A 55746-nucleotide genomic window follows, 5' to 3' on the forward strand; every position below is an offset into this window, starting at 1 on the left:
ACGCAGGCGGGCGTCATCATCAAGGTCCGCGCGCGCGCTACCTGGCGTTTTTCGCCGGCGCCGCCGCGGCGCGCGCATTGACGCCGATGCATCCGGCGAAGCGATCACACCGATCGACGCTGTTCCATTGCCATTAACCTGCGCACGCCTATCTTGGGCCTGAGGAAAGGTGTCTCGACGCATGAACGACAACGACAAGCAGCAGGGCCCCGAGAACAGCGGCGGTGGCGGCAATCCCTGGATGCGCAGCCTGATGATCTGGGTGGGCATCCTGCTGGCGCTCGCCCTGTTCGTGACGATGTTCGACGGACGCTCGGCGCAGTCGGGCGGCAACGTGATTTCCTATTCGGCGTTCCTCGACAAGGTCGAGGAGGGCTCGGTGCGCGAGGTCAACGTCGCGCCCAACATGATTACCGGCACACTGAGCAACGCCGAGCGCTTCCGCACCAACACGCCCGACGATCCGCAGCTCATCCAGCGGCTGCGCGAGGAAGGCGTGACGATCAATGCGCGGCCCGAGGAAGGGCCGAACATCTGGATGGTGCTGCTCTATCAGTCGCTGCCCTTCCTGCTGTTCCTCGGCATTGCCTTCTTCGTGCTGCGCCAGATGCAGAAGAATTCGGGCGCCGGCGGTGCGATGGGCTTCGGCAAGTCGCGCGCCAAGATGCTGACGCAGAAGGAAGGCAAGGTCACCTTCGACGACGTCGCGGGCATCGACGAAGCGCGCGAGGAGCTCGAGGAGATCGTCGAGTTCCTGAAGGACCCGACCAAGTTCGCGCGGCTGGGCGGCAAGATTCCCAAGGGCGCGCTGCTCGTCGGCAGCCCCGGCACCGGCAAGACGCTGCTCGCGCGCGCCATCGCGGGCGAGGCGGGCGTGCCCTTCTTCACCATCTCGGGCTCGGACTTCGTCGAGATGTTCGTCGGCGTCGGTGCCAGCCGCGTGCGCGACATGTTCGAACAGGCCAAGAAGTCGGCGCCGTGCATCGTCTTCATCGACGAGATCGACGCCGTCGGCCGCCATCGTGGCGCGGGCCTCGGCAACGGCAATGACGAGCGCGAGCAGACGCTCAACCAGCTGCTCGTCGAGATGGACGGCTTCGAGGCGAACGAAGGCATCATCATCATCGCGGCGACCAACCGCCCCGACGTGCTCGACCCCGCGTTGCTGCGTCCGGGTCGCTTCGACCGGCAGGTCGTGGTGCCGCGCCCCGACATCGAGGGTCGCGTCAAGATTCTCGAAGTCCATATGAAGAAGGTGCCGCTGGCCCCCGACGTCGACAGCCGTACCATCGCGCGCGGCACGCCAGGCTTCTCGGGCGCCGATCTCGCCAACCTCGTCAACGAGGCGGCGCTGATGGCGGCGCGCAAGTCGAAGCGCCTCGTCGCGATGCAGGAGTTCGAGGAAGCCAAGGACAAGGTCATGATGGGCGCCGAGCGCCGCAGCATGGTCATGACCGAGGATGAGAAGCGCATGACCGCCTATCACGAGGCCGGCCACGCCATCGTCTCGCTGCACGAGCCGGCGTCGGACCCCATCCACAAGGCGACGATCATCCCGCGCGGTCGCGCACTCGGCATGGTGATGCGCCTGCCCGAGCGCGATTCGTACAGCTATCACCGCGACAAGATGTACGCCAACCTCGCGGTGTCGATGGGCGGCCGCGTCGCCGAGGAGATCATCTTCGGCTATGACAAGGTGTCGTCGGGCGCATCGGGCGACATCCAGTACGCCACGGGCCTCGCGCGCGATATGGTCACCAAGTGGGGCATGTCGGACACCGTCGGCCCCGTCGAATATGCCGCACCCGAAGGCGAGAGCTTTCTCGGCTATTCGTCGAGCCAGCCGGTGCGCATGTCGAACGAGACCGCGCAGTTGATCGACGCCGAGATTCGCAAGACCGTCGAGGGCGGGCTCGCGCGCGCACGCGACGTGCTTACCGAGCATATCGACCAGCTGCACAAGCTGGCCGGCGCGCTGCTCGAATATGAGACGCTCTCGGGAGACGAGATCAAGCGCGTGCTGGCGGGTGACGATATCGATCGTGGCGATGCCGCCAAGCGCAACACCCCGGTTGCGGCCGCAGGCACGTCGATCCCCAAGACGCGGCGCCCCAAGGGGCCGTTCGGCTCGCCGCAGCCGGCGTGAGGTGAGGTTTAAGCCCGGCCGTTCGTGCTGAGTAGGGGCCGAGCAGCCCTCGCAGAGGGCGTATCGAGGACGCGTATCGAAGCACGGTTTCGCGCGCAGCCTATCCTTCGATAATCCGCCTCGATACGCTGCTGCGCAGCTACTCGACGGCTACTCAGGACGAACGAGGGTTTGTCGCCAGCACGGCGGAGTCACAACCGCCGATCGGGCGCGTCCATCATATGGGCGATCGTCTCGATCTTGCCGTCCGCGATCCGTATCTCGTTGAACGACGGCCGCGTCGCGCGGACGCGCTCGGATAGCGTGCCCGCACCGATCAGCCGCACGCTCCGCCCCGCCACCTCGTGTGCGATATCGAACGGATCGTGCACATGCCCCGTCAGCACCGCATGTGCGCCCGCGTCCGCCAGCGCCGCGAGCGCCGCCGTGCCCCCGCGCGTCCGCGCCTCGGTGCGCGTTCCGGCATCGACCAATGGATGATGCGCTGTGACGAGCACCGTATCGCCCGCCGGCACCTCGGCGATCGCCGCCAGCGTCTCGGCCAGCGCATCGCCCGCGACATAGCCCTTCGACCAGTTGAGCCGCAGCTGAACTCGCGCGGTGGTGCGCAACGGCACGATGCTCACGCCCGCCAGTTCGATCGGCCGCTCGATCAGCTTCTCCAGCGTGCGATAGCGGCGATAGGGCATGAACAGGCGGCGCAGCGGATTGTAGACGGGCAGGTCGTGATTGCCGACTTCCACCGTCGTCGGCACGGCGAGGCTTTCGAGCCACGCGGCCGCCGCCTCGAACTCGCCCAATCGCGCGCTCTGCGTAAGGTCGCCCGTCATCAGCACCGCATCGGGCGCTTCGCGGCGCACGCAACCGGCGAACCAGTCGAGCGCCGCCTGATCCTCGGCGCCGAAATGCAGGTCGCTCACATGATAGAGCCGCACGCTCATGCGCCGTTCGCCTTGGTACAGATGAACTGCTCGGCGCTCATGCCGCCGGTGATGCGCGTACCGCGTTCGAGCCGCTGCGGCTCGCCGTCGAACAGCGCGAGCACGGGTCGGCGTCCCTCGATCGTCAGGTGACGGCTGATGCTGTGCGTCACCGAGCTTGCCTCCACCCAGTCGCCCGAAACCCAGTTCCAGCCCAGATTGGCGATCGTGCGCCAGTCGCGCGCGTCGATCCCCGCTACGTCGAGGCCTTTCGCGTCGGGGCGCACCAGCACTGCCTGGTAGCGTTTGCGCAGCCGTACCGATCCCGAGACGCGCACGCCGCGCCCAAAGGTGCGACTCCAGGCATGGCGGATCGCGCGCAGCATCGCGCCCAGCCGCCGTTTGCGCACTGCCTCGCGCGCGCGGAACCACTGTGCCGCCGGCCCGATGATGAGCCCCACGAACGCGCGATGCGCGCCCGCCTCGATGAACGGCAGCGCCACGGTCCGGTGCGCTGCGTGCGCTGCGCGGATGATCGCATGCGGGTCGAGACTGTCGTGCAGCGCCTTTGCCAACAGGTTCATCGTGCCGCCCGGCAGGATGAGAAAGCGGCCGTTCCAGCCGGCGAGCTTGCACAGCGCGGCATTGATCGTGCCGTCGCCGCCGAACAGCACCACTGCGTCGACGTCATGCGCGTCGAGCGTCGCCGCATCGGGCAGATCGTCCTCGGGAAACAGCGTGCGTCCCGCCAGCGTCAGCCCGCGCTCGGCGAACACTTCCTCGATCGCCGCGCATCTCTCGGTACTTGCCGACCCCGAATTGGGGTTGGTGACGAACCACAGCCTGTCGATCTTGTGCCCCATATCGCACCCAGAACGATGCACGCTGCCGAAGGATGCAGCATTTGCGTGCGCGAGCCGCTATGCACGGCGCCGGAACACACGCGAATTTCGGGAAAGCATGGCACCGCCACCCAGCACGACCACCGTTTCGGGAGAGTTCGAAGGCGAAGCGCCCGCGCGTCCCAGCCTGTCCGAAAGCTATCGTACCGTCGCGGTGCCGGCGGGCAGGGGGCAGTTCTGGCGCAAGATGGGCGCCTTTGCAGGCCCCGGCTATCTCGTCGCCGTCGGCTATATGGACCCCGGCAACTGGGCCACCGATCTCGCCGGCGGCTCGGCCTTCGGCTATACGCTGCTGTCGGTCATCCTGTTCTCGAACATCATGGCGATGATCCTGCAATCGCTGTGCGCCAAGCTCGGCATTGTCGCCGGGCTCGATCTGGCGCAGGCTTGCCGCCAGAACTACCCCCGTCCGATCCGCTGGGCCTTGTGGTTCCTGTGCGAACTGGCGATCATCGCCTGCGATCTGGCCGAGGTCATCGGCACCGCGATCGCGCTGCAACTGCTGTTCGGCATTCCGCTCGTCTGGGGCGTCGTCATCACCGCGGTCGACGTGATGCTCATCCTTGCGCTCCAGCGCTTCGGCTTCCGCAAGCTCGAGGCGTTCATCGTCGCCTTGCTCGTCATCATCGCGGGCTGCTTCGCGGTGCAGCTTGCGCTGGCGCAGCCGAGCATCGCCGGCATCGCATCGGGACTGATCCCCGATCCCGAGATCGTCACCAATCCGGCGATGCTCTACATCGCCATCGGCATCCTCGGCGCCACGGTGATGCCGCACAACCTGTATCTGCATTCGTCGATCGTGCAGACGCGCAGCTTCGTGCAGGACGAGCCCGGCAAGCGCGAGGCGCTCAAGATGGCAACGATCGACAGCACGATCGCGCTCGGCCTCGCCTTCTTCATCAACGCCTCGATCCTGATCCTCGCCGCCGCCACCTTCCACGCCGCCGGCCGCACCGACGTGGCCGAGATCCAGGACGCCTATCAGCTGCTCACGCCGATGCTGGGGGCAGGAGTGGCGAGCACGCTGTTCGCCGTCGCACTGCTGGCCTCGGGCCAGAACTCGACGATCACCGGCACGCTCGCTGGCCAGATCGTGATGGAAGGCTTTCTCAACCTGCGCTTTCCCGCATGGCTGCGACGCATTCTCACACGGATGCTGGCGATCGTGCCTGCCGCCACCGTCGCCGGCCTTTACGGGCAGAGCGGCACCGCGCAGCTGCTGATCTTCAGCCAGGTCGTGCTCAGCCTTCAGCTGCCCTTCGCGGTGTGGCCGCTCGTCCGCTTCACCAGCGACAAGCGGCTGATGGGCGGCTTCGTTAACGGCACCGTGATGAAGATCGTGGCATGGGCCATCTGCTTCACCGTCATCGGCCTCAACGTCACGCTGCTCGCCCAGACGTTCCTGTGAGCGTCGTTAACGCTTTGATCGGTCGCGACAGGCTATCGGTGGCGACGATGCGCGTCGCCCTGATCCTGCTCGCCCTGTCGGCTCCTGCCCATGCCGCGCATACCGGCATCGTGCGCCGCAACGGCTATGGCTGGTCCGACGTCGCGATCTTCGTCATCGTCGCGGGCGGGCTGCTGCTCGCGCAGGCCGCGATGCGCCGGCGCGCGCGACGCGCCGAACGCGAACGCCGGGATTGACCCGCGCGGCATCGCGCCGCATCGCTTGGGGCATGACCGCAACCGATCCGCTCGACGCGCTCGAAGCCGTCGTCCGCAGCCGCCGTGGCGGCGATCCCGCCGCGAGCTACGTCGCCAGCCTGTTCGCCAAGGGCCGCCCCAAGATCGCGCAGAAGCTCGGCGAGGAAGCCGTCGAGGCGGCGATCGCCGCGGTGCAGGGCGATCGCGAGGCGCTGAAGGGCGAGGCCGCCGACCTGCTGTTCCACCTCATCGTCCTGCTCGTCGATTCGGGCCTGCGGCTCGACGACGTGCGTGCCGAACTCGTCCGGCGCGAAGGCCTGTCGGGACTGATCGAAAAGGCGCAGCGCGCGCACCCGGCGCCGCCGCCCGCGCCACCTCCGCCGCCACGCCCCGCGCCACCCGTGCCGCCTGTGTCGCCCGCGTCGCCCAGCACTCGGCCCGAAGCCTCGCTCGCGCCGCGTCCGCTTTCGGCCGGCCCCGCGTATGACGATGCGCCGCGTCCGCTCCCCATCGCCAAGGAAGACCGCTGATGCCGATCGACGCCACCGCCGCCTATGACGACGGCAATATCTTCGCGCGCATCCTGCGCGGCGAAATTCCCTGCAACCGAGTGTTCGAGGATGCGCATGCGCTCGCGTTCCACGACATCAATCCGCAGGCGCCGCATCATGTGCTGGTGATCCCCAAGGGTCGCTATGTCAGCTGGGACGATTTCAGCGCCCGCGCCGACGATGCCGAGATTGCGGGGTTCGTGCGCGCAGTGGGCCATGTCGCGCGCGCGGCGGGGCTAGTCGCGCCGGGCTATCGCCTGCTCGCCAATGTGGGCCGCGATGCGCATCAGGAGGTGCCGCACCTCCATGTCCACATCTTCGCCGGCCGGCCGCTCGGGCCGATGCTCGCCGGCACCGACTGAAAACCCGCGCGCGGGCCGGTAACTTCGCGGTTGCACAAAGGGCATTTCGCTCTAGGCTCGCGCCTTTCGTAACCTGCGGCGTATCGTTGCCGCTCCTGGGGGGGAGCCCTTCATGATTTTCGGGCGCGTAAAGTCACTCGACGCCATATTGGCGACGGCCGAGAAGAAATCGCTCACGCGATCGCTCGGCGCGTTCCAGCTCACCATGCTCGGCGTCGGCGCCATCATCGGCACCGGCATCTTCGTTCTGACCGCCGAGGCCGCGCAGAAGGCGGGTCCGGGCATGATGATCGCGTTCATCATTGCCGGTGCCGTCTGCGCCGTTGCCGCGCTCTGCTATGCCGAAATGTCGTCGATGGTCCCGGTTTCGGGGTCGGCCTATACCTATAGCTATGCCGTGATGGGCGAGCTGCTCGCCTGGATGGTCGGCTGGGCGCTCGTGCTCGAATATACCGTCGCGGCGGGTGCCGTTTCGGTCGGCTGGTCGGGCTATTTCGTCGGCCTGCTGCGCGAGTTCGCGGGGCTCGATCTGCCCGCGGCGTTCACGCTGGGGCCGATCGACGGCGGCATCGTCAACGTGCCCGCCTTCCTCATCGCGCTGCTCGTCACCTGGCTGCTGGTGATCGGCACCAGGGAATCGGCGGCGATCAACGCGGTGCTCGTGGCGATCAAGATCGCGGCGCTCACCTTGTTCTGCATCCTCGCGCTGCCGGTGATGCAGTCGAGCAATTTCGAGCCGTTCGCGCCGCTCGGCTTCGGCGGCATCTCGGCGGCGGCCGCATCGATCTTCTTCGCCTATGTCGGCTTCGATGCGGTATCCACCGCGGCCGAGGAAACCAAGAATCCCCAGCGCAACATGCCGATCGGCCTGATCGGCAGCCTCGCTATCTGCACCATCTTCTACATCCTGGTAGCCGCCGGCGTGATCGGCACCGTCGGCGCGCAGCCGCTGTTCGATGCCAATGGCGCGGTGCTGGCCGCGGGCAGCGCCGAACTCGCCGCCGCCTGCGCGACCGCCGCGGGTGAGGGCGCCGTCGTCTGCTCGAAGGAAGCGCTGGCGTGGACGCTGCGCGAGATCGGCTGGCAGCAGGTGGGCAATCTCATCGGGCTGGCCGCGGGCCTCGCGCTGCCGTCGGTCATCCTGATGATGATGTTTGGCCAGACGCGCATCTTCTTCGTGATGAGCCGCGACGGGCTGTTGCCGCCGGTGCTCTCGAAGGTGCACCCGCGCTACAAGACGCCGCATGTGGTGACGATGATTACCGGCGTGTTCGTCGCCTTCTTCGCCGCCCTGTTCCCGGTGGGCGCGCTCGCCGAAATCTCGAATGCGGGCACGCTGTTCGCCTTCGCGATGGTGGCGATCGCGGTGCTGGTACTGCGTCGGACCGACCCCACGCGCCATCGTCCCTTCCGTACGCCCGCCATCTATCTGGTGGCGCCGCTTGCGGTCGGCGGGTGTCTCTACCTGTTCTTCAGCCTGTCGGGTTACACGCTGACGCTCACCGCAAGCTGGGCGATTGTCGGGCTCATCGTTTATTTCGGCTATAGCCGCTCGCACAGCCATGTCGGCCGCGGCATCGTCGATACGCATGAGGACGATGCCGACGTGCCGCCGCAGCCGGTGCCGCCGCTTCCCGGCGCGCCGACGCCGGGCGGCAAACAGGCCTAGGTTCGGACTGAACGGAAAAAGGGCCGGAGGAGCGATCCTCCGGCCCTTTTCTTTGGTCTGTCAGACGGGCCGGCGCACCGCAATCCCCGCTTCGGCCAGCGCGCGATGCGCATCGGCGATCGTCGCCTCGCCGAAATGAAAGATCGACGCGGCGAGCACCGCGCTCGCATGGCCGTCGCGCACGCCCGCGACCAGATGGTCGAGCGATCCGACGCCGCCTGATGCCACTACCGGCACGTCGACGGCGTCGGCGATGCGCCGGATCAGCGCCAGGTCATAGCCGTCGCGCGTGCCGTCGCGGTCCATCGAGGTGACGAGCAGTTCGCCCGCGCCCAATCCCACCAGTCGCAGCGCGTGCTCGATCGCGTCGTTGCCCGTTGCGCGACGCCCGCCATGCGTGAACACCTCCCAGCGATCCTCGGCCACGCGCCGTGCATCGACCGAGGCGACGACGCACTGGCTGCCGAAGCGCGCTGCGATGTCGCTCACCACTTCGGGGCGCGTCACGGCGGCCGAATTGACCGCCACCTTGTCGGCGCCCGCCAGCAGCAGCGCGCGCGCATCGTCGGCGCTGCGCACGCCGCCGCCCACCGTCAGCGGCATGAAACAGACCTCGGCAGTGCGCCGCACCACGTCGAGGATCGTGCCGCGTGCCTGGTGGCTCGCGGTGATGTCGAGGAAGCAGAGTTCGTCGGCGCCCGCCGCGTCATAGGCACGCGCCTGTTCCACGGGATCGCCGGCATCGCGCAGATCGACGAAGTTCACCCCCTTCACCACGCGACCGTTCGCCACGTCGAGGCAGGGGATTACGCGCGCGCGGACGCTCATTGCCGCGCCAGCGCGATCGCCTGCGCGAGATCGAGCCGGCCGTCATACAGCGCGCGGCCGGTGATGACGCCTTCGACGCCATCGGCGACATGGCCGCGCAGCGCCTCGATATCGCCTACCCCTGCAACCCCGCCCGATGCGATGACCGGGATCGATACGGCGCGGGCCAGCGCCACCGTCGCTTCGACGTTGCAGCCCTTGAGCAGCCCGTCGCGGCCGACATCAGTGAACAGCAGCGCGGCGACGCCGGCATCCTCGAAGCGGCGCGCCAAGTCGGTCACGCTCACGTCCGACACATCGGCCCAGCCCGCGGTCGCGACCATGCCGTCGCGCGCATCCACCGCGACCACGACGGCGCCGGGATGCGCATGGGCCGCCGCGCGCACGAAGTCGGGGTCGCGCAATGCCGCCGTGCCGATCACCACGCGCGCCACGCCCAGCGCCAGCCATTGCTCGACCGCAGCGATGTCGCGGATGCCGCCACCCAATTGCACACGCCCCGGAAACGCCGCGACGGCGGCCGCCACGGCGTCGCCGTTCACCGAGGCGCCCGCGAACGCGCCGTCGAGATCGACGACATGCAGATGATCGGCGCCCGCGTCGGCAAAGGCGCGCGCCTGCGCGGCCGGATCGTCGCCATAGACCGTCGCCCGGTCCATATCGCCCTCGGCCAGTCGCACGACCTGGCCTGCCTTGAGGTCGATCGCGGGAAAGATCGTCAGGGCCGCCATGCGAGGAACCTTTCGAGCAGCGCGATGCCGTAACGCTGGCTCTTTTCGGGGTGGAACTGGATGCCGGCCAGATTGTCGCGGCCGATCGCGGCGGTCACATTGCCGCCATGCGTGGTGGTCGCCAGCACGTCGTCGCCCTCGAAGGCGTAGCTGTGCAGGAAATAGGCTTCGCCCGGCACGATCAGCGGATGGGGCAGGGCAGGCACCACGTCGTTCCAGCCCATATGCGGCACGCGCACGCCGGGCGCGGCAGGCAGGCGGCGCACACTGCCCGCGATCCAGCCGAGCCCGGCATGGCTACCCATTTCTTCGCCGCGCGTTGCCATCAGCTGCATGCCCACGCAGATGCCGAGGAACGGTACGCCGCCTTTCAGCGCACGCTCCTCGATCGCCTCGACCATGCCGGGCAGTGCGGCCAGCCCGTCGCGACAGGCAGCGAATGCGCCGACGCCGGGCAGTACGATGCGCTCCGCGCGGCGCACGGCTTGCGGATCGTCGGTGATCGCTAGATCAGTGGCACCGGCAGCCTTCAGCGCATTGGCGACCGAATGGAGATTGCCCGCGCCGTAATCGATCAGCGCAACGCTCACCGCGCGAACGCCTCGCGCATCGCCGCCGTCGCGAAGCTTGTCGAGAAGGCGATCACCTCAAAGGTCGCCACGCCCTCGACCACGAACGGGTCGGTCGCCGCCACCGCCTCGACGGCTTCGGGCTCGCCATGGAACAGGAGCACGCCGCCAGTGCGCGGCTGACGCCGGCCGGCAAGCACCATCACGCCCGCACGCATCGCTTCCTCGAGCCATGCGACATGCGCCGGCAGATGCGCGTCGACCGCCTCGAGATCGGCGGTGTAGGTCAGCAGCACGAGGCACATCGGTGCGCCCGGGCGGATGAAGTCGACGCTCACAGCACGCCCTTGGTCGAGGGGATCGCGTCGGCCTTGCGCGGATCGATCTCCACCGCCTCGCGCAGCGCACGCGCCAGCCCCTTGAACGCGCTTTCGGCGATATGGTGGTTGTTGTCGCCGTACAGCGTCTCGACGTGCAGCGTCAGGCCGGCGGTCTGCGCGAAGCTGTGGAACCAGTGCTGGAACAGCTCGGTATCCATCTCGCCCAAACGCGGCTGGCTGAACGCCGATTTCCACACCAGCCACGGCCGGCCCGAGATGTCGACGGCGACGCGCGTCAGCGTCTCGTCCATCGGGCTCAGCGCGTCGGCATAGCGGCGGATGCCGCGCTTGTCGCCCAGCGCCTGCGCGACCGCCTGGCCGAGCGCCAGCGCCGAATCCTCGACGGTATGATGCTGGTCGATATGCAGGTCGCCATCGCATTTCAGCGTGATGTCGATCAGCGAATGGCGCGCGAGCTGCTCGAGCATATGGTCGAAGAAGCCGACGCCCGTCGCGATGTCGTAGGTGCCGGTCCCGTCGAGATTGACCGTCACCGCAATGGCGGTTTCGGCGGTGTTGCGCTGGATGGTGGCGGTCCGCATGGCGTGCACATAGCGTGTCGCGCGCGCCGTGCAATCTTGACGCGGGGGTGGCAGCGTCTAGCAAGGGCAATATGAGCGCCAACGTACCCGACAGCCTGATTCCCTATGACGAGATCGTGCAGGAAGCGCTGCGCGCCGTCGTCGGCCGCGTGCTCAATTCGGTCGCGAGCTCGGGCGGGCTGCCCGGCCAGCATCATTTCTATATCACCTTCAAGACCGGCGCGGCGGGCGTCGACATTCCGCAACGGCTGAGCGACCGCTTTCCCGACGAGATGACGATTGTCCTCCAGCACCGCTACTGGGACCTGACGGTCGACGAGAACCGATTCTCGGTGGGGCTGAGCTTCAACCAGATACCCTCGACGCTCGTCATTCCCTTCTCGGCGATCACCGGCTTCCACGATCCCGCGGTCAATTTCGAGCTGCGCTTCCAAGCCGCCGACGCGCCCGACGAGGTCGAGCCGCACGAGCCCGAGAATGACGGCGACGACACCGTGCGCGGCGCCGATGACGGATCGAACGTCGTCTCGGTCGATTTCAAGCGAAAGAAGTAGCGTTCAGTCGAGCGTCGCGTCGGCGGGCATTTCGTCGACGCGCGGCACCTTGCCCGCAAGCGCGGCATCGAGCCGGTCGCGGTCGAGCCGGCCTTCCCAGCGCGCCACTACCAGGGTCGCCACGGCGTTGCCGATGAAGTTGGTGAGGCTGCGGCATTCGGACATGAAGCGGTCGACGCCGAGGATCAGCGCCATTCCCGCCACCGGCACGCCGGGCACGATCGAGAGCGTCGCCGCCAGCGTGATGAACCCCGCGCCCGTCACGCCCGCCGCGCCCTTCGACGACAGCATCGCCACGCCCAGCAGCAGCAGTTGCTCGCCGATCGAAAGTTCGACCCCCGTCGCCTGCGCGATGAACAGCGCGGCCATCGTCATGTAGATGTTGGTGCCGTCGAGGTTGAAGCTGTAGCCCGTCGGCACCACCAGCCCGACGATCGACTTGGGCACGCCCGCCCGCTCCATCTTCTCGATGAGCGCGGGCAGCGCGCTTTCGGACGAGGAAGTGCCGAGCACGAGCAGCAGCTCGGCCTTCAGATAGCCGATCAGCCGGAAGATCGAGAAGCCGCAGGTGCGCGCCACCAGCCCCAGCACGACGAACACGAACAGCAGCGAAGTGAGGTAGAAGGTCGCGACCAGCGCCGCGAGGTTCGCGAGCGTGCCGAGGCCATAGGCGCCGATCGTGAACGCCATCGCGCCGAACGCGCCGATGGGCGCCGCGCGCATCAGGATCGCCACCACCTTGAACACCGCGAGCGAGACCTGATCGAGCAGGTCGAGCACCTTTTCGCCACGCGCGCCGATCGCCGCCAGCCCGATCCCGAACAGGATCGCGACGAACAGGGTCTGGAGGATGTTGCCGTCGGTCAGCGCCGACAGGAAGCTGTCGGGGATGATGTTCAAGAGGAACGCGGTGAGCGAGGATTGCTGCGCCTGCTCGGCATAGGTCGCGACGTTCGCGCCATCGAGCGTGGCGGGGTCGATGTTGAGCCCGTCGCCCGGCCGCACCACATTGGCCACCACCATGCCGATGATAAGCGCCAGCGTCGAGAAGGTGAGGAAATAGGCGAAGGCCTTGCCCGCCACGCGCCCGACCGCCGCCAGATCGCGCATGCCGGCGATGCCCGTGACGATCGTCAGGAAGATCACGGGTGCGATAATCATCTTCACCAGCTTGATGAAGGCATCGCCCAGCGGTTTCATCGCAGCCCCCGTATCGGGTGCGAAATGGCCGAGCGCCACGCCGGCGGCGATGGCGATCAACACCTGGACGTACAGATGCGCATACCAGCGCGGTTTCGCGCGCAGCTCGTCCGGGGCTGCGGCGGCGATCGGCGGCTGCAAGGCTATGCCGCGGGCCGAGCGCGCAGCAAGGCGCTACGCAGGCACTCGCATACCAGCTCGTCGCGCTGGTTGTGCAGCCGGTGCCGCCACGTCACGATGCCCTGACCGGGGCGCGAGCGCGACGGCCGGATCTCCACCACTTCGCTCGATGCGCGCAGCGTATCGCCGATGAAGACGGGGGCGGGCATCACCACCTTGTCGTAGCCCAGATTGGCGACCAGCGTGCCCAGCGTCGTATCGCCCACGCTCAGCCCCACCATCAGCGCGAAGGTGAAGGTGCCGTTGACGAGAATGCGCCCGAACTCGCTTGCCGCCGCCGCCTCGGCATCGAGATGCAACGGCTGCGGATTATGCGTCATCGTGCTGAACAGAAGATTGTCGGTTTCGGTCACCGTGCGGCGTAGGTCATGCGCGATCGTGTCGCCCACCTGCCATTCGTCGAACCAGCGTCCCGCCATGTCAGTCTCCCGCGCGCTCAATCCGCGCGAGCAGCGCGTCGACCTGCACCTGTGCGCCGACCTCGGCGTCAAGCTCGGCCACGATGCCGTCGAACGGCGCGGTTAGCGCGTGTTCCATTTTCATCGCCTCGAGCGTCAGCAGCTTCTGCCCCGCCGATACCGTATCGCCCTGGACCACGTCGAGCGACAGGATGCGCCCCGGCATCGGCGACAGGATCGCACCGTCGCCCGCCGCGCCCGCCGCCATGCCGCCGGCGCGCCAGCGCGCGAACGCAAAAGTCGCGCCGTCCTCGACGATCAGCAGTTCGTCGCCGATCAGTCGCCCTGCGGTCTCGGGATGCGTCGCCAAGAGATCGATGCGCCGATGCTCGCTGCCCGCCGCCACCGCGATTGCGTTGCGCGGCGCGGCGTTGAGGCGCAGGCCCGCCACCGCTCCCCATATACCGGCGCCGTCGTCCACCGTCGCCCAGGCGAGCGTATGCGCGGCGGCTACCCACGCCGCATCGCTCGGCTTGGTCGCGGGCAGCAGCGTATCGAGATTGGCGGCGATGAAACCGGTATCGACTTCGCCCGCGACGAACGCGGGATGGCGCAGCGCGTTCACCAGAAAGCCCGCATTCGATACGACGGGCCATATGCCGACCGTCGCCACCTCGTCGGCGAGCTGTTCGATCGCCGCCTCGCGTGTGTCGGCATGTGCGATGAGCTTTGCGATCATCGGGTCGTAGAAGGGCGTCACCGCATCGCCTTCCTCGACGCCGGTATCTACGCGCAGCGCACCGTGCGGCAGATCGAGCATCTTGAGCGGCCCGGTCGACGGTAGAAAGCCGCTCGTCGCATTCTCGGCATAGAGCCGCGCCTCGATCGCGTGGCCGTCGATCGAAAGTTCTTCCTGACGCAGCGGCAGCGGCTCGCCCGCCGCGACACGCAGCTGCCACTCGACCAGATCGACCCCGGTGATCGCCTCGGTCACCGGATGCTCGACCTGGAGCCGCGTGTTCATTTCCATGAACCAGGTGCGATCGGCGCGCAGGCCCTCGCTCGCATCGGCGATGAATTCGATCGTGCCGGCGCCCACATAGTCGACCGCCTGCGCCGCGCGTACCGCCGCCGCGCAGATGGCTTGCCGCGTCGCTGCATCCATGCCGGGGGCAGGGGCCTCCTCGATCACCTTCTGATGGCGGCGCTGGAGCGAGCAGTCGCGCTCGAACAGGTGGACGACATTGCCGTGGCTATCGCCGAACACCTGCACTTCGATATGGCGGGGCGCGAGGATGTACTTCTCGATCAGCACGCGATCGTCGCCGAAGCTCGCGGCCGCCTCGCGCTGGCACGACGCCAGCAGCTCGGCGAAATCGGCGGCATCATCGACGCGGCGCATTCCCTTGCCGCCGCCGCCTGCCACCGCCTTCACGAGCACTGGATAGCCGATGGCATCGGCTTCGGCCCTGAGCCGCTCGGCCGACTGGTCCTCACCCAGATAGCCCGGCGTCACCGGCACGCCCGCCGCGATCATCCGCGCCTTGGCGGCGTCCTTCAGCCCCATCGCGCGGATCGCGGCCGGCGGCGCGCCGACCCAGATCAGGCCCGCCTCGGCCACCGCCTCGGCGAAATCGGCATTCTCCGACAGGAAGCCATAGCCCGGATGGATCGCCTCCGCGCCCGCCTCGCGCGCCGCAGCGATGATCCGCTCACCCACAAGATAGCTCTCGCGCGCAGGCGATGGGCCGATATGCACCGCCGCGTCGGCCAGACGCACGTGCAGCGCGGTGGCATCGGCATCCGAATGGACGGCGACGGTACGGATGCCCATCGCCCGCGCGGTGCGGATGATACGGCAGGCGATCTCGCCACGATTGGCGATGAGGAGTGAAGCGAACATGCGGGTTCCTAAATCCTCCCCGAGCTTGTCTCGGGGAGGGGGACCATGCGAAGCATGGTGGAGGGGAGGACGCGATGCTGAGAGACGCGGCGCCGAATGCGCGCGCAGGTGCGACTGGAAAGGCACGCGTGCTGCGCCGGCAGATCAGCCTTTCCGAGGTACTCGTCTGGCGCGTGCTTCGCGATCGCCCCGGCAAGCTGAAGTTCCGCCGCCAGCATCCCAGCGGGCCGTATATCCTCGACTTCTACTGTTCCGATGCCAGGCTTGCGGTCGAGGTGGACGGAGCGGGGCATAATGCTCCCGAACGGCAAGCGCGCGACGACCGGCGCGATGCCTTTCTGGCGCAAGCTGGTATCAAAACGTTGCGCATCCCCGCGCGCGATGTGCTGGCCGATCTGGACAGCGTCGTGCGTGGTATCGTTGCCGCAGCCCTCACGCGGCTGCCCCTCCACCATCCGGCTGCGCCGGACGGTCCCCCTCCCCGAGACAAGCTCGGGGAGGATTTTTAGCGCATCCCCCGTCACATCCGGAACACGCCGAACGCGGGGCGCTCGGGGATGGGGGCGTTGAGGCTGGCCGCCAGCGCCAGCCCCAGCACGTCGCGCGTCTGCGCGGGGTCGATGATCCCGTCGTCCCACAGCCGCGCGGTCGCGTGCCAGGGGTTGCCCTGCGCTTCGTAATCGTCGCGGATCGGCCGCTTGAACGTCTCGGCCTCCTCGGGCGTCCAGCGCGCGGCGTCGCGGTGCACCGTCGCCAGCACACTCGCGGCCTGCTCGCCGCCCATCACGCTGATGCGCGCATTGGGCCAGGTGAACAGGAAGCGTGGGGAATAGGCCCGCCCGCACATGCCGTAATTGCCTGCGCCGAAGCTGCCGCCGATCAGCACCGTCAGCTTGGGCACGGTCGCGGTCGCCACTGCCGTCACCAGCTTGGCGCCGTGCTTGGCGATTCCCTCGGCCTCGTATTTGCCGCCGACCATGAAGCCCGAGATGTTCTGGAGAAACAGCAGCGGAACGCGGCGCTGGCAGGCCAGCTCGATGAAATGCGCGCCCTTGACCGCACTCTCGCTGAACAGCACGCCGTTGTTGGCGAGGATCGCCACGGGCATCCCATGGATATGCGCGAAGCCGCACACCAGCGAGCTGCCGTACAGCGCCTTGAATTCATGGAACGCGCTGCCGTCGACCAGCCGCGCGATCACCTCGTGCACGTCATAGGGCGCGCGCACGTCCTGCGGAACGATGCCGTACAGCTCCTCGGCCGGATAGAGCGGCGCGCGCGGCTCGGCGAGCGGCAGGCCGTGCGCATGATCGGCGGGCAGGTGGCTGACGATATCGCGCACGATCTGCAAGGCGTGCTCATCATCCTCGGCGACATGATCGACCACGCCCGACTTGCGGCCATGCAGGTCGCCGCCGCCCAGTTCCTCGGCCGAGATGACCTCGCCCGTCGCCGCCTGCACCAGCGGCGGGCCGGCGAGGAAGATCGTTCCCTGCTCGCGCACGATGACGCTCTCGTCGCTCATCGCGGGCACATAGGCGCCGCCCGCGGTGCAGCTGCCCATCACGCAGGCGATCTGCGGAATGCCCTTGGCCGACATATTGGCCTGGTTGAAGAAGATGCGGCCGAAATGATCGCGATCGGGAAACACCTCGGCCTGATGCGGCAGGTTGGCGCCGCCCGAATCGACGAGATAGATGCACGGCAGCCGGTTCGCCTCGGCGATTTCCTGCGCGCGCAGATGCTTCTTCACCGTCATCGGGAAGTAGGTGCCGCCCTTCACCGTCGCGTCGTTGCACACGATCATGCACATGCGACCGGAGACACGGCCGATGCCCGCGATCACGCCGGCGCCCGGCACTTCGCCGTCATACAGGTCGAACGCCGCGAGCTGGCCGATCTCGAGCACGGGCGAGCCCGGATCGAGCAACCGCTCGACGCGATCGCGCGGCAGCAGCTTGTCGCGCGCGACATGGCGTTCGCGCGCCTTCTCGGTGCCGCCCAGCGCCGCCTGCGCCACATCGGCGCGCAACCGCTCGGCCAACGCGCAGTTGTGCGCGGCATTGGCGCGGAAAGCGTCGCTGTCGGGCGCGACCTTGCTGGCGAGGACGGGGCCGCTCACTGCGCGCGCGGGGCGTCGCCGCCGATCAGCTCGCGGCCGATCAGCATCCGGCGGATCTCGTTGGTCCCCGCGCCGATATCGAGCAGCTTGGCGTCGCGCAGGAAGCGCTCGACGGGCCAGTCCTTGGTATAGCCCGCGCCGCCCAGCGCCTGCACCGCCTCGCCCGCGACGCGAAAGGCGTTCTCGCTCGCCAGCAGGATCGCACCCGCGGCGTCGAAGCGCGTCGTCCTGTCGGCATCGCAGGCGCGCGCCACGGCATAGACATAGGCGCGCGCCGAATTGAGCGCGACATACATGTCGGCGATCTTGGCCTGCATCAGCTGGAAGCCGCCGATCGGCGTGCCGAACTGGCGGCGCTCGCGCACATAGGGCAGCACCACGTCGAGACAGGCCTGCATGATGCCGAGCTGGATGCCCGCCAGCACCGTGCGCTCATAGTCGAGCCCCGACATCAGCACCGCGACGCCGCCATTCTCGGGGCCCATCACCTGCGCGTCGCTCACGAAACAGTCGTCGAACACCAGTTCGGCCGTCGGGCTGCCGCGCATCCCCATCTTGTCGATCTTCTGGCCGATCGAAAAGCCGGGCATGTCCTTCTCGATCAGGAAAGTGGTGATGCCACGCGATCCCTCGCCGGTCTTGGCATAGACCACCAGCGTGTCGGCATAAGCGGCATTGGTGATCCAGAACTTTGTGCCGTTGAGCACCCAGCCACCGTCGGCGCGCACCGCCTTCAATTTCATCGAAACCACGTCGGAGCCGGCCTGCGCCTCGGACATCGCCAGACTGCCGACATGCTCGCCCGAAATGAGCTTGGGCAGATATTTCGCCTTCTGCTCGGGATTGGCCCAGCGCGCGATCTGGTTGACGCACAGGTTCGAATGCGCGCCGTAGGAAAGCCCGATCGATGCCGAGGCGCGCGCGACTTCCTCGCACGCGATCACATGCTCGAGATAGCCGAGGCCAAGGCCGCCATCGGCCTCGCTCACGGTAATGCCGTGCAGGCCGAGTGCGCCCATTTCAGTCCACAGCTCGTCGCGCGGGAACCAGTCGTCGGCATCGATACGCGCGGCGAGCGGCGCGATCCGGTCGGTCGCGAAGCGCTGGGTGCTTTCGCGGATCATGTCGGCGGTTTCGCCGAGCGCGAAATCGAGGGTGGGCAGCATTGTCTCTCCTGTCACTATCCGCCCTAGCAAGGCCGGCGGCAGTGGCAAAGAGGGGGTTGGGATGGGCCGATGCCGGAGAGGTGTTTTGACCTAGGCCGTAGACACAGGAAGCGGACTGACAGCTATCGCCCATTTCGGGCATTACGCGGTCCTCAGCCGCCGCCCACAAGCCGACCTCTAGGCTTCAGTACCCGAGGTTCGCCGCCACCACGACGATGCACATGCCGAAACCGAAGATAAGCCCCCATCCAGCCATAGCGATCACAGCAATATACATCATCGGTTCGCCGCGCCGCGAGTAGGTTACACCCTTCACCTTAATCATCTTCCGGCGAAGTCCGAAGTAAAGTCTATTCGCCATGAACGCAGCGAAGGCCGTGAAGAAAAACAGGTAAAGCGCGCTCTCAAGCATCGCATCGAGCGTAGCAGCCTATCGTTGGCCTGTCACAATCATCTGCTATTGCTATGTCCGTCGACCAAAAGCGGTCGGTCCGCAAACCTGCCCATCTCAGACATTCGGCCGGCAACGCTCAGGCGGTCGTTGATAGGTTCACGCCTCAGAACGTCTTGGCGATGCGGACGTTGAAGCGCGGATCGGCGTCGCCCGTGTCGTAGCGCGGCCCCGAGAGCGGCACCGCGATCTCGAAATCGGCCCCGAGGCCGTTGCCGATGAAGGTGCGCACGCCGCCGCCCGACGACGCGAGCGAGCCGCTGCCGCGCCCGCCTTCCAGATTGGTCACGCGCCCGCCATCGGCGAAGGCGTAGAGCTGTGAGCGACGCACGAGACCGCCCAGCGGCTGCTGCCAGTTCCAGCGCAGCTCGCCCATCGCCATCGCGCCCTGATCGCCCGATCGCTCGTTGTAGTTATAGCCGCGCAGGAACGCGCCACCACCGAGGCCCACTTCCTCGGCAAGCAGCAAGGGCTCGCTCGAAAGCTGGCTGCGGCCCGCCACGCGGATGCTGAAATCGCTGCCCAGATCGCGGATGTAGTCGGCCCACAAGGTCAGCGTCGTGAAATCGGCCGGCGCATCGTCGCGCGAGGCGAGCGGATCGCCCAGCCGCGTCGCGTTCAGCCCCGCAAGCCCGCGTGACAGCGATGCATTGGCGCGCAGCCGCCCGCCCACCAGCTCGACATGGCCGTACAGCCCCACGCGCATCGCGAGGATGCGGTCGTGGCGTGCCAGCGCGCCGCCGCGATACTGGCGCAGGTCGCGCAAGCCCAGCTCGCTTTCAAACCACAGGCTGGCATCCCGCCGCCGCCACAGCGGCTGAAGCAGCGTCACGCCCGCGAACCAGCTTCGCCCTTCGAGATCGCGCTCGCGCAGATAGGCGCCCGGATCGGTCGCCGAGATGGTGCCCACCAGCCCCAGTTCGGTGCCCGACGAATCGACGCGCACGGCATAGCGGGCGCGGCCATAATGCAGCTCGCCGAAATCGAACGGCGTGGTGACATAGGTGACCGCCAGCGCATCGCCGGCAACGGCGAGGGCTGCCATGTCGACATCGAGCCGCAGCTGTTCGGGGCCGATCGGGCGCGAGCCGTCATTCTCGAACACGACGCGCCCGCTCAGCCGGTCGGCGTCGACGCGCACCTGCAACACCCCCTGATTGCCATCGCGCACGAAGCGGCTGGCGCGCACGCGTATGCCGGGCAGGTCGCCCGCGAGCAGCAGGCGCCGTTCGACTTCGGCGAGCGTCGCGGGCCGGCCGTCGGCCAGCGGCGCGAGCGCCGCCTCGACCGCCTGCGAGGCATCGCCCTGCACGTCGATCCGGTCGATGCGCCCTTCGTCGACACGCACCGTCAGCACGCCCGTTTCGACGCGCTGCGGATCGATGACGGCGCTGGCGAACACATAGCCGCGCGCTCGCGCCCGCGCCGCGACGCGCCCCGCCAGATCGGAGAGCGCCGTGCGATCGAGCTCGCGCCCGACATGCGCGGCGACGATATCGGCGAAATCGGCGGGCTGCAGGACCTCGAGCCCCGAGAACATGATTGCGCCGACGAGGATGCGCGTATCGGCAGGCGCCGCGTTGACGCGCGCGACGGGCACCTCGACCGGCGCGGCCGGGCGTGGCGGCGCGGCCCGCTCGATCGGCTCCTCGGCGCGCTCCTGCCGGTCGGGCTGACCCGGATCGACGCGATCGAGCGCGGGGGGAGGGCGGTCCTGCGCCGATGCCGCTTGCGGCGCCAGCGCGGCAGATGCGGCGAGAAATGCCAGGGTAAAACGAGGTACGCGCATCGCCAGTCCGGTCTCCGATACTCGGTAGACAGCGGCAATATCGCCTAAGCCGTTACAGAATCGTCAAGTTTAGCCCGCGTTAACCATGCTGCGGAACAGGCTATCAAGCGCTCGGCGCTATCAGGCAGGCTGCACAAAAGGGGCATTTGCATGCAGTTCGGCCTGAAGACCTTGAGCGGCACGCTGCTGTTGCTGTCGAGCACCAGCGTGTACGCACAGACCGGCGGCTGGACGGTGAGCGAGGCCAGCGGCCGCGTAATCGTGCGCGACGCCAATGGCGAGCGCGCAGCGCGGCGCGGCATGGGCGTGCCCGCCGGCACGATGCTGACGACCGAGGCCGGCGCCCGCGCGGTGATCGTGCGCGGCAAGGAATTCGTCACCGTGGCCCCGGCAAGCCGCATCCGCGTGCCCGCCGCGGCCGAAGCGAAGGGCGTCGTCCAGATCCTGCAGGACTGGGGCAACGCCGTGTTCAACATCGGCAAGCAGAAGAACCCGCATTTCGCGGTCGAGACGCCCTATCTCGCCGCCGTGGTCAAGGGCACCACCTTCTCGATCACCGTCGGCGAGGCCGGTGCCTCGATGCAGGTGATCGAGGGTGCGGTCGAGGTCGCGACAAATGATGGCGGCGCGCGCGATCTGGTGCGGCCCGGCGCGGTCGCGATGGTCGCGGCAGGCGACCAGTATCGCCTTACCGTGAACGACGGCGCGACGCGCGTCATCGATTCGCCCGCGCGCCCCGCCGCGCCGGCCGATGGCGCGGCCGCGCCGGCAGCACCCGCGGGCACCGTCACGCTCGCTGCCGCCGCGCCGGTGGCTGCGACGCAGGCGACGCCCGTGGCGTTCGGCGCGCTTTCCGATTCGATCGTGCTCACCGAAGCGATCGCCGCCGCCCCCGCCGATCTGCGCGACACCACCAACGGGCTGCTGCGCGGCACCGTGGTGGCGGCAGTGAGCGCGCTGGTCGCCGAAGCCGCGACCGGCCGCGGCGAACCTGTTCCCGTCGAGGTGGCGCCCCCGGTGACGGTGGAGCCGCCAGTCGTCGCCGCGCCGCCTCCACCGCCTCCGCCTCCGCCTCCACCGCCGCCGCCGCCGCCGCCGCCGCCGCCGCCGCCGGTGCCGCCAGTGCCGGAGCCAGAGCCCCAGCCCGAGCCGGAACCGCAGCCCGAGCCGGAACCGCAGCCCGAGCCGGAACCGCAGCCTGAGCCGGAACCGCAGCCCGAACCGGAACCGCAGCCAGAGCCTGAGCCCGAGCCGGTGCCTGAACCAGAGCCCGAGCCCGAACCACAGCCTGAGCCCGAGCCGGAACCCCAGCCGGAACCCCAGCCGGAGCCCGAGCCGGAGCCTGAACCCGAGCCCGATGACGGCGACAACGGTCATGGGAACGACGAGGACGGTCACGATCACAGCAATCCGGGCAAGGGGCCTGGTCCGAAGCCAAAGCCCGACCCGAAACCCGAGCCCGACCCGAAACCCGAGCCCGAGCCTGAACCGGAACCCGAGCCGGAACCCGAGCCCGAGCCCGAGCCCGAGCCTGAACCGGAACCCGAGCCGGAACCCGAGCCCGAACCCGAGCCGGAACCCGAACCCGAACCTGAGCCTGAGCCTGAGCCTGAGCCTGAGCCTGAGCCTGAGCCTGAGCCTGAGCCTGAGCCTGAGCCGGAACCCGATCCGGATTGGTGGGACGACGATCGCGACGACGACGATGACGACGATGACGACGATGACGACGATGACGACGATGACGACGACGATGACGACGACGATGACGACGACGATGACGACGACGATGACGATGACGACGATGATGACGACGATGATGACGACGATGATGACGACGACGACGATGACCGCGATGATGCGGCGCCGGCCGAATCGCTGCCGGACGGGTCGGACGATGGCCTGCTCGATGTCGTCGAGGACGTCGTCGAGGACGTTACCGAGCCCGTCCTTCCGTTGCTCCCGCGCCTTGGCGCAGGCGGCATGAGGCAGGAGTTCTAGTCATCGCACCGTCGGCCGATCCGCATCGGGCGCTCGTCGCGCGCCGCCCTACCCGCGCGCGCCGGCTGCGGCCGATCGCGCTGCTGCTGGCGGCGCTCGCCGGCCTCGTCGTCGGCTGGGCAGGGCTGGGTGCCGGCGCCGAGCGCACGCTGCAGCAATTGCGCTTCGCGGCGCGCGACATGGCGGCGAGCGGCGACCTGGTGATCGTCGAGATCGATGCCGCGTCGCTCGCGCGCATCGGACGCTGGCCGATCCCGCGCGAGAATCATGCCGCGGTGATCGATCGGCTGCGCGCCGCCAACGCCGCGATGATCGCCTTCGACGTCGATTTCTCGGCGCAATCGTCGGCCAGCGGCGACGCGGCGCTGGCGTCGGCGCTCGCGCGCGCCGGTGACGAGGTGGTGCTGCCTACGCTCGCGCAATCGGCGGGCAGCGGCGGCGGCGTGATCGACCTGCTGCCCGCTCCCGCGTTCCGACCACACGCCGCGCTCGCGGCGGTGAGCGTGCTGCCCGATGGCGACGGCTATGTCCGCTCGGCGCCGCTCGGTATCGTGACCGCCGGCGTTCCGCGCCCATCGCTGTCGGCCATGGTCGCATCGGCCGCCGGCAGCGTCGGCGAGTCCTTCGCCATCGACTATGCGATCCACCCCGCCACGATTCCCCGGCTGAGCTTTCTCGACATCCGCGATGGTCGCTTCGACCGGGCAGCGGTCGCCGGCCGGCGCGTGCTGATCGGCGCGACTGCCGTCGAGATGGGCGATCGCTATGCCGTGCCGCGCTTCGGCGTGGTGCCCGGCGTCGTGATCCAGGCGCTGGCCGCCGAAACGCTGATGCGCGGCACGCCGGTTTCGGCCGGCTGGTGGCCGTTATGGCTGCTCGCGCTGCCGCTCGGCGGCGCCATCCTCTGGCTCGGCCGGCGGGCGTCGATCGCGGCGATCGCGCTCGCGCCCGTGGTGCTGACGGGCGCCGCGCTGTTTGCCGAGCAATATTGGGCGACGGGCCTGGCGCTCGTGCCCGGCCTGATCGTGCTGACCGGTGCGTCCGCCGTCGCGATCGCGACACGCGTTGCCGAGGGATTGCAGGCGCGTCGCGCCGCCGATGCCGCCACCGGGCTGCCCAATCGCGTCGCGCTGCGCGCGACCGGCACGCGCGCCGGCGGCGTCACCATCGCCGCGGTCCGCATCGCCGGCTTCGACCGGCTGGGCGCGGGGCTGCGCACCGAGCAGCTCGCGCAGCTCGTCTGCCGTGTCGCCGATCGCGTTGCGCTGGTGGCGGCGGGCGCCACGGTCTACCGCATCGAGGATCGCCTGCTCGTCTGGGAAAGCGACGTCGCGCTCGACTGGCTTGCCGATCGCTTCGAGGCGTTGCGCGTCGCGATGCTGCGCCCCGTCGAGGTCGATGGCCGCCGCGTCGACGTGACGCTGGCGCTCGGCGCCGCGATCGATCCCGCCGGCGATCCCGATCGTGCGGCGGCCAATGCCGTCCTCGCCGCCGACGCCGCCGAGGAAGCGGGCGATCCGTGGCGTTTCCATGCCGGCTCGGTCGAGGCCGAGGTCGAGCGCGAATTGTCGCTGCTCGGCGAGCTCGACGAGGCAGTCGCCGCCGGCGAACTCGAGGTGCTGTTCCAGCCCAAGCTCGATCTGCGCGCCGATCGCATCGTCAGCGTCGAGGCGCTGGTCCGCTGGCGCCACCGCGAGCGCGGGCCGCTCAGCCCCGACCTGTTCATCCCGCTCGCCGAGAAGGGCGGCCGCATCGACGGGCTGACCTTCTATGTGTTCGATCGCACGATCGAGGCGCTGCACCGCTGGGCCGCCGCCGGCCATCCGATCGTCGCGGCGATCAACCTGTCGGCCCGGCTGGTGACCGCGCCCGATTTCATGGCCGCGCTGGCCGATCGCATCGCCGCGAGCGGCGTCGCACCCGAGGCGCTGATCCTCGAGGTCACCGAATCGGCGGCGATGCACGATCCGGCGGGGGCGGCAGCGGCACTCGCGGCGATCCGCGCGCTCGGCGTTCGCATCTCGATGGACGATTACGGCACCGGCCAGTCGACGCTAAGCTATCTGAAGCGCCTGCCGCTCGACGAGCTCAAGATCGATCGCAGCTTCGTCCAGCACGCGCACAGCGATCGCGGTGATGCGGTTCTGGTGCGCTCGACGATCGACATGGCGCACGAACTGGGGCTCAAGGTGGTGGCCGAGGGGGTCGAGGACGAGGCCTGCCTCGCTTGGCTGCGCGCCGCCGGCTGCGATCTGGCGCAGGGCTATCACATCAGCCGCCCGACCAGCGCGGGCGCGGTGCTCGAGCTGCTCGATCAGCAGCAGCGCGCGGCGGCGGCATGACGCTCCGCCGCGACTGAGGCCAGCGGGCGCCGCCGGACGATCCGGCAACGCCCGCCGCCTCTACGCTTACTCCGCCGCCACGCCGGCAGCCGCGAACATGTCGCCGCCATTGTCGCCGTCATTGGCGATGGGGGCGGTGCGCTTGGCGGTCTGGCGCTTGTCGAAGCTCGACCACACGTCGTTCCAGTTCCCCTTGGTCGCGCCCTTCGAATATTCGGTCGCGCGCGTCTCGAAGAAATTGGCATGCTCGACGCCGTTGAGCAGCGGCGCCAGCCATGGCAGCGGATGCTCGTCGATCATGTAGATGGGCTTCAGGCCCAGCTGGTTCATCCGCCAGTCGGCGATGTAGCGGATATACTTCTTGATCTCCTTTGGCGACATGCCGTTCACCGGACCCATCTCAAACGCCAGGTCGATGAACGCATCCTCCAGCCGGATGGTGGTCTGGCAGACATCGGCGATGTCGTCCTTCACCGCCTTGGTCAGGCAGTTGCGCTCCTGCGTGAAGGCGTGGAACAGCTTTATGATACCCTCGCAGTGCAGGCTCTCGTCGCGGATCGACCACGTGACGATCTGGCCCATGCCCTTCATCTTGTTGAAGCGCGGGAAGTTCATCAGCATCGCGAAGCTGGCGAACAGTTGCACGCCCTCGGTAAAGCCGCCGAACATGGCGAGCGTGCGCGCGATATCCTCGTCGGTGTCGACGCCGAAATTCTGCATGAAGTCGTGCTTGTCCTTCATCTCGGCATATTCGAGGAAGGCGCCATATTCGCTCTCGGGCATCCCGATCGTGTCGAGCAGGTGGCTGTAGGCGGCGATGTGCACCGTCTCCATGTTGCTGAACGCCGTCAGCATCATCTTGATCTCGGTCGGCTTGAACACGCTGCCGTACTTGTCGTGATAGCAGTCCTGCACCTCGACATCGGCCTGCGTGAAGAAGCGGAAGATCTGCGTCAGCAGGTTGCGCTCGTGTTCGGAGAGCTTCTGCGCCCAGTCGCGGCAATCCTCGCCCAGCGGCACTTCCTCGGGCAGCCAGTGGAGCTGCTGCTGGCGCTTCCAGAACTCGAACGCCCAGGGATATTCGAAGGGCTTGTACTGCTTGCGGGCTTCGGTGAGCGACATGGGGTTACTCCGGTCTCAATATGCAGGGGCGGAAGCGGCGCGCTCCCACGAAAGCTGGGCGGTGGCGAAGATCGCCAGGATCAGCCCGAGGGCTGCGGCCATCGTGCCCGCCATGCCCGATGCGTAGCGCGCCTGCGGCGTCGCGCGGCCGCGCAGGCGCACGAGCAGCCACAGACCCGCCGCGGCGGCGATCAGCGCGATCGCGTACATGATGGCGATGGCGAGCGTCATGCGGCCAAACGCCAGCGCAAGCGTTCAGCCGGCGTCACTACAGGAGAACGACCATGGCCGATCTGAACGACGTTCGCGAACATATGGAAGTCATCGGCGCCGACGGTGCGCATGTCGGCACCGTCGATCGCGTCGAGGAAGGGCGCATCAAGCTCACCAAGAAGGATTCGGGTGCCGAGGTCGAAGGCGCCGAGGGCGCGCATGCCGGCCATCACCATTTCATCGACGGCGGCCTCGTCGCCGGTGTCGAAGGCGACAAGGTGCGCCTCAGCGCCAATGCCGATGTCGCGGTGGCGTTCGAAACCGAGGAAAGCGGCGACCCCGTCTGATCCGGTCGGTCCGTGCCGGGGCGCTGCTCCCGGCACGGCCGCACTTACTGGCAGGCGAGGCATTCGTCGTAATCCGTGCTCTCGCCCAGATCGAACTTGGGCTTCTCGATTGTGTTGTCGGCCTCCACCCCGCCGGCGAAGCCCGCGCGCTGCACCGACTTCGAGCGCAGATAATAGAGCGACTTGATGCCCAGCTCCCATGCGCGGAAGTGCAGCATCAGGAGGTCCCACTTCTCGACATCGGCGGGGATGAACAGGTTCAGGGACTGCGCCTGGTCGATATAGGGCGAACGGTCGCCGGCCAGTTCGAGTACCCAGCGCTGGTCGATCTCGAAGCTCGTCTTGTAGCAGTCCTTCTCGTCCTGCGTCAGGAAGTCGAGATGCTGTACCGATCCGGCGCGCTCGAGGATCGAGTTCCACACCGCGTCCGAGTTCTTCGACTTCTCGATCAGCAGCTTCTCCAGATACGGATTGCGGATCGAGAAGCTGCCCGACAGCGTCTTGTGCGTATAGACATTGCCCGGAATCGGCTCGATGCAGGCACTCGTGCCGCCGCAGATGATGCTGATCGACGCGGTGGGCGCGATCGCCATCTTGCAGCTGAAGCGCTCCATCACGCCGGTGTCGGCAGCGTCGGGGCAGGGGCCGCGCTCGACCGCGAGTTGCATCGACGCTTCGTTGACCGCGGCGTTGATGTGGCGGAAGAAGCGCAGATTCCACGACTTCGCCATCGCGCTTTCGAAGGCGATGCCGCGCGCCTGCAGGAAGCTGTGGAAGCCCATCACGCCGAGGCCCACCGAGCGCTCGCGCATCGCCGAATAGCGCGCGCGCGCCATCTCGTCGGGCGCACGCTCGATATAGTCGGTGAGAACGTTGTCGAGGAAGCGCATCACGTCCTCGATGAACTGGCGGTCGCCGTTCCACTGGTCCCACGTCTCGAGGTTGAGCGACGAGAGGCAGCACACCGCGGTACGGTCGTTGCCCAGATGGTCGCGGCCCGTCGGCAGCGTGATCTCGCTGCACAGGTTCGACGTCGAAACCTTGAGGCCCAGCTCGCGGTGATGCTTGGGCATCGCCGAATTCACATGGTCGCTGAACACGATATAGGGTTCGCCCGTCGCCAGCCGCGTCTCGACCAGCTTCTGGAACAAGGCGCGCGCATCGACCTTGCCGCGCACCGATCCGTCCTTGGGGCTCTTGAGTTCCCACTCGTCGCCCGCGCGCACGGCTTCCATGAACGCATCGGGAATCAGCACGCCGTGGTGCAGGTTGAGCGCCTTGCGGTTGAAGTCGCCCGAGGGCTTGCGGATCTCGAGGAACTCCTCGATCTCGGGATGGCTGATGTCGAGATAGCAGGCGGCCGATCCGCGGCGCAGCGATCCCTGGCTGATCGCCAGCGTCAGGCTGTCCATCACGCGCACGAAGGGGATGATGCCGCTGGTCTTGCCGTTCAGCCCCACCGGCTCGCCGATGCCGCGCACATGGCCCCAATAGGTGCCGATGCCGCCGCCCCGGCTCGCCAGCCACACATTCTCGTTCCACGTCTCGACAATGCCTTCGAGGCTGTCGGGCACCGAGTTGAGATAGCACGAGATCGGCAGGCCGCGCCCGGTGCCGCCGTTCGACAGCACGGGCGTCGCGGGCATGAACCACAGCTTCGATATATAGTCGTACAGCCGCTGCGCATGCGCGCCGTCATCGGCATAGGCGCTGGCGACGCGCACGAACAGGTCTTGGAAGCTCTCGCCCGGCAGCAAATAGCGATCCTTGAGCGTCTCCTTGCCGAAATCGGTCAGCAGCGCGTCGCGCGAATGATCGACGTCAACGGCATAGAGCCGCGCGTCGATCGACTTCGAATCGCGCTCGGGCTTGCGCCGCGTCGCGTCGGGCGTGGCAACCGCGGGATCGGCGAAATCGGTGCTGTCGTTCACTGCTGGCGCTTCCCTGAAATCCATGACTAGCCCCGTTCCTCGTCCTAACCGAATCGGGGCAGGCCCCGATGCTACCACCCCGCGCCGCGCGCGAGAACAAAAAGCGATCATGCCGGGTGCAAGGGCGGCATCGCCAAGCCTCCGCACCATATGTGGTCGGCATTGCGCTATACCAGCCTTAGGGTCGGCCCCCCGACGTGACCACAACAGATTGTGTAGAAATGGCCGCGAGGGCAACCGGTAAATACGCCGTTTGCGATGAGCCGCACGCTGTCGCCCGCCGGTCGGGTGGTGCGACGCATGGACGGTCCTGCCCTCCGCCAAATGCAAGAGAACGGAAGGGGAACGAAAAAATTTGGCATTATTATACTCCCCATGCCCAGCCCAATTTGGAAGTGCTAAGTGATGGTTTCTGACCGAGTCTGGAGCCTATGAGACATTATGCAAAAGATTGGATTGTCGGAGCTCGCTGCGAGCCTGGGGTGGATCGCTAGCGTCCATGAAGACATCAAACTATTTGGAATATTCGCCAAGGAAATAGGGGTCAGCGATGACCGTTTTTCAATTATAGAAGAAGAGTACTACAAGCTAATAGGTTCCTTGGAGTATATGATCACCCTGTCAGAAACGCTTAGATTGAATGTTACCCCGGAGGTTGCAAAAGATGGGTTGAATGCCGCGAAGAGGGCTATTTTTGCTTCCGACCGAGAGTCCGGGATTAGGGGCGTTCGATTTAACATACTAGATTTAGGGATATTACGATCGTCTCTTAGAGATATAGTCATGGCTATTGAAAAGGAATTAAGAGGTCGAAGATCCTATTCTTTAGAGCCTGCTATTTTACCATATTACGATGCTCTAGGCATGTTTTCAGAAACGCTAGACAAGTTTCCTGCGTCATCAAGGGAGGACATCGAGCACGCAGGAAAGTGTATAGCGTTTGGTGAGGGAACCGCCGCTGTGTTTCATTTGATGAGGGCAATGGAAGCAATTGTCAGCGGAATCGTGGCGCTGGGCGGTCTTTCCGCTAACCCAGACAAAGAGTGGGGCAAACTTCTGTCCGACATTGGCCGGCATACGGAATCTCTGCCTCAATCTAATCCACAGGAAAAGGCTCTAAGAAACAGGTGGTCGGCCTGCCATAAAAATTTGTATCACGTTAAGCAGGCAGTGAGAAATGACACTATGCACCCGAAGCAAACGTACACTACAGAGGAGGCAAAACAGGTCTTTGATTCTACTCGCGCTTTCGTGCGCGAGCTGGCGACATTGATCTAGCTATTTCTTTGTCGCCTAACGTGATGATTCATCGCCCTATCGGCTTCTACGGGGTTTAGTTCGCCAGCCTAGATTAGCCTTTGAGCCTCGCGCGTGCCGCCCCGTCGCCGGCAGCGGGGCGGTTTTCACGCGCAACGCGCAAACGCAAACGGCCCGGAAGCGGTGACGCCTCCGGGCCGTTCGATCGACCGGCGCTGTCGCCGGACAGCGGCTTACTTGACGTGCGCGCTCAGATGCTTGTTCATCTCGAACATCGTCGCCTTCTTCTTGCCGAAGATCTTCTCGAGCTTGTCGTCGGCCAGGATCTCGCGCTTGTTCTCGGGATTCTGAAGCTCGTGCTTCTTGATATATTCCCACATCTTGCTGACGATCTCGCTGCGCGGCATCGGGCCCTTGCCCACGATGTCTGCCAGCTCGGGCGAAAGCGTCACCGGCGTTGCGATCCCGCCGCGTGCGCCGCCCTTCGAACCAGTTGCTGCTTTCGCCATACGCCCCCCAAATCACTCTCGCCCGCGCACTGTGCGTCGGGCGTTCCACGAGTAGCGGCCGATAGTCCCCGGCCAAGGATATAATATCAAGCGCGAAATCGCTGCCGCACGGGGCAGGGCGGCGTCACCGCCCCGCGCCTGTGCTTTCGCGGCAACAATCGCGCTTTAGAACCCCGCGCGCACGCGCACGCCGTAGAAGCGCGGCAGGCCCGGATAGCCTGCGAAATTGCCCGTCTGCTCGGGCACCGCGAAGCCGGTGATGTTGAAATACTGGTTGGTCAGGTTCTCGACGAAGAACTCGAGGCTGCGTGAGCGGTCCTCGCTCTGCACGCCGATACGCGCGTTGATGATCGGATAGCCCGGATTGAAAACGCCGATCGGCTGCCCGCCCGAGAAGCGCGGGTCGCAGCCGCCCGGCCGTGTCAGGCTCACCGTGGGGCAGGCGATGTTGACCTCGCTGTTGTAGCGCATGTCCACGTGCAGCAGGCCGTTGATGTTGTTGGTGATCGGCGGCGTCCACGTGGTTGCCAGCGACACGACGTGGCGCGGGATGTTGAGGAACTGGCGCCCCTCGAGCCCCGAAAGCGGCGTGCCCGCGAAGTTGTTGCTGCGGTTGTAGAACGCCTCGTTGTAGGTGTAGCCGGTGCGGATGATGAGCGAACGAGTCGGCTGGATGATGCCTTCGGCCTCGACGCCCTTGCTGGTCGCATCCGGCACGTTCTGCACGACGAAGTTGTTGCCCGAGAAGATGAGCGACTGGAGCCCGCGGAACTTCTGGTAGAACACCGCCGCGTTAAAGGTGAACTCGCGGCTCGGCTGCATCTTCACGCCCAGCTCGAACGCGTCGACCACTTCCTTGTCGAACTCGAGGTCGGTCGCCTGCGGCCCGTCGCCGCCCAGCACCGCGGTATCGAACGATGCCTGGTCGAGATTGTAGCCGCCCGATTTGAAGCCGCGATCATAGCTGATGTAGCTCAGCACCTCGGGCGAGAGCTTGTAGGCCAGCTTGGCGGTGCCGGTGATCTGGCTGTCTGATCGCTCGTCGTTATACTGACCGTTGAACTCGGTGTTGATCGCCGGGTTGCAGCTCAGCAGGAACAGGTTGGCGAACAATGCCGGGCTCGCCGCCTGAATCGCGCCGCGATAGATCGCCGCGCGCGGATCGTTGCCGAGGAAGAAGCCGCAGCCGCCGGTATTGTTGTTGATCGAGGCGTCGAGCCGCTTCTTCTCGTAGTTCCAGCGCGCGCCCAGCGTCAGCGACAGGTCGTCGGTGATGTTGAAGATGTTGTGCGTGAAGATCGCGAAGGCGTCGGTCTTGACGCGGAAATCGTCGTTGTTGTTGCCCTGGCCCGCCTGGTTGCCCGAAAGCGGAGTGTTGAGATAGGCGAGCAGCGCCGGATTGGCCTGCGCGGCGGCGAGCAGCTGCGGGCTTTGCAGCAGCAGCAGCTGGCTGAACAGCGGCACCGTGCCCGCCGGCAGCGCCGGACCGCCCGAGACCGAGCCGATCAGCTGCGGCAGCGTCGGCACGTTGAACGATCCGAAGAACTGCGCCGGCCGTCCAATGCCACCGCCCGCCGGCGGTGCCGAAAGCGCGCCCGCCAGCAGCGTGTCGACATAGGCGTTGGCGTCATTGCCGACGCGCACCGTGTCGCGCAGGCTGTTGGTCTCGTTGAGGTAGAAGCCGCCGATCAGGAAATCGAGCGCGCCGTCGAATGCCGATCCCTGGAAGCGGATTTCCTGCGTGAAGTCGGTCAGGTCGCTGCGATAATCCTCGCGATAGGCGCGGTCGACGCCCGAGAAGTCGATGTCCTGGTCGCGTAGCGCGCGCCATTTGCGATAGGCGGTGATCGAGGTGAAGTTGATGCTGCCGAGCTCGGCATTGAGCTCGCCCGACACGCCCCAGTCGCGCACGCGCTCCGAATAGCCGCGATTCGGCGAGATCGCCTGGATACGGTCCGATGGCGCGCCGGTATAGAGCCCCACCAGCCCGCGCCGCCCCGCCACCTGGTTGAGCACCGTCGCCGGCCCCCCGCGCGAGACGCTGACCGCGCCGCAGCACTCCTCGTCGGTCTCGTAATAGTCGCCGATCAGGCGGAAGGTGACGGTGCCGCCGTCGTACAGCGCCTGACCGCGCGCATAATAGCGGTCGATATTGTTGATCGAACGGTCGCTGTTGGCGTCGTCGATATAGCCGTCACGCTTGCGATAGCCGCCATCGACGCGCAGCGCGAAACTCTCGGATACGGGGCCGGTCAGGCCGCCGCGCAGCTCGATCGCGTCGTAATTGCCGTACACGCCCTCGACATAGCCGCCCAGATCGAACTGCGGCTGTGCGGTCACGACGCTGAGCGCGCCGGCCGAGGTATTGCGCCCGAACAGCGTGCCCTGCGGGCCGCGCAGGATCTCGACGCGCTCGAGCTCGGGCAGCTCGGCCAGCGCCACGCCCGCGCGCGCACGGAACACGCCGTCGATGAATACGCCGACGGCCGGCTCGAAGCCCGGATTGTCGCCCGCGGTGCCGATGCCGCGGATCGACAGCGACGAACCCGTCGCCGCCGATTGGCCCGTGGTGGTCTGGAGCGAGGGGGCGAGCTGTTCGAGCCCGCGAATGTCCTGCACATTGGCGTTGTCGAGCAGTTCGGCGCCCACCGCCGTCACCGCGATCGGCACGTCCTGCACCGTCTCGGCGCGGCGCGTCGCGGTCACGACGATGTCGTTGGCCGAGCCGAAATCGTCCTGGTCGACCGACGCCGAGGCGACGGGGTCGCTTGCTTCGCCGGGCGGCGTCGTCACCGTCTGTGCGTGGAGCGGCGCGGCGGCGACCAGGCCTAGGGCGCTGGCGGCGAGCAGGCGGATCTTCATCATGCGGCGACATCCCCTCTGTAATGGCAGCCGGCGCATCATGACCGGCGTTTATTCTTGCTTGTAACCCGAGCCTAGCGCGCCAATTTTCACGGCGTCAATCGCCAAACGCCTGCTTTGCCGCGGGTTTGCGGCAGTGTTGCCCGCGCGCTACGGCGGGACTTTGGGTCAGGATGGGAAAAGCGGCGCGCTTTCCGTAGCGTCATCGCAGCTAACAGGGGAAAATCGAGAATGAGTGACGCGAAGCCCGCGCCCGAAGATGGTGATCTCATCGCAGCGCCGCCCGTAGTCGTGGTGCCCGATGACGTGGCCGAAGCGATCCGCACGCTCATCCGCTGGGCGGGCGACGATCCGACGCGCGAGGGGCTTGTCGACACGCCGCGCCGCGTGGCGAAGGCGTGGAAGGAATATTGCAGCGGCTATGCCGATGACCCCGCGCACCATCTCGAGCGCATCTTCGAGGAGGTCGGCGGCTATGACGAGATCGTGCTGCTGCGCGACATCCCGTTCCAGTCGCATTGCGAGCATCACATGGCGCCGATCGTCGGCAAGGCGCACATCGCCTATCTACCCAACAACTGGGTGGTCGGCATCTCGAAGCTCGCGCGCGTGCTCCACGCCTATGCGCGCCGGTTGCAGGTACAGGAACGCCTGACCGCGCAGGTCGCCGACTGCATCTGGGAGAAGCTCCAGCCCAAGGGCGTCGCCGTGGTGATCGAGGCGACGCATGGCTGCATGACCGCGCGCGGCGTCCGCACGCCCGGCGTGTCGATGACGACCAGCCGCATGATGGGCGTGTTCCGCGACGACGAGCGCAGCCGCAAGGAAGTGCTCGCGCTGATGGGCTGCGGCTGAATGTTCACGCGCTACGGAACGCCGCGTCCGCCGCGTCGTTGGCCGGATATGCGATATTGCCTGCCCCCCGCGCTGCTGGCGCTTGCCGCCTGCGGATCGATCGAGCGTACCGAGCAACTGCCCCAGGCCGATGCGCCATCGGCTTCGGGCATCGAGGCGGCGACCGCGCTGCCCACGCCGTCGCCCACGCCGAGCATCGGCGTAGCTCCCATGGCGGCACCCGGTGGCGATGCGCCGCTGCCGCAGCCGATGACCGCCGCCGACCTTGCCGCCGGCGGCGTGCGCGGCGCCGGGTGCACCTTCGCGACCGCGGAGGGCGCGATGCTCGCGGTCACACCCGATCGCGCGATCGCGCGCGTCGCCGGCGCCGTCGCGGCGTTCGACGTGCCGCCCGGCGATCTCGCCTCGGTCGAGGCCGGACCGACGCTTACCAGCGATACGCTCATCGCGCGCGTCGAGCGCGAAGGCGGCGAGGGCGCGGCGCGAAGCTGGCCCGCGACGATGACGATCGAGGCCGTCGGCGGCACCGGCCGCACGCTACGCGGCGAATGGCGCTGCGCCGATACCGTGTCGATCGCTAGAGTCGGATGACATCACCACGAATCAATCTCCGTTCGTGCTGAGCTTGTCGAAGCACCGTCCTTCTCCTTGTATCGTAATCCGAAGAAACTACGGCCCTTCGACAAGCTCAGGGCGAACGGTTCAGGGTGACGTCATCATGCTCTAGCTGATCGCCTCGCCCGGCTCGCGCGCGGCGTTGGCGGCGGACAGCACGGCACGCACGCTCGCGGTCGCCACGTCCTCGTCGATGCCGACGCCCCAGCGCGTGACGCCCGCGGCATCGACGCATTCGACATAAGCCGCCGCGCGCGCATCGGCGCCATGGCCGATCGCGTGCTCCGAATAATCGGCGACGTCGAGCGCGATGCCGCAGCCGTCGCGCAGCGCCGCCAGCACGCTCGAGATCAGGCCGTTGCCGCGCCCGCTCACCGATCGTTCGACGCCGCCGATGCCGATATGCCCGGCGAACACCCGGTCGCCATTGGGCGCGCGCGTCTCCTCATAGGCCTGTAGCGTGAAATATTGCGCGGGGTCGAGCCGATAGGCGCGGCGGAACGCCGTCCAGATATCGCCGGCATCGAGTTCGCGGCTCGTTTCGTCGGCGAGGCGCTGCACGTGCCGGCTGAAATCGGCCTGCAATCTTTTGGGCAGCTTAAGTCCCTTGTCCTGCTCGAGCACCCAAGCCACGCCACCCTTGCCCGACTGCGAATTGACGCGGATGACGGCTTCGTAGCTGCGCCCCAGATCGGCGGGGTCGATCGGCAGATAGGGCACTTCCCAAAGGCCGTCGTTGCGCGCGGCCTGCGCGGCGAAGCCCTTCTTGATCGCATCCTGGTGGCTGCCCGAAAACGCGGTGAACACCAGTTCGCCGGCATAGGGGTGGCGCGGATGCACCGGCAGCGCGTTGCAATATTCGACGGTGCGGATCACCTCGTCGATGTTCGAGAAGTCGAGGCCGGGGTCGATCCCCTGCGTGTAGAGATTGAGCGCCAGCGTCACGAGATCGACATTGCCCGTACGCTCGCCATTGCCGAACAGACAGCCCTCGATCCGGTCAGCGCCCGCCAGCAGCCCCAGTTCGGACGCCGCGACGCCGGTGCCGCGATCGTTATGCGTGTGCAGGCTGATGATCGCACGGTCGCGGTTGGGCAGGTTGCGGCAGAACCATTCGATCTGGTCGGCATAGACATTGGGCATCGCCGCCTCGACCGTGGCGGGCAGATTGAGGATGATCGGACGCTCGCGCGTGGGTTGCAGCACGTCCATCACTGCCGCGCACACTTCGACCGAGAAATCGAGTTCGGCGGTCGAGAAGGTTTCGGGACTGTATTCGAAGCGCCAGTCGGTATCGGGCCGCTTCGCCGCCTCGTCGCGCAGCATCTTGGCGCCGGTGACGGCGATCTCGCGCACCTCGGCGCGTTCCATGCCGAACACGATCCGCCGCCATGCGGGCGACACGGCGTTATAGAGATGCACGATGGCGCTGCGCGCACCTTCGAGCGATGCGAAGCTCGTCTCGATCAGGTCGCGGCGCGACTGGGTGAGCACCTGCACCGTCACATCGTCGGGCACGCGGCCCGATCGCACCAGCCCGGCGATGAAATCGAACTCTGTAGCCCCGGCCGAGGGGAAGCCGACCTCGATCTCCTTGACGCCCACCTTCACCAGCAGATCGAAGAAGCGCTGCTTCTTCTCGGCGTCCATCGGATCGATCAGCGCCTGGTTGCCGTCGCGCATGTCGGTCGAAAGCCAGATCGGCGCCTTGGCGATGCTGCGCGCGGGCCATTGCCGGTCGGGCAGGTCGATGGTGGGGAAGGGGCGGTATTTGGTCGAGGGATCGCGCAGCATGGCCGGCCTTTCGCAACAGTCGCGGGTGCGGCCATCCGGGGCGCGCACCTGTCCAATCGGGTGGTTCGCTTCGCCCTTAGGGATTGCGCGCAGCCTGCGTCGTCACCCCTAAGGGCGGATTAGTCGCAGGGTAAGGGCACGCGGTGCGATCATGGCGCCTACATGCCATCGCTGCGCCGCCGGGTAAAGCCGGCAGACGTCGCTGCGATGAACAGCTTTCCTTAACGCCTGCGATTTTAGAATCGTTGCGAACGTTAAGTGCAAGGAATCGCCCGCAATGCTGCAACTCGTCTATATCAGCACGGCGACGCCGGGGCAGCCATCCAATGCGATCGACACGATCCTCGCGGCATCGCGCCGCAACAATGCACGCGATGCGATTACCGGGCTGCTCTATGCCGATGGCAAGCGATTCCTCCAGGCGCTCGAGGGCCCCGAAGCCGCCGTCGAAGCCGCCTATGCGCGCATCAAGGCCGATCCGCGCCATCGCGCCGCGGTGATCCTCAGCCGCCGCACGATCGACGCGCGCGAGTTCGGCGAGTGGGACATGGCGTATCGCGCGCCAGGCAACGACGCGGCAGGGTTCATGTCGCGCATATCGCTGCTCGCACGCGACGCGTCGCCGAGCGTGCGCGCGACCTTCGAGAGCTTCGCCGAGACGCGCCGCGCCGCCTGAGAAGGCGACGCGGCGTCAGACATTTTGTTGGCGAAAGCGGTGCCGGCCCGCTCCCCCACCCGGCCACCCACTAGCGTATCCTGATGGGTGGCCGGCTGGGGGAGCGGGCCGGCACCGTTGAAACAAGGTATCAGTTCTTTTCGAAGGCGATGCTGATGTCGAGCTCGACCTCGTCGGAGACCATCGGCAGCGCATAGGCGATGCCGAAGTCGCTGCGCTTGATCTCGGTCTCGCCGTGGAAGCCCACGGTGGCCTTCTTGTTCATCGGGTTAGTTCCTGCGCCGACAAACTCGGCCTCGAGCGTCACGGGCCGCGTCACGCCGTTGAGCGTCAGGTTGCCCGTCACCTCGGCTTCGGTGCCGTTCACCTTCACCGCGGTCGATACGAAGCGCGCATCGGCGGGGTTGGGGCCGAAGAAATCGGGCTTGCCGCCGTCCTTGCCCGCACGCAGCAGGTGATCGGTAAGGCCGGCGCTCGCCGTCACCACCTTCGAGACAGGGATCGTCACGTCGACCTTGGCGGCCCCGAGGTTCGCCGGGTCGATCGTCAGCGTGCCCGCCACGTCGCCGAACAGGCCGAAATAGTCGTTGAAGCCGAAGTGATCGACTTCCCATTCGATCAGCGCATGCGAGGGGTCGGCGGTATAGGTGCCGGCGGTGACGCGGCTGGCATCGGGCTGGCCGGGCAGTTCCTGCACTGCGCTGGCAACGAGCGGAGCAGAGGCGGCGAGGGCGAGGACGGCGATCGCTTTGCGCATGACGATGGGTTCCCTGTTGTGGACTGGCGCCGCCAAAATGGTGCGGCGGCGCCGGGAATCAAAGTCGCGTACGCAAACTCAGCGTTTCCAAACCTCCCCGGCACGGGAGGGGGACCGCGCCCGCAGGGCGGGGTGGAGGGGGAGGGCCGCAGGCGCTGTACCCACGGCCATCCCCCGCGCTCAGTTCTTCTCCTTGTCCACCAGCTTGTTCGCGCCGATCCACGGCATCATCGCGCGCAGTTCGGCGCCCACCTTCTCGATCGGGTGCGCGGCCGCGAGCTTGCGGCTGGCCTTGAGCTGCGGCTGGCCAGCGCGGTTGTCGAGCACGAAGTCGCGCACGAAACGGCCCGCCTGGATGTCGGCCAGCACGCGCTTCATTTCGGCCTTGGTTTCGTCGGTGATGATGCGCGGGCCGGTGGTGATGTCGCCATATTCGGCGGTGTTGCTGATCGAATAGCGCATGTTGGCGATGCCGCCTTCATACATCAGGTCGACGATCAGCTTCACTTCGTGCAGGCACTCGAAATAGGCCATTTCGGGGGCATAGCCGGCCTCGGTCAGCGTCTCGAACCCCGCCTGGATCAGGTGCGTGAGGCCGCCGCACAGCACCGCCTGCTCGCCGAACAGGTCGGTCTCGCATTCCTCGCGGAAATTGGTCTCGATGATGCCCGAACGCCCGCCGCCGACGCCCGAGGCATAGGCGAGCGCCACGTCGTGCGCGTTGCCCGTCGCGTCCTGATGCACCGCGATCAGGCACGGCACGCCGCCGCCGCGCACATATTCGCTGCGCACCGTATGGCCGGGGCCCTTGGGCGCGATCATGATGACGTCGATGTCGGCGGGCGGCTCGATCAGCCCGAAATGGACGTTGAGGCCGTGCGCGAAGGCAAGTGCTGCACCGGGCTTCATATGGCCCTTGAGGTCGGCGTCCCAGATCGCCGCCTGATGCTCGTCGGGCGCCACCATCATGATGACGTCGGCCCACTCGGCTGCCTCGCGGTTCGACAGCACCTTGAACCCCGCGGCCTCGGCCTTGGCGCGCGTCGCCGACCCCTCGCGCAGCGCGATGGCGACTTCCTTCACCCCCGAATCGCGCAGGTTCTGCGCATGGGCATGGCCCTGGCTGCCATAGCCGAGGATGGCGATCTTCTTGCCCGTCAGCAGGTTCAGGTCGGCATCGTGATCGTAATAGACGCGCATTCTCGAAATCCCTTCTGCATCGTCATCCCAGTTCAAGCTGGGATCTCAAGCCGCGGGCGCGCGCCCTGAAGCCGGAGACCCCAGCCTTCGCTGGGGTGACGGTTATGGTTGACTACGCCGCTTCGCGCCCGCGCGAGATGGCGACGATGCCGGTGCGCGCGACCTCGATGAGGCCCACCTCGCGCATCAGCTCGACGAACTTGTCGATCTTCTCCGATCCGCCCGTCACCTCGAACACGAAACTCGACGTCGTGGCGTCGACCACGCGCGCGCGGTACACGTCGGCGAGCCGCAGCGCCTCGATCCGGTGATCGCCCTTGCCTGCGACCTTCACCAGCGCCAGCTCGCGCTCGACATGCGCGCCGAGCGCCGTCAGGTCGGTCACGCGGTGGACGGGCACCAGCCGTTCGAGCTGGCTGATGATCTGCTCGAGCACGTGCGGGCTAGCCGACGTGACGATGGTGATGCGGCTGACGCTCTCGTCCTCCGACACGTCGGTCACCGTCAGGCTCTCGATATTGTAGCCGCGCGCGGTGAACAGCCCCGCCACGCGCGCGAGGATGCCCGGCTCGTTGTCGACCAGAACCGCCAGCGTATGGCGTTCGCGTTGTTCCTCGCGGATGTGCATGTCTACTTTCCTCCCCTCCCTGAAAGGGAGGGGGTAGGGGGTGGGTCTTTGGGAAACGAACCGGTGCCCCCGCCACCGACCCACCCCCGACCCCTCCCTTGCAGGGAGGGGAGCGATTGTCTCAAACCAGCGCCCTGGCCTCGTCGTCCATCGTGCCCGACACTTCGTTGGCCTGCAAAATCATCTCGGTATGCGCGGCACCGCTCGGGATCATCGGGAAGCAGTTGGCGAGTTTCGCCACCATGCAGTCGACCAGCACCGGCCCGTCATGCGCCAGCATCGCCGCGATGCCGTCGTCGAGTTCGCCCGGCGTCTCGATGCGGATGCCCTTCCAGCCATAGGCCTCGGCCAGCTTCACGAAATCGGGCAGCGCGTCCGAATAGCTCTCGGCATAGCGGCTTGAATAGGTGAGCTCCTGCCACTGGCGCACCATCCCCATATATTCGTTGTTGAGGATGAACACCTTCACCGGCAGGCGATATTGCGTCGCCGTCGCCAGCTCCTGGATGTTCATCTGGATCGATGCCTCGCCGGCGATGTCGATGCACAGCGCCCCCGGATTGCCGAGCTGCGCGCCGATCGCGGCGGGCAGGCCATAGCCCATCGTGCCCAGACCGCCCGACGTGAGCCACTTGTTCGGCGCCTCGAACCCGAAATGCTGTGCCGCCCACATCTGGTGCTGGCCGACTTCGGTCGAGACGATCGGCGCGCGGTGCTTCGTCGCTTCGTACAGTGCGCGGATCGCGCGCTGCGGCATGATCTCGGTCGCGCTGTCGGCGAAGTCGAGGCACTTGGCCGCGCGCCAGCCGTCGATGCGCCGCCACCATTCGGAAAGGTCGGGCTTGGGCGTCTGCCGCCCTTTCCACAGCTTGAGCATGTCCTCGAGCACATGCCCGGCGTCGCCGATCACGGCCAGGTCGACGCGCACATTCTTGTTCACGCTCGACCGATCGATATCGATGTGGATCTTGCGGCTGCCGGGACTGAACGCATCGAGCCGCCCCGTCACCCGATCGTCGAAGCGCGCGCCTACCGACACGATCAGGTCGGCACGGTTCATCGCCATATTGGCTTCATAGGTGCCGTGCATCCCCAGCATCCCCAGCCATTGCGGGCTGGACGCCGGCAGCGCGCCCAACCCCATCAGCGTCGATGTGACGGGTGCGCCGGTGACGCGCGCCAGCTCGCGCAGCAGTTGCGACGCACCCGGCCCGGCATTGATGACGCCGCCGCCGGTGTAGAGCACCGGCCGCTCGGCCGCCGCCAGCATCTCGACCGCCGCTTCCACCGCGGCGCGATCAGCCTTCAGCGCGGGGCGATAGGTCTTGTGCTGGATCGGGCCGGGCTTGGCGTAGCGCGCGGTCGCGACCTGCACGTCCTTGGGAATGTCGATCACCACTGGCCCCGGCCGGCCCGATGTGGCGATGTGGAACGCCTCGTGGATCACGTCGCCGAGCTTCGCGGGGTCTTTCACCAGATAGTTATGCTTGGTGCAGTGGCGCGTGATGCCGATCGTGTCGGCTTCCTGAAAAGCATCGGTGCCGATCAGCGCCGTCGGCACCTGCCCGGTGATGACCACCATCGGGATCGAGTCCATCAGCGCATCGGTGATGCCGGTGACGGCATTGGTTGCCCCCGGACCCGAAGTGACGAGCACCACGCCGGGCTTGCCCGTCGAGCGCGCATAGCCTTCGGCGGCGTGCGTCGCGGCCTGTTCGTGACGCACCAGGATGTGCCGGATCGGACGGCCGCGGCCGGGATCGCGATTCTGCTGGAACAGCGCGTCATAGATCGGCAGCACCGCGCCGCCGGGATAGCCGAACACGACTTCCACGCCGAGATCGACCAGCGCCTCGACCAGGATATCGGCTCCACTCTTCTCGGACACGATGGCTGCTCCTCATTCTCGTTGCAGTGCAATAGCATTGCGCGAGCGGCGCTGCTACCGGCATGAAAACTGCGCGTCAACCCACCCGAATGTAACTAAATGGCGAAATTGGCGACAAGTTCGTTTGTTTCTGTCTCGGCGGTGCGTATCCGCTCGCGCGGCGGCTGGTTGCGGAACCAGGTATATTGCCGCTTGGCATAATGCCGCGTCGCCAGCCGCGCGCGCGCTAAGGAAGTTTCCCGATCAATCTCGCCCCCCAGCATCGCGGCGATCTCGGCCACGCCGATCGCGCGCCGCACCGGTGCATCGGCCGCCACGTCATCGCGCCGCATCAGCGCACGCACTTCCTCGATCGCGCCGTCGTCGAACATCGTCGCGAGCCGCCGGTCGCAGCGATCGAACAGCCATTCGCGCGGCGGCAGCAGCACCAGCGCCCGCAGTTCGATTTGGTCGCCGATGCCCCCGACACGCGCGGCCTGCCAGTCGCCGAGCGGCCGCCCCGTCGAGCGAACGACTTCGAGCGCGCGCGCGACGCGCGTCGTGTCGGTCGCGCGCAACCGCGCCGCCGCCCCCGCATCCTCGCGCAGCAGCGCGGCGTGCGCATCCGCCACCGGCAGCGCGCGCACGGCGGCGCGGATCGCCGGATCGATCTCGGGCACCGGCGCGATCCCGTCGAGCAGCGTGCGCATATAGAGGCCGGTGCCGCCGACAAGGATCGGCAACCGCCCCGCCGCATGCACCGCGTCGATCGCGTCGCGCGCTTCATGCGCCCAGCGCGCGGCCGAATAGGCGTCGGCGCCGTCGACATGCCCGAACAGTCGGTGTGGCAAGCATGCTTCCTCGTCCGGCGAGGGCCGCGCGCTCAACACGCGCAGGTCGCGATAGACCTGCGCCGAATCGGCATTGACGACGACGCCGCCATGCCGCTCGGCCAGCGCCATCGCGAGCGCGGACTTGCCGCTTGCCGTAGGCCCTGCGATGAGCGCGACCCTGGGCTTCACAGCATATCCTCCCCCGTTCGTGCTTGGCCTGTCGAAGCCAGGCTCAAGGCGAACGGGGCAGAGGTCGGGACGGGATTCGCAATGTTCATCACCACACTGATAGCATCGGATCGCCTCGACGCAGCCGATCTCGCACGCGCCCGCACGTTGCTAAACGAGGCGGGCTGCGCGCCCGAGGCGCCGGCATGGATCGACGAAGGGCAAGCCGCCGATATCGCGTTCCTCCACGACGCCACCGCCGCGCGCACCGCGATCGAGGATGCGTTCGCCGGCATCGACATCGTGGTCCAGCCCGCCGCGCATCGCCGCAAGCGGCTGCTCATCGCCGACATGGATTCGACGATGATCGCGCAGGAATGCATCGACGAGCTCGCCGATTATGCCGGCCTCAAGCCGCAGATCGCCGCCGTCACCGAAGCCGCGATGCGCGGCGAACTCGATTTCGCCGCCGCGCTCGATGCGCGCGTGGCGTTGCTTGCAGGGCTGGGCGAGGATGCGATCGAGCGCTGCCTTGCCGAACGCGTGACGCTCACGCCGGGTGCGCGCACGCTGGTGCAGACGATGCGCGCGCACGGCGCGATGACAATATTGGTATCGGGCGGCTTCACGCGCTTCGCCGATGCGGTGGGCAAGGCGATCGGCTTCGATCGCGTCATCGCCAACCGCCTGCTGATCGAAGGCGGCGCACTGACCGGCGCCGTCGCGAAGCCCATCGTCGATTCGGCGACCAAGGAGGCGACGCTGCGCGCTGCCTGCGCCGAGCGCGACCTCACGCTCGATCAGGCGATGGCGGTGGGAGACGGCGCCAACGACCTGCCGATGCTGCGTGCGGCAGGGCTGGGCATCGCCTATCGCGCCAAGCCTGTCGTCGCCGCCGAAGCCGATGCGCGCATCGAGCAGGGCGATCTCACCGCGCTGCTCTATGCGCAGGGAATCCCGCGCTCCGAGTGGGTCACTTCCTGACGGGCAGGCACGCCTGGCCCGCGCGCTTCAAGGCCGCGCAGGCACGCCCCGCCTCGGCATTGCTGGCGAACGGACCCGCGAGCAGCCGCGTCACCGCGCCCGCCTTGACATATTCGGGGCTGGTGCCCGCCAGCCCGGCATTGCCCGACACGCGCCGCCACAGCGTCTGCGCGCCGTCGTCGGCCCGGAACGCGCCAAGTTGCACGCGCCAGCCGCCATCGGTGCGGGCAGGAGCGGGGGCAGCGACCGGGGCGGCGGTACGCGCGGGAGCCGGAGCGGGGGCAGGCGCCGCAACGGTCGTCGCCGTGCGCGTCGGCGCAGCGGCGACCGGTGCCGGCGTGGTGGCGGGCGGTGGTGCGGGGACTTCGGCCACGCGCGAGGGCGGCAATTCGGTCCGCGCGATCGTGCCGCGCGAGGGAGCGGCGGCGGGCGTTGCGGTCGGCGCATCGGCGGCGGCGAGCTGCGGTCGGCCCGCTTCGGTCTCCAGCCGGCGCGCCAGCGTCAGGCCCTGCTGGCGTTCCTGCACGCCGACATATTTGTCCATCTGTGCCAGCGTCTGCGCCGCCTGTGGCAGGCCGGCGGCGTTGGCGCGTACCATCAGCGCATAGGCGCGCACCCAGTCCTTCTTCACGACGTCGCCGTTGAACAGCATCGTGCCCAGCACAAACTGCGCGCGCGGCTCGCCGCGTGCCGATGATTTCTCGAGCCACTCGACCGCCTGGTCGCGCTTGCCGTTCTGGAACAGCGCCAGCCCGTAATTGTCGGCGGCCTGGCGGTGGCCGTTGGTCGCGGCCTTGCGATACCATTCCTCGGCCATTGCCAGATCGGTCGGCACGCCGCGGCCCAGCTTGTAGGCCTGGCCCAGATTGAACTGCGCATCGGCGTCGCCGGCCACGGCGGGGCCGCGCCACTTGTCGACGGCGGCCTTGTAGTCGCCCTTCGCCCAGGCATCGACGCCGGCCTTCACGTCGCCGGCCTTCACGTCGCCGGCCTGCATCGGCGCGGCCGATACGATCATCAGCGCGGCGGTTGCGATCAGCAGAGTCTTCATGGCTTTCACCCCGGTCGTTCGGTCGAATGGATAACGCCGCGCGACCATGATTGGCAAAGCTTTCATAAACCATAATGGCCCGCACGCGCGGCCGTTAACGCCTTCTTATCGCTTGTCGCCGATACCCCAGGCTGAGGAAGCGGGATTTCAGGGGACGACATGCGCGTACTCGCGATGGCATCGCAAAAGGGCGGATCGGGCAAGACCACGCTGTCGGGGCATCTGGCCGTGCAGGCGCAGCGCGCCGGCGCGGGGCCGGTGGTGCTCATCGACATCGATCCGCAGGGCTCGCTCGCCGACTGGTGGAACGAGCGCGACGCCGAATATCCCGCCTTCGCCCAGACCACGGTATCGCGGCTCGCCGCCGATCTCGAGGTGCTGCGCCAGCAGGGTTTTCGCCTCGCGGTGCTCGACACGCCGCCCGCGATCACCATGGCGATCCAGAGCGTGATCGCGGTGGCCGAGCTCATCGTCATTCCCACGCGCCCCAGCCCGCACGATCTGCGCGCGGTGGGCGCCACCGTCGATCTGTGCGATCGCGCGGGCAAGCCGCTGATCTTCGTGGTGAACGCCGCGACGCCCAAGGCACGTATCACCAGCGAAGCCGCCGTCGCGCTCTCGCAGCACGGCACCGTGGCACCCGTCACGATCCACCACCGCACCGATTTCGCCGCCTCAATGATCGACGGGCGCACGGTGATGGAAGTCGATCCCAAGGGTCGCTCGGCGGGTGAGGTCACGGCCTTGTGGAGCTACATCTCCGACCGGCTCGAGAAGAATTTTCGCCGCACGGTGTTCTCGGCGCCCGCCGCCAGCGCCTTTGCCACCCGTCCCGCCGCCGGCTTCGGCCGCCGGGTCGTGAGCTGAGGAGCGCCCGCATGTTCGGCAATTCCAATTCCAAGCCGCTGGCATCGCTCTCGTCGGGGCTGCTCGCCCGCAAGGGCCAGGCGCGCCCGGCGATGCGCCCGCAGGGGTTCGTCGGCGTCAACTCGCCGCTCGAGGATCTCGGCTGGAACGACATGGGCGGCGCCGTCGCCCCGCTCGATCCGCAGGTAGCGCCGCCCGTCGCGGCACCCGTGCCGCCGGTGGTGCGCCAGCGCGAGGCGCTGGCCCTCGAACTCACGCCCGAGCCGGCGCCCGAGCCCAAAGCGCCGCCCGCGCCCGAGCCCGTCGCCGCGCCGGCCGCTCCGGCAGAGACGCGCGCCATCTCGAACAACACGCTCGCCCGCTTGGGCCGCGAGGCCAAGGCCAAGACCAAGAAGGACAAGGCCGCGTTCACGCTGCGGCTCGATGCTGATCGCCACCTTCGCCTGCGCCTTGCCTCGGCGGTGCGCAACCGCTCGGCGCAGCAGCTCGTCACCGAGGCGCTCGACGCGTTCCTGAACACCGTGCCCGAGGCCGAGGCGCTGGCGCGCCAGCTCGATGCGGGCACCAAACGCTGATCTCGTGGGGGGAAGAACCATGAACACCCGGACCAAATTGAGCCTGACGATCGGCGCGTTACTGCTGGGCGGCACCGCGATCGGTGGCATCGGCGTGATGGGCGCGGCAGTCGCCGGCGCCAGCGACGAGGCCGCAGCAACGCGCGAAGCCGCACGCTCGGCCAAACAGGCCGAAAAGGCGCTCGCCAAACGCGATGCCGCCGCCGCGATCGCCGCCGCCGAGAACGCCGTGGCGTTCGACGCCGACGAGGCGAGCCACCGAGCGCTGCTCGGCAGCGCCTATCTCTCGGCAGGGCGCTTCATGTCGGCCGCGCAGGCGCTCGACGACGCGCTGACGCTCGATCCGTCGAACGGCCGCGCCGCGCTCAACCTCGCGCTCGCGCAGATCGCCATCGGCGACTGGCAGACCGCACGCGAGACGCTTTCGAGCCATGCCGCGCACATCGCCCCCGCCGATCGCGGCCTCGCGCTCGCGCTCGCGGGTGATCCGATGGGCGGCGTCAATATTCTGGGCGAGGTCGCGCGCGATCCTTCGGCCGATGCCAAGGTCCGCCAGAATCTCGCGCTCGCGCTCGCGCTCGCGGGCCGCTGGCCCGAGGCCAAGACGATCGCCGCGATCGATCTGTCGCCCGCCGATGTCGATGCGCGCATTCTCGAATGGGCGAAGTTCGCACGCCCCGGCGGCGCGGCCGATCAGGTCGCGAGCCTGCTCGGCGTCACGCCTGCCGAGGATCTCGGCCAGCCCGTCCGCCTCGCGCTCAACCCGCCGGCCGAAGTGATGGCCGCGGTATCGCAGCCCGCGACCACCGCGACCGCCAGCATCGCCGCTGCCGATATCGCGCCGGCACCCGCCGCGGCATCGCCGATTACGGCCGGCGGCATCGTGTTCGCCGCCCGGCGCGAGATCGTCCAGCCGATCCCCATCGCGGTCGAGGCGCCCGTCCGCACCGCGCGCGTCGATGCACCCGCCCACAAGCCTGCTGCCGCGCCGGCGGCACCGCGCAGCTTCGCCAAGGGGCAGTATCACGTCCAGCTCGGCGCCTATGACAATGCCGGCGTCGCGCGCGATGCCTGGGGCCGGCTCTCGCGCCGCGTCGCCGTGCTCAAGGGCCAGGCGCCGCACGGCGTCGGCGTATCGGCAGGCGGCCGCGATTTCTATCGCCTCTCGGTCGGCGGCTTCGCGCGCGCCGATGCCGATGCCGTCTGCCGCAGCGTCCGCGCCTCGGGCAATCGCTGCTTCGTGCGCACGCAGGCGGGCGACAAGCTCGCAAGCTGGGCACAGGGCGAACGCTACGCCGCGCGCTGACGGCAACGAACCAAAGCCGTTCGTGTCGAGCGAAGTCGAGACACATGGGCGAACCAGGCCAGCGTATCCGGCGTCGATATTGTAGCTGCGCCCCGCAATGTGTCTCGACTTCGCTCGACACGAACGGCTCGATGTAAGGTCACTCGGTTCTAGCGGCCGCCGACGAAAACTCCGCCCTTCATCACGCGCAGCACGCGCCCTTCGATGGGTAGCCCGTCGAACGGCGTGTTGCCGGCACGCGCCGCCATCCGGTCGCCCACGATCTGCCACGGCGCTTGCGGATCGACGAGGATGAGGTCGGCGGGCATCCCCGGCGCGATCCGCCCGGCATCGATGCGCAGCACATCGGCGGGTGCGCCCGCCAGCAGCGCGAACACCCGCTCGTAGCCAAGCCCCAGATCACGCGCGACGCCAAGGCTAAGCGCCAGCAGCGTCTCGGCGCCCGACATGCCCGGCTCGGCATCGGCGAAGGGCAGGCGCTTGGCCTCCGGTCCGCGCGGGTCATGGCCCGAGCACAGGACATCGATCGTCCCGTCGGCCAAAGCAGCCCGCGCCGCCTGCCGGTCGGCCTCGTCGCGCAGCGGGGGCGAGAGATGCGCGAAGGTGCGGAAATCGGTCATCGCGATGTCCGACAGCAGCAGATGCGCCGGCGTGATCCCGCACGTCACCGCCACGCCGCGCGCCTTGGCGGCACGCACGAGGTCGAACGCCGCCGCCGTGGAGAGCTGGCGGAAATGGATGGCGGCGCCCGTCTCCTCGGCGAGCATCAGATCGCGCGCCACCGCCAGCGCCTCGGCGATCGCGGGGGCGGCGGGCAGCCCCAGCCGCGTCGCGGTCTCGCCCGCCGTCGCCACCGCGCCGCGCGCCAGCCCCTCGTCCTCGGCATGCGCGATCACCGTGAGGCCGCAGTCGCGCGCATAGGCGAGCACGCGGCGCATCGCGCCCGCATCGGCGATGCGCGTGCGCCCCGTCGCCACCGCGCGCGCGCCGGCTTCGGCGAGGATGCCCAGTTCGGCGAGCTTATCACCCGCCAGCGCCTGCGTCGCGGCGGCGATCGGGTGGACCCACAGGTCGGGCTTGCCCGATGCGGCGGCGCGCTGGACAATGCCCGGATCGTCGAGCACCGGCGCGGCATCGGGCATCAGCCCCACGCGCACGATGCCGCCCGCGATGCCCGCCGCGCGATCGACGGCGAACGCGCCCAGATCGACGATCGCCGGCGCCAGCAGCCTGCCGCCGCAGTCGATCACCTGCGCGTCGCCCCCGGCCTCGACGGTGCCGACCGCCACGATACGGTCGCCCGCGACCAGCAGCGAGCCATCACGCACGCAATCGGGCAGCACGATGCGCGCATTGTCGAGCCGGATCATGCCCATCCCTCCACGCCGCGCGCACGCCGCGTCAGCACGTCGAGGCAAGCCATGCGCACCGCCACCCCCATCTCGACCTGTTCGTTGATGACCGAGCGCCCGGCGAGATCGGCGACCGACGACGCGATCTCGACGCCGCGGTTCATCGGCCCCGGATGCATCACGATGGCCTTAGGGTGCGCGCGCGCCAGCCGCTCGGGCGTCAGCCCGTAGCGGCGGTGATATTCGCGCGTCGACGGGATGAACGCGCCCGACATGCGCTCGTTCTGCAAGCGCAGCATCATCACTGCCTCTGCACCCTCGAGCGCGGCATCGAAATCGGTGAAGGGCTCGACGCCCATCCGCTCGATCGCCGCCGGCATCAGCGTCGACGGCGCGACCACGCGCACCTCGGCGGCGAGCGCCGTCAGCGCCAGGATGTTCGATCGCGCCACGCGGCTGTGCAGGATGTCGCCGCAGATCACCACGCGCCGCCCCGCGATGCCGCCCAGCCGGCGGCGGATCGTCAGCGCGTCGAGCAGCGCCTGTGTCGGGTGCTCATGGCTGCCGTCGCCGGCATTGAGTACGGGGCAGTCGACTTTGTCGGCGATCAGCTGCACCGCGCCCGAACTGGCATGGCGGATGACGATCACGTCGGCGCGCATCGCGTTGAGCGTGACAGCAGTGTCGATCAGCGTCTCGCCCTTCTTCACGCTCGACTGGCCGACGCTCATGTTCACCACATCGGCGCCCAGTCGCTTGCCGGCGATCTCGAACGACAAGAGCGTGCGCGTCGAATTCTCGAAGAATGCGTTGATCTGCGTCACGCCGTCGAGCCGCCGGTCAGATTTGGCGCGGCTGCGATTGGCGTCGATCCACTGCTCGGCCTCGTCGAGCAGGAAGGCGATCTCGTGCGGTTGCAGGCCCGATATGCCCGTCAGGTGGCGGTGCGGGAACACGGCGCTGCCGGGCAGCATCGCGGCGGGGCGGTGATCCGATCGGTCCATCGGGGCCGTGCGGTACGCCGCGCCCCATCATCGTGCAAGCGTGTGTCGCTACGCGGCTTCGAGCTGGGCGGTGAAGCGCCGCGCAGCCTCGCGCAAGCTGCGTGCGGTGCCGTTGAGGCCCGAAGCGGCGGCGAGCACCTGATCGGACAGCGCCTCGGTATCGTGCGCGACCATCACGACATGGCCGATCTGGTCGGCCATCTGCGTCGCACCCGCAGCGGTATCGAGCGCGGTCTCCTCGAGCGCCGCCGCCGTCGCGCGCTGCATGTCGATCGCCGCGCGGATCGTCTCGGCCGCCTCGGCCAGCTCGCTCACCAGACCCGCAATCCCCGCGATCGAGGATTGCGCGACGCCCGCCTCGCTGTGCACCGATCCGGCCAGCGTGCGAATCTCGCCCGTGGCACCCGATGCCTGACCGGCGAGCTGCTTCACCTCGTTGGCCACCACCGCGAAGCCGCGCCCCACTTCGCCCGCGCGCGCCGCCTCGATCGAGGCGTTGAGTGCCAGCAGGTTCGTCCGCGCCGCGATCGCCTGCACCGATTCGGCGAATTGCGAGATGCCCGTCGTCCGCTCGGTCAGCGCCTGCACCGCCGCGCGACCATCGGCCGAAGTGCCGCGCGCCGATCCGCTCAGCCGCGCCTGCCGGTCGACACTGGCGGCGATCGCGCCGATCGACTGCGAAAGTTCGGCGATGCGCGATGCCAGCGTGTCGGCATTTTCGGACGAATGCGCCGCGGTGCGCGCGCTTTCGGTGGTTTCGCGGCTCGCGCGGCGCGCGAGGTCGAGGAGAGCGCGTGCGGCGCCTTCGAGCTCGTCGGCGGCCTTGCCCACGCCCTCGACCGTCGCGTCGATCGAGGCATGGAAGGCGCCGGCAAGTGCAAGCATCTCGCTACGCCGCGTCTCGGCGGCCTCGACCGCCATCGCCTCGCGCCGGCGGCGCTCGTCGGCGGCGCGGGCTTCGGCGGCCTGCGTCGCGGCGAGCGCCTGCTCGACTTCGTGGCGGCGCTGGTCGGCATCGTCGGCAAGCTGCGCGCTGCGTTCGTTGCTCGCCTCGATCCGGTGCATCATCGAGCGCAGCCGCGTGACCAGATAGGCGAGGATCGCGAATTGCAGCACCACCGCGATCGCGTGGATCAGCGTGCGCCCCACCGATCCACTGCCGGTGCCATAGACCCATTCGGGTGCCAGCAGCGCGAGTGCCAGATGGTGGATGGCGGTCAGCACCGCCGCCAGCAGGATCGGTCGCCAGTCGCACAGCACCGTTAGTGCCGCGAGCGCGACGAAGAAATACATGTGCGCGTCAAGCTGCCACGGATGGCCGAGATAGAGATAGACGCCGATCGCCGGATGAATCGCCGCCAGCGTCCCCATCGCGAGGCGTGCATTGGCGTCGCGCTTGTCGCGCAGCTTCGCCAGCGTCGGCGCGGCGTTGGCGATCGTGCCCAGTACCAGCACCATCAGCATGTGCGGCGTCCCCAGCGCGGCGCCGATCAGCAGTTCTGCGGCGACACACACCCATGCCGCGATCAGCAGCAGGTCGAAGCCGCGGCGTCGGAAGCTTTCGAGTTCGTTCATGCTGCGTCCCCGCACGCGATGCGCGGTGCCGCGAGCATCATCATCCTGTGCCCAGCAAAGGCGTTCGCCATCGCCGCATGCCGGCCTTCGACCACCAGCGATCCCTCGATCGGACCCCGCACGATCGGCCGCGCACCCGCGCCGACCGCTTCGGGCAGCAGCGCGCGCGCGGCGGCGCCGTCGAGCGGGATGACGAGGATGCGCCCCATCGCCGGCGGGCTGAGCGCGAGCCAAGTGAACACCAGCAGGGCAAGCGCCAGCTGCCAGATCAGCATCGGCGAAAGGAACGATCGGATTTGCACCCAATCTGCGTACCAGGCGGTGGTTAGCGCGCGGTAAACCTCGAAAACGGTACGATTATGCGCATTACGCCACCATCGCGTCGATCGCGCCCTGGAGAATCCATGCTGCCGCCATGCGATCGACCTCGAGCGCGCGGCGTGCGCGGCTGAAGTCCTGCTCGATCAGCGTCCGCTCGACCGCCAGCGTCGACCAGCGCTCGTCCCACAGCAGGATCGGCAGCGCCAGATCGTCGAGATTGCGGGCAAAGGCGCGCGTCGATTGCGTCCGCGGCGAATCGCTTCCGTCGAGGTTGAGCGGCAGGCCGATCACCAGCCCGCGCACCACCTGCGTGGCGATCAGCGCCGAAAGCGCCGCCTTGTCCTTCTGGAACTTAGTGCGCCGGATCAGCTCGGCCGGGCTGGCGAAGCTCCAGCCGGCGTCGCACAGCGCGGTGCCGATCGTCTTGGTGCCGACATCGAGCCCCAGCAGCCGGCCGCCCTGTGGCAGCATGGCGGCAAAGTCGCGCGCGTCGGTGGAAATCACTGCGCGAAGGCTGCCATGCGCCGGGCCGCATCGGCGCGCACATTCGCCCAGAACAGGCTGTAGTCGAACACATGATAGTTGTTGCCGGGCAGTACATAGTTACCCATGTCGATCGGCGCGCCGATCAACAGGATGCCGCGCCCGTCGCAGCGCGCCGGCACCCGGCCCGTTTCCAGCGTGGCGCTCGACAGGTCTTCGGACGGGAACAGCGCGCCCAGATTGGCCTCGGCGGGGGCGGCATCGCCGGCATTGCCCGTGATCGGGTTGGTGCAGACCAGCGGCGTGGCCGCGCGCGGCGTGTCGTTGAAGCCCGTCGTCGCATCGAAGGTGTCGAAGATCAGCGAGGGATCGGCCGGCTCGGCGAAGCTCTGCCACGAAAGGATGCAGCCGGCCTCGTCGGCGCGGCGGCATTCGGGCAGCCCCAGCTCGGGCAGATCGGCAGTGCGCGATACCGGCCAGCCGATGGCATAGGCCGCGACGATACGCGCCGCGATCGGCCGGCCCGCGATCCGGTCCTTGAGCAGATGCGTCAGGTGCAGCGCGCCCTGGCTGTGCCCGGCAAGGATGATCGGGCGATCCTCGCCGACTTCGGCCACGAAGCGGTCGAATGCGGCAAGCACGTCGGCATAGGCGAGCGCCAGCGCGCGCCGTGCGTTCTCCTCGCTTGTCAGGAACGCGCCGAACGTCGCCTGCCGGTAGCGCGGCGCCCAGACCTGTCCAACCTCGTTGAACGCGCTGGCCTGCCCGCGCAGGAAGATTTCCGCACGCCCATTGGCCTCGGCATTTTCGAGCGGCGCGTTCCACTGCGCGCGATCGAGATACGAGGTCGGATGGACGAAGAACACCGCTGCCTGCGCAGCGTCGGCGGCTTCGAAGCCCGGCGGCGTCCACAGTGCCGGATTGGCGGGCTTGTCGGGCCGTGCCAGCCACATGGCAGGGTCGGCATAGGCCGAAGTTTCGGCCGGCGGCATCGCCTCGAACGCGGCGCTCGGCACCATCGTGCGGCGCAGGATTTCCATCCCCCACAGGCGATAGGCAAAGGCGGCGGCGATGGCGAGCACGATGAGGACAGCTACCAGATAGAGGAACTTGCGGGCCAATCCCGACTCCTGTTTGTGCACTGCAACATGGGATTGCGCGCGGCAATTCGCCAGCAGTGCGACATGGATGCGCCGCGCGCAATCGCAAGTCCCGGGGCAGGGCGCTTGAAGCGGCGCACGGCGGGTGCTAGCCGCGCTTCCCATGTCCGTAGATACCGCAACCGTGAAGAAGGTGGCGAGCCTCGCGCGCATCGCGATCAGCGATGACGATGCCGCGCGGCTGGTGCCCGAGCTCAACAACATCCTCGGCTGGGTCGAGCAACTGGGCGAGGTCGACGTCGCGGGCGTCGAGCCGATGACCGCCGTCATCCCCAACACGCTGCGCCTGCGCGACGATGCCGTGACCGACGGCGACGTGCGCGATCGCGTGCTCGCCAACGCTCCGCAGGCCGAACATGGCTTCTTCGCCGTTCCAAAGGTGATCGAATAATGGCCGCGCTCACCGATCTCGGCGTCGCTGCCATCCGCGACGGCTTTCGCGCCGGCGATTTCTCGGCGCGCGAAGTCGCCGAGGCGTTCAACGCCGCCGTCGCCAGCGCCAGGGCGCTCAACGCCTTCATCGTCGAGACGCCCGAGCTCGCGCTCGCCGCCGCTGACGCCGCCGATGCCGCACGCGCGGCAGGCCATACGCTCGCGCCGCTCGCGGGCGTGCCGATCGGCATGAAGGATCTGTTCGCTACCGAGGGCGTGCAGACCACTGCCGCGAGCCACATGCTTGAAGGCTTCGTGCCCACCTACGAATCGACCGTCAGCGGAAAGCTCTGGGCAGCGGGGGCGGGCATGCTTGGCAAGCTCAACCTCGATCAGTTCGCCATGGGCTCCTCGAACGAGACGAGCTATTTCGGCAACGTGATTTCGCCGTGGCGCCGCAACGATGGCGGCAATGCCGCGCTCGCGCCCGGCGGCTCGTCGGGCGGCTCGTCGGCGGCGATCGCCGCGCGGCTGTGTCCGGCGGCCACGGGCACCGACACCGGCGGCTCGATCCGCCAGCCCGCCGCCTTCACCGGCATCGCCGGCATCAAGCCCACCTATGGTCGCTGCTCGCGCTGGGGCATCGTCGCGTTCGCATCGTCGCTCGATCAGGCCGGCCCGATGGCGCGCGACGTGCGCGATTGCGCGATCATGCTCGAGGCGATGGCGGGCTTCGACGCGAAGGACTCGACCTCGCTCGACCTTCCGGTGCCGCAATGGGAAGCCGGATTATCGAGCGATCTCAGGGGCAAGCGCGTAGGTATTCCCAGGGAATATCGCATCGACGGCATCAATGCCGAGATCGTCGCAAGCTGGGACCAGGGCATCGCCTGGCTGCGCGATGCCGGGGCCGACATCGTCGACATCACGCTGCCGCACACGAAATACGCGCTCCCCGCCTATTACATCATCGCGCCTGCCGAAGCCTCGTCGAACCTCGCGCGCTATGACGGCGTGCGCTTCGGCCAGCGCGAGCTGCCGGAGGGCGCCGGCCTGCAGGACATGTATGCCGCGACACGCGCCGCCGGCTTCGGCGACGAAGTGAAGCGCCGCATCCTCATCGGCACCTATGTGCTCTCGGCGGGCTATTACGACGCCTATTACACGCAGGCGCAGAAGGTCCGCGCGCTCATCGCCCGCGATTTCGAACAGGCGTTCGCTGCGTGCGACCTGATCCTCGCGCCCACCGCACCCTCGGCGGCGTTCGGCCTCGGCGAGAAGTCCGACGATCCGCTGGCGATGTACCTGAACGACGTGTTCGCCGTTCCCGCCAGCCTCGCCGGCCTGCCCGCCATGTCGGTCCCCGCCGGGCTCAACGCGCAAGGCCTGCCGCTGGGATTGCAGATCATCGGCAACATGTTCGACGAACAAGGCGTGCTCAACGCCGGTCTCGCGATCGAGGAACGCGCCGGCTTCACCGCGCGCGCGGACAAATGGTGGTGATTGCCGGCCGGTTTGCATGGTGTTACCTTGGTAACACTGGAGCTCCGGCATGAACGCAATCACCGAAATTCGCGCACGCACCGTCACCAATATGACGAGCAAGGGCCAGGTGCTGATTCCGAAGGACGTGCGCGACGCCATCGGCCTCGTTCCCGGCAAGCCGGTATCGGTCGGGATCAACGCGGCCGGGCAGGCGGTCGTCCTGCCCGAAC

54 protein-coding genes and 1 pseudogene (2 of these 55 only partly in view) are annotated in these 55746 nt (G+C 67.8%); 23 read left to right on the forward strand and 32 right to left on the reverse strand.

Annotation, left to right across the window (positions count from 1 at the left end; all coding sequences use genetic code 11):
- Positions 1-81, forward strand: the end of a protein-coding gene (gene tilS, locus FBR43_RS04120) for a tRNA lysidine(34) synthetase TilS (protein WP_249276454.1). It extends 918 nt beyond the left edge of the window; the window shows 81 of its 999 coding nt (coding positions 919-999); its start codon lies off the left edge, out of view; its stop codon occupies positions 79-81.
- A 100-nt stretch (positions 82-181) separates the two neighbouring features.
- Entirely contained in the window at positions 182-2146 is a 1965-nt protein-coding gene (gene ftsH, locus FBR43_RS04125) for an ATP-dependent zinc metalloprotease FtsH (RefSeq protein WP_136941975.1), read from the forward strand.
- A 191-nt stretch (positions 2147-2337) separates the two neighbouring features.
- On the opposite strand, the gene FBR43_RS04130 is transcribed toward ftsH, so the two are convergent.
- Together FBR43_RS04130 and FBR43_RS04135 are read right to left on the reverse strand one after the other, a co-directional pair.
- The gene (locus tag FBR43_RS04130) at positions 2338-3087 is read right to left on the reverse strand and encodes a metallophosphoesterase family protein (protein ID WP_136941976.1); all 750 of its coding nucleotides are present in this window, start codon (positions 3085-3087) and stop codon (positions 2338-2340) included.
- The gene (locus tag FBR43_RS04135) at positions 3084-3929 is read right to left on the reverse strand and encodes a diacylglycerol/lipid kinase family protein (RefSeq protein ID WP_249276455.1); all 846 of its coding nucleotides are present in this window, start codon (positions 3927-3929) and stop codon (positions 3084-3086) included. Before FBR43_RS04135 ends, FBR43_RS04130 begins: the two co-directional genes overlap by 4 nt.
- Positions 3930-4026: 97 nt before the next feature.
- On the opposite strand from FBR43_RS04135, the gene FBR43_RS04140 reads away from it, so the two are divergent.
- From FBR43_RS04140 to FBR43_RS04160, 5 genes and pseudogenes are all read left to right on the forward strand, one after another.
- Positions 4027-5376, forward strand: coding sequence for an Nramp family divalent metal transporter (locus FBR43_RS04140; RefSeq protein WP_136941977.1), 1350 nt, complete (start codon positions 4027-4029; stop codon positions 5374-5376).
- A 47-nt stretch (positions 5377-5423) separates the two neighbouring features.
- Positions 5424-5612 (forward strand): hypothetical protein, encoded by a 189-nt coding sequence (locus FBR43_RS04145; RefSeq protein WP_136941978.1) that lies wholly within the window; start codon positions 5424-5426, stop codon positions 5610-5612.
- 32 nt (positions 5613-5644) lie between these two features.
- Positions 5645-5959 (forward strand): annotated as a pseudogene (locus FBR43_RS16410) (phosphoribosyl-ATP diphosphatase); the annotation flags it as partial.
- A gap of 182 nt (positions 5960-6141) precedes the next feature.
- On the forward strand, positions 6142-6525 hold the full coding sequence (locus FBR43_RS04155; RefSeq protein WP_136941980.1) for a histidine triad nucleotide-binding protein: 384 nt from the start codon (positions 6142-6144) through the stop codon (positions 6523-6525).
- Between the two features lie 112 nt (positions 6526-6637).
- Positions 6638-8194 carry an amino acid permease gene (locus tag FBR43_RS04160; RefSeq protein ID WP_136941981.1) on the forward strand — a complete coding sequence of 519 codons (1557 nt, stop codon included), beginning with the start codon at positions 6638-6640 and terminating at the stop codon, positions 8192-8194.
- 60 nt (positions 8195-8254) lie between these two features.
- On the opposite strand, the gene hisF is transcribed toward FBR43_RS04160, so the two are convergent.
- The 5 genes from hisF to hisB are packed head-to-tail and all read right to left on the reverse strand — an operon-like array spanning position 8255 to position 11244.
- Positions 8255-9022 carry an imidazole glycerol phosphate synthase subunit HisF gene (hisF, locus tag FBR43_RS04165; protein ID WP_136941982.1) on the reverse strand — a complete coding sequence of 256 codons (768 nt, stop codon included), beginning with the start codon at positions 9020-9022 and terminating at the stop codon, positions 8255-8257.
- Entirely contained in the window at positions 9019-9753 is a 735-nt protein-coding gene (gene hisA / locus FBR43_RS04170; RefSeq protein ID WP_136941983.1) for a 1-(5-phosphoribosyl)-5-[(5-phosphoribosylamino)methylideneamino]imidazole-4-carboxamide isomerase, read from the reverse strand. Before hisA ends, hisF begins: the two co-directional genes overlap by 4 nt.
- Positions 9741-10343, reverse strand: a complete 603-nt coding sequence (hisH, locus tag FBR43_RS04175; protein WP_136941984.1) for an imidazole glycerol phosphate synthase subunit HisH — start codon at positions 10341-10343, stop codon at positions 9741-9743. Before hisH ends, hisA begins: the two co-directional genes overlap by 13 nt.
- On the reverse strand, positions 10340-10660 hold the full coding sequence (locus FBR43_RS04180; RefSeq protein WP_249276456.1) for a YciI family protein: 321 nt from the start codon (positions 10658-10660) through the stop codon (positions 10340-10342). Before FBR43_RS04180 ends, hisH begins: the two co-directional genes overlap by 4 nt.
- A complete protein-coding gene (gene hisB / locus FBR43_RS04185) occupies positions 10657-11244 on the reverse strand; it encodes an imidazoleglycerol-phosphate dehydratase HisB (RefSeq protein ID WP_136941985.1) in 588 nt (195 codons plus the stop codon). The genes FBR43_RS04180 and hisB overlap by 4 nt, the downstream gene beginning before the upstream one ends.
- A 71-nt stretch (positions 11245-11315) precedes the next feature.
- Between hisB and FBR43_RS04190 the strand changes: the two genes are divergently transcribed.
- Positions 11316-11798 (forward strand): SspB family protein, encoded by a 483-nt coding sequence (locus tag FBR43_RS04190; protein ID WP_136941986.1) that lies wholly within the window; start codon positions 11316-11318, stop codon positions 11796-11798.
- A gap of 3 nt (positions 11799-11801) precedes the next feature.
- Here FBR43_RS04190 and FBR43_RS04195 read toward each other — a convergent pair whose 3' ends face one another.
- From FBR43_RS04195 to FBR43_RS04205, 3 genes are read right to left on the reverse strand one after another with little or no spacing between them, the layout of a single operon-like run.
- The gene (locus FBR43_RS04195; protein WP_136941987.1) at positions 11802-13139 is read right to left on the reverse strand and encodes a dicarboxylate/amino acid:cation symporter; all 1338 of its coding nucleotides are present in this window, start codon (positions 13137-13139) and stop codon (positions 11802-11804) included.
- A 2-nt stretch (positions 13140-13141) separates the two neighbouring features.
- Positions 13142-13597 (reverse strand): MaoC family dehydratase, encoded by a 456-nt coding sequence (locus FBR43_RS04200; protein WP_136941988.1) that lies wholly within the window; start codon positions 13595-13597, stop codon positions 13142-13144.
- A gap of 1 nt (position 13598) precedes the next feature.
- Positions 13599-15479, reverse strand: a complete 1881-nt coding sequence (locus FBR43_RS04205) for an acetyl/propionyl/methylcrotonyl-CoA carboxylase subunit alpha (RefSeq protein ID WP_136941989.1) — start codon at positions 15477-15479, stop codon at positions 13599-13601.
- Positions 15480-15553: 74 nt separating this feature from the next.
- Here FBR43_RS04205 and FBR43_RS04210 point away from each other — a divergent pair, with 74 nt between their 5' ends.
- The gene (locus FBR43_RS04210) at positions 15554-15988 is read left to right on the forward strand and encodes an endonuclease domain-containing protein (RefSeq protein ID WP_136941990.1); all 435 of its coding nucleotides are present in this window, start codon (positions 15554-15556) and stop codon (positions 15986-15988) included.
- An 11-nt stretch (positions 15989-15999) separates the two neighbouring features.
- On the opposite strand, the gene FBR43_RS04215 is transcribed toward FBR43_RS04210, so the two are convergent.
- The 4 genes from FBR43_RS04215 to FBR43_RS04230 all read right to left on the reverse strand — a co-directional run bounded on the left by FBR43_RS04215 (position 16000) and on the right by FBR43_RS04230 (position 21007).
- Complete coding sequence (locus FBR43_RS04215) at positions 16000-17601, reverse strand: carboxyl transferase domain-containing protein (protein WP_136941991.1); 1602 nt, start codon at positions 17599-17601, stop codon at positions 16000-16002.
- Entirely contained in the window at positions 17598-18767 is a 1170-nt protein-coding gene (locus tag FBR43_RS04220; RefSeq protein WP_136941992.1) for an acyl-CoA dehydrogenase family protein, read from the reverse strand. Before FBR43_RS04220 ends, FBR43_RS04215 begins: the two co-directional genes overlap by 4 nt.
- Before the next feature lie 184 nt (positions 18768-18951).
- On the reverse strand, positions 18952-19179 hold the full coding sequence (locus FBR43_RS04225; protein WP_136941993.1) for a hypothetical protein: 228 nt from the start codon (positions 19177-19179) through the stop codon (positions 18952-18954).
- Positions 19180-19324: 145 nt separating this feature from the next.
- Positions 19325-21007, reverse strand: a complete 1683-nt coding sequence (locus FBR43_RS04230; RefSeq protein ID WP_136941994.1) for a ShlB/FhaC/HecB family hemolysin secretion/activation protein — start codon at positions 21005-21007, stop codon at positions 19325-19327.
- Between the two features lie 150 nt (positions 21008-21157).
- Between FBR43_RS04230 and FBR43_RS16045 the strand changes: the two genes are divergently transcribed.
- Both FBR43_RS16045 and FBR43_RS04250 read left to right on the forward strand, forming a co-directional pair.
- Entirely contained in the window at positions 21158-23005 is a 1848-nt protein-coding gene (locus FBR43_RS16045) for a FecR family protein (RefSeq protein ID WP_169542485.1), read from the forward strand.
- Positions 23006-23091: 86 nt separating this feature from the next.
- The gene (locus FBR43_RS04250) at positions 23092-25347 is read left to right on the forward strand and encodes a putative bifunctional diguanylate cyclase/phosphodiesterase (protein WP_394344041.1); all 2256 of its coding nucleotides are present in this window, start codon (positions 23092-23094) and stop codon (positions 25345-25347) included.
- A 66-nt stretch (positions 25348-25413) separates the two neighbouring features.
- Here FBR43_RS04250 and FBR43_RS04255 read toward each other — a convergent pair whose 3' ends face one another.
- Complete coding sequence (locus tag FBR43_RS04255; RefSeq protein ID WP_136941996.1) at positions 25414-26469, reverse strand: ribonucleotide-diphosphate reductase subunit beta; 1056 nt, start codon at positions 26467-26469, stop codon at positions 25414-25416.
- A 15-nt stretch (positions 26470-26484) separates the two neighbouring features.
- Positions 26485-26700 carry a hypothetical protein gene (locus tag FBR43_RS04260; protein ID WP_136941997.1) on the reverse strand — a complete coding sequence of 72 codons (216 nt, stop codon included), beginning with the start codon at positions 26698-26700 and terminating at the stop codon, positions 26485-26487.
- Positions 26701-26753: 53 nt separating this feature from the next.
- On the opposite strand from FBR43_RS04260, the gene FBR43_RS04265 reads away from it, so the two are divergent.
- Complete coding sequence (locus FBR43_RS04265; protein WP_136941998.1) at positions 26754-27029, forward strand: DUF2171 domain-containing protein; 276 nt, start codon at positions 26754-26756, stop codon at positions 27027-27029.
- A gap of 44 nt (positions 27030-27073) precedes the next feature.
- Here FBR43_RS04265 and FBR43_RS04270 read toward each other — a convergent pair whose 3' ends face one another.
- Positions 27074-28984: a ribonucleoside-diphosphate reductase subunit alpha gene (locus tag FBR43_RS04270; protein ID WP_136941999.1), complete on the reverse strand. Its 1911-nt coding sequence runs from the start codon at positions 28982-28984 to the stop codon at positions 27074-27076.
- 417 nt (positions 28985-29401) lie between these two features.
- On the opposite strand from FBR43_RS04270, the gene FBR43_RS04275 reads away from it, so the two are divergent.
- Complete coding sequence (locus tag FBR43_RS04275; RefSeq protein ID WP_136942000.1) at positions 29402-30238, forward strand: hypothetical protein; 837 nt, start codon at positions 29402-29404, stop codon at positions 30236-30238.
- Between the two features lie 212 nt (positions 30239-30450).
- Here the strand turns inward: FBR43_RS04275 and FBR43_RS04280 are convergent, their stop codons facing one another.
- Together FBR43_RS04280 and FBR43_RS04285 are read right to left on the reverse strand one after the other, a co-directional pair.
- Entirely contained in the window at positions 30451-30726 is a 276-nt protein-coding gene (locus tag FBR43_RS04280; protein WP_136942001.1) for an SWIB/MDM2 domain-containing protein, read from the reverse strand.
- Positions 30727-30891: 165 nt separating this feature from the next.
- Positions 30892-33591: a TonB-dependent receptor gene (locus tag FBR43_RS04285; protein WP_136942002.1), complete on the reverse strand. Its 2700-nt coding sequence runs from the start codon at positions 33589-33591 to the stop codon at positions 30892-30894.
- Between the two features lie 228 nt (positions 33592-33819).
- Here FBR43_RS04285 and folE point away from each other — a divergent pair, with 228 nt between their 5' ends.
- Positions 33820-34443 (forward strand): GTP cyclohydrolase I FolE, encoded by a 624-nt coding sequence (folE, locus tag FBR43_RS04290; RefSeq protein WP_136942003.1) that lies wholly within the window; start codon positions 33820-33822, stop codon positions 34441-34443.
- A 48-nt stretch (positions 34444-34491) separates the two neighbouring features.
- A complete protein-coding gene (locus tag FBR43_RS16050) occupies positions 34492-35034 on the forward strand; it encodes a hypothetical protein (RefSeq protein ID WP_169542487.1) in 543 nt (180 codons plus the stop codon).
- 132 nt (positions 35035-35166) lie between these two features.
- On the opposite strand, the gene leuA is transcribed toward FBR43_RS16050, so the two are convergent.
- Complete coding sequence (gene leuA / locus FBR43_RS04305) at positions 35167-36852, reverse strand: 2-isopropylmalate synthase (RefSeq protein WP_136942006.1); 1686 nt, start codon at positions 36850-36852, stop codon at positions 35167-35169.
- Between the two features lie 277 nt (positions 36853-37129).
- Here leuA and FBR43_RS04310 point away from each other — a divergent pair, with 277 nt between their 5' ends.
- Positions 37130-37528, forward strand: a complete 399-nt coding sequence (locus FBR43_RS04310) for a BLUF domain-containing protein (protein ID WP_136942007.1) — start codon at positions 37130-37132, stop codon at positions 37526-37528.
- A gap of 130 nt (positions 37529-37658) precedes the next feature.
- On the opposite strand, the gene FBR43_RS04315 is transcribed toward FBR43_RS04310, so the two are convergent.
- The 5 genes from FBR43_RS04315 to miaA form a co-directional block, all read right to left on the reverse strand.
- On the reverse strand, positions 37659-38285 hold the full coding sequence (locus FBR43_RS04315) for a YceI family protein (RefSeq protein ID WP_136942008.1): 627 nt from the start codon (positions 38283-38285) through the stop codon (positions 37659-37661).
- A gap of 180 nt (positions 38286-38465) precedes the next feature.
- The gene (gene ilvC / locus FBR43_RS04320) at positions 38466-39485 is read right to left on the reverse strand and encodes a ketol-acid reductoisomerase (RefSeq protein ID WP_136942009.1); all 1020 of its coding nucleotides are present in this window, start codon (positions 39483-39485) and stop codon (positions 38466-38468) included.
- A gap of 112 nt (positions 39486-39597) precedes the next feature.
- Positions 39598-40113: an acetolactate synthase small subunit gene (gene ilvN, locus FBR43_RS04325; protein WP_136942010.1), complete on the reverse strand. Its 516-nt coding sequence runs from the start codon at positions 40111-40113 to the stop codon at positions 39598-39600.
- A gap of 121 nt (positions 40114-40234) precedes the next feature.
- Positions 40235-42001 (reverse strand): acetolactate synthase 3 large subunit, encoded by a 1767-nt coding sequence (locus FBR43_RS04330; protein WP_136942011.1) that lies wholly within the window; start codon positions 41999-42001, stop codon positions 40235-40237.
- A gap of 95 nt (positions 42002-42096) precedes the next feature.
- Positions 42097-43002: a tRNA (adenosine(37)-N6)-dimethylallyltransferase MiaA gene (miaA, locus tag FBR43_RS04335; protein ID WP_136942012.1), complete on the reverse strand. Its 906-nt coding sequence runs from the start codon at positions 43000-43002 to the stop codon at positions 42097-42099.
- A gap of 81 nt (positions 43003-43083) precedes the next feature.
- On the opposite strand from miaA, the gene serB reads away from it, so the two are divergent.
- Complete coding sequence (gene serB / locus FBR43_RS04340) at positions 43084-43965, forward strand: phosphoserine phosphatase SerB (protein WP_136942013.1); 882 nt, start codon at positions 43084-43086, stop codon at positions 43963-43965.
- Here the strand turns inward: serB and FBR43_RS04345 are convergent.
- Positions 43955-45016, reverse strand: a complete 1062-nt coding sequence (locus tag FBR43_RS04345; RefSeq protein ID WP_136942014.1) for an SPOR domain-containing protein — start codon at positions 45014-45016, stop codon at positions 43955-43957. The genes serB and FBR43_RS04345 overlap by 11 nt on opposite strands.
- Before the next feature lie 159 nt (positions 45017-45175).
- On the opposite strand from FBR43_RS04345, the gene FBR43_RS04350 reads away from it, so the two are divergent.
- The 3 genes from FBR43_RS04350 to FBR43_RS04360 are packed head-to-tail and all read left to right on the forward strand — an operon-like array spanning position 45176 to position 47764.
- Positions 45176-45883, forward strand: coding sequence for a ParA family protein (locus tag FBR43_RS04350; protein WP_136942015.1), 708 nt, complete (start codon positions 45176-45178; stop codon positions 45881-45883).
- Between the two features lie 11 nt (positions 45884-45894).
- Positions 45895-46458 carry a hypothetical protein gene (locus FBR43_RS04355; protein ID WP_136942016.1) on the forward strand — a complete coding sequence of 188 codons (564 nt, stop codon included), beginning with the start codon at positions 45895-45897 and terminating at the stop codon, positions 46456-46458.
- Positions 46459-46477: 19 nt separating this feature from the next.
- The gene (locus FBR43_RS04360) at positions 46478-47764 is read left to right on the forward strand and encodes an SPOR domain-containing protein (protein WP_136942017.1); all 1287 of its coding nucleotides are present in this window, start codon (positions 46478-46480) and stop codon (positions 47762-47764) included.
- Between the two features lie 149 nt (positions 47765-47913).
- Here the strand turns inward: FBR43_RS04360 and FBR43_RS04365 are convergent, their stop codons facing one another.
- The 6 genes from FBR43_RS04365 to FBR43_RS04390 all read right to left on the reverse strand — a co-directional run bounded on the left by FBR43_RS04365 (position 47914) and on the right by FBR43_RS04390 (position 53620).
- Positions 47914-49140, reverse strand: a complete 1227-nt coding sequence (locus FBR43_RS04365) for a dihydroorotase (protein WP_136942018.1) — start codon at positions 49138-49140, stop codon at positions 47914-47916.
- Positions 49131-50120: an aspartate carbamoyltransferase catalytic subunit gene (locus tag FBR43_RS04370; protein WP_136942019.1), complete on the reverse strand. Its 990-nt coding sequence runs from the start codon at positions 50118-50120 to the stop codon at positions 49131-49133. Before FBR43_RS04370 ends, FBR43_RS04365 begins: the two co-directional genes overlap by 10 nt.
- Before the next feature lie 48 nt (positions 50121-50168).
- Positions 50169-51695 carry a methyl-accepting chemotaxis protein gene (locus FBR43_RS04375; protein WP_169542488.1) on the reverse strand — a complete coding sequence of 509 codons (1527 nt, stop codon included), beginning with the start codon at positions 51693-51695 and terminating at the stop codon, positions 50169-50171.
- Complete coding sequence (locus FBR43_RS04380) at positions 51692-51970, reverse strand: hypothetical protein (RefSeq protein ID WP_136942020.1); 279 nt, start codon at positions 51968-51970, stop codon at positions 51692-51694. The genes FBR43_RS04375 and FBR43_RS04380 overlap by 4 nt, the downstream gene beginning before the upstream one ends.
- Positions 51971-52061: 91 nt before the next feature.
- Positions 52062-52520 carry a Holliday junction resolvase RuvX gene (ruvX, locus tag FBR43_RS04385; RefSeq protein WP_136942021.1) on the reverse strand — a complete coding sequence of 153 codons (459 nt, stop codon included), beginning with the start codon at positions 52518-52520 and terminating at the stop codon, positions 52062-52064.
- Positions 52517-53620 carry a DUF3089 domain-containing protein gene (locus FBR43_RS04390; RefSeq protein ID WP_136942022.1) on the reverse strand — a complete coding sequence of 368 codons (1104 nt, stop codon included), beginning with the start codon at positions 53618-53620 and terminating at the stop codon, positions 52517-52519. Before FBR43_RS04390 ends, ruvX begins: the two co-directional genes overlap by 4 nt.
- Before the next feature lie 142 nt (positions 53621-53762).
- On the opposite strand from FBR43_RS04390, the gene gatC reads away from it, so the two are divergent.
- The 3 genes in view from gatC to FBR43_RS04405 are tightly spaced (at most 49 nt apart) and all read left to right on the forward strand, a layout consistent with a single transcriptional unit that may run on beyond the window.
- Entirely contained in the window at positions 53763-54050 is a 288-nt protein-coding gene (gatC, locus tag FBR43_RS04395) for an Asp-tRNA(Asn)/Glu-tRNA(Gln) amidotransferase subunit GatC (protein WP_136942023.1), read from the forward strand.
- Positions 54050-55534, forward strand: coding sequence for an Asp-tRNA(Asn)/Glu-tRNA(Gln) amidotransferase subunit GatA (gatA, locus tag FBR43_RS04400; RefSeq protein WP_136942024.1), 1485 nt, complete (start codon positions 54050-54052; stop codon positions 55532-55534). The genes gatC and gatA overlap by 1 nt, the downstream gene beginning before the upstream one ends.
- Positions 55535-55583: 49 nt before the next feature.
- Positions 55584-55746, forward strand: partial view of an AbrB/MazE/SpoVT family DNA-binding domain-containing protein gene (locus FBR43_RS04405; protein ID WP_136942025.1) — the 5' portion only. The gene runs 140 nt beyond the window's last position; 163 of the gene's 303 nt are visible here — the first part of the coding sequence; its start codon is at positions 55584-55586; the stop codon falls past the right edge of the window.

This window comes from Sphingomonas baiyangensis, from assembly GCF_005144715.1.
Taxonomy (GTDB): domain Bacteria; phylum Pseudomonadota; class Alphaproteobacteria; order Sphingomonadales; family Sphingomonadaceae; genus Sphingomonas; species Sphingomonas baiyangensis.

Coding starts and splice junctions, on each gene's coding strand:
- ftsH (WP_136941975.1), top strand. CDS start 182: ATGAACGACAACGACAAGCAGCAGGGCCCCGAGAACAGCGGCGGTGGC.
- FBR43_RS04130 (WP_136941976.1), bottom strand. CDS start 3,087: ATGAGCGTGCGGCTCTATCATGTGAGCGACCTGCATTTCGGCGCCGAG.
- FBR43_RS04135 (WP_249276455.1), bottom strand. CDS start 3,929: ATGGGGCACAAGATCGACAGGCTGTGGTTCGTCACCAACCCCAATTCG.
- FBR43_RS04140 (WP_136941977.1), top strand. CDS start 4,027: ATGGCACCGCCACCCAGCACGACCACCGTTTCGGGAGAGTTCGAAGGC.
- FBR43_RS04145 (WP_136941978.1), top strand. CDS start 5,424: ATGCGCGTCGCCCTGATCCTGCTCGCCCTGTCGGCTCCTGCCCATGCC.
- FBR43_RS04155 (WP_136941980.1), top strand. CDS start 6,142: ATGCCGATCGACGCCACCGCCGCCTATGACGACGGCAATATCTTCGCG.
- FBR43_RS04160 (WP_136941981.1), top strand. CDS start 6,638: ATGATTTTCGGGCGCGTAAAGTCACTCGACGCCATATTGGCGACGGCC.
- hisF (WP_136941982.1), bottom strand. CDS start 9,022: ATGAGCGTCCGCGCGCGCGTAATCCCCTGCCTCGACGTGGCGAACGGT.
- hisA (WP_136941983.1), bottom strand. CDS start 9,753: ATGGCGGCCCTGACGATCTTTCCCGCGATCGACCTCAAGGCAGGCCAG.
- hisB (WP_136941985.1), bottom strand. CDS start 11,244: ATGCGGACCGCCACCATCCAGCGCAACACCGCCGAAACCGCCATTGCG.
- FBR43_RS04190 (WP_136941986.1), top strand. CDS start 11,316: ATGAGCGCCAACGTACCCGACAGCCTGATTCCCTATGACGAGATCGTG.
- FBR43_RS04200 (WP_136941988.1), bottom strand. CDS start 13,597: ATGGCGGGACGCTGGTTCGACGAATGGCAGGTGGGCGACACGATCGCG.
- FBR43_RS04205 (WP_136941989.1), bottom strand. CDS start 15,479: ATGTTCGCTTCACTCCTCATCGCCAATCGTGGCGAGATCGCCTGCCGT.
- FBR43_RS04210 (WP_136941990.1), top strand. CDS start 15,554: ATGCTGAGAGACGCGGCGCCGAATGCGCGCGCAGGTGCGACTGGAAAG.
- FBR43_RS04220 (WP_136941992.1), bottom strand. CDS start 18,767: ATGCTGCCCACCCTCGATTTCGCGCTCGGCGAAACCGCCGACATGATC.
- FBR43_RS04225 (WP_136941993.1), bottom strand. CDS start 19,179: ATGCTTGAGAGCGCGCTTTACCTGTTTTTCTTCACGGCCTTCGCTGCG.
- FBR43_RS04230 (WP_136941994.1), bottom strand. CDS start 21,007: ATGCGCGTACCTCGTTTTACCCTGGCATTTCTCGCCGCATCTGCCGCG.
- FBR43_RS16045 (WP_169542485.1), top strand. CDS start 21,158: ATGCAGTTCGGCCTGAAGACCTTGAGCGGCACGCTGCTGTTGCTGTCG.
- FBR43_RS04255 (WP_136941996.1), bottom strand. CDS start 26,469: ATGTCGCTCACCGAAGCCCGCAAGCAGTACAAGCCCTTCGAATATCCC.
- FBR43_RS04260 (WP_136941997.1), bottom strand. CDS start 26,700: ATGACGCTCGCCATCGCCATCATGTACGCGATCGCGCTGATCGCCGCC.
- FBR43_RS04265 (WP_136941998.1), top strand. CDS start 26,754: ATGGCCGATCTGAACGACGTTCGCGAACATATGGAAGTCATCGGCGCC.
- FBR43_RS04270 (WP_136941999.1), bottom strand. CDS start 28,984: ATGGATTTCAGGGAAGCGCCAGCAGTGAACGACAGCACCGATTTCGCC.
- FBR43_RS04275 (WP_136942000.1), top strand. CDS start 29,402: ATGCAAAAGATTGGATTGTCGGAGCTCGCTGCGAGCCTGGGGTGGATC.
- FBR43_RS04280 (WP_136942001.1), bottom strand. CDS start 30,726: ATGGCGAAAGCAGCAACTGGTTCGAAGGGCGGCGCACGCGGCGGGATC.
- FBR43_RS04285 (WP_136942002.1), bottom strand. CDS start 33,591: ATGATGAAGATCCGCCTGCTCGCCGCCAGCGCCCTAGGCCTGGTCGCC.
- folE (WP_136942003.1), top strand. CDS start 33,820: ATGAGTGACGCGAAGCCCGCGCCCGAAGATGGTGATCTCATCGCAGCG.
- FBR43_RS16050 (WP_169542487.1), top strand. CDS start 34,492: ATGCGATATTGCCTGCCCCCCGCGCTGCTGGCGCTTGCCGCCTGCGGA.
- leuA (WP_136942006.1), bottom strand. CDS start 36,852: ATGCTGCGCGATCCCTCGACCAAATACCGCCCCTTCCCCACCATCGAC.
- FBR43_RS04310 (WP_136942007.1), top strand. CDS start 37,130: ATGCTGCAACTCGTCTATATCAGCACGGCGACGCCGGGGCAGCCATCC.
- FBR43_RS04315 (WP_136942008.1), bottom strand. CDS start 38,285: ATGCGCAAAGCGATCGCCGTCCTCGCCCTCGCCGCCTCTGCTCCGCTC.
- ilvC (WP_136942009.1), bottom strand. CDS start 39,485: ATGCGCGTCTATTACGATCACGATGCCGACCTGAACCTGCTGACGGGC.
- ilvN (WP_136942010.1), bottom strand. CDS start 40,113: ATGCACATCCGCGAGGAACAACGCGAACGCCATACGCTGGCGGTTCTG.
- serB (WP_136942013.1), top strand. CDS start 43,084: ATGTTCATCACCACACTGATAGCATCGGATCGCCTCGACGCAGCCGAT.
- FBR43_RS04345 (WP_136942014.1), bottom strand. CDS start 45,016: ATGAAGACTCTGCTGATCGCAACCGCCGCGCTGATGATCGTATCGGCC.
- FBR43_RS04350 (WP_136942015.1), top strand. CDS start 45,176: ATGCGCGTACTCGCGATGGCATCGCAAAAGGGCGGATCGGGCAAGACC.
- FBR43_RS04355 (WP_136942016.1), top strand. CDS start 45,895: ATGTTCGGCAATTCCAATTCCAAGCCGCTGGCATCGCTCTCGTCGGGG.
- FBR43_RS04360 (WP_136942017.1), top strand. CDS start 46,478: ATGAACACCCGGACCAAATTGAGCCTGACGATCGGCGCGTTACTGCTG.
- FBR43_RS04365 (WP_136942018.1), bottom strand. CDS start 49,140: ATGGGCATGATCCGGCTCGACAATGCGCGCATCGTGCTGCCCGATTGC.
- FBR43_RS04370 (WP_136942019.1), bottom strand. CDS start 50,120: ATGGACCGATCGGATCACCGCCCCGCCGCGATGCTGCCCGGCAGCGCC.
- FBR43_RS04375 (WP_169542488.1), bottom strand. CDS start 51,695: ATGAACGAACTCGAAAGCTTCCGACGCCGCGGCTTCGACCTGCTGCTG.
- FBR43_RS04380 (WP_136942020.1), bottom strand. CDS start 51,970: ATGCTGATCTGGCAGCTGGCGCTTGCCCTGCTGGTGTTCACTTGGCTC.
- gatC (WP_136942023.1), top strand. CDS start 53,763: ATGTCCGTAGATACCGCAACCGTGAAGAAGGTGGCGAGCCTCGCGCGC.
- gatA (WP_136942024.1), top strand. CDS start 54,050: ATGGCCGCGCTCACCGATCTCGGCGTCGCTGCCATCCGCGACGGCTTT.